This is a genomic window from Mycobacterium sp. (assembly GCF_046330795.1).
Taxonomy (GTDB): Bacteria; Actinomycetota; Actinomycetes; order Mycobacteriales; family Mycobacteriaceae; genus Mycobacterium.
The window spans coordinates 626663-683062 of the sequence record NZ_JAXLSA010000002.1; the positions used below are offsets into that span (position 1 = coordinate 626663).

General features: G+C 67.3%; 56 protein-coding genes and 1 pseudogene (2 of these 57 only partly in view). 29 read left to right on the plus strand and 28 right to left on the minus strand.

Annotation, left to right across the window (positions count from 1 at the left end; all coding sequences use genetic code 11):
* Positions 1-252, minus strand: the 5' portion of a protein-coding gene (locus tag U0R18_RS10195) for a nuclear transport factor 2 family protein (protein WP_526368049.1). 195 nt of this gene lie to the left of the window's left edge; the window shows 252 of its 447 coding nt (coding positions 1-252); its start codon is at positions 250-252; its stop codon lies off the left edge, out of view.
* A 59-nt stretch (positions 253-311) separates the two neighbouring features.
* Between U0R18_RS10195 and U0R18_RS10200 the strand changes: the two genes are divergently transcribed.
* Positions 312-1208 carry an SDR family NAD(P)-dependent oxidoreductase gene (locus U0R18_RS10200; RefSeq protein WP_526368050.1) on the plus strand — a complete coding sequence of 299 codons (897 nt, stop codon included), beginning with the start codon at positions 312-314 and terminating at the stop codon, positions 1206-1208.
* A 185-nt stretch (positions 1209-1393) separates the two neighbouring features.
* On the opposite strand, the gene U0R18_RS10205 is transcribed toward U0R18_RS10200, so the two are convergent.
* A complete protein-coding gene (locus U0R18_RS10205) occupies positions 1394-3793 on the minus strand; it encodes a lysylphosphatidylglycerol synthase transmembrane domain-containing protein (protein ID WP_526368051.1) in 2400 nt (799 codons plus the stop codon).
* A gap of 167 nt (positions 3794-3960) precedes the next feature.
* Entirely contained in the window at positions 3961-4212 is a 252-nt protein-coding gene (locus U0R18_RS10210) for a hypothetical protein (RefSeq protein WP_526368052.1), read from the minus strand.
* A 217-nt stretch (positions 4213-4429) separates the two neighbouring features.
* Between U0R18_RS10210 and U0R18_RS10215 the strand changes: the two genes are divergently transcribed.
* Positions 4430-5254 (plus strand): mycofactocin-coupled SDR family oxidoreductase, encoded by an 825-nt coding sequence (locus tag U0R18_RS10215; RefSeq protein WP_526368053.1) that lies wholly within the window; start codon positions 4430-4432, stop codon positions 5252-5254.
* Here U0R18_RS10215 and U0R18_RS10220 read toward each other — a convergent pair.
* From U0R18_RS10220 to U0R18_RS10230, 3 genes are read right to left on the minus strand one after another with little or no spacing between them, the layout of a single operon-like run.
* A complete protein-coding gene (locus U0R18_RS10220) occupies positions 5251-6753 on the minus strand; it encodes an adenylate/guanylate cyclase domain-containing protein (RefSeq protein WP_526368054.1) in 1503 nt (500 codons plus the stop codon). The genes U0R18_RS10215 and U0R18_RS10220 overlap by 4 nt on opposite strands.
* Before the next feature lie 30 nt (positions 6754-6783).
* Entirely contained in the window at positions 6784-7692 is a 909-nt protein-coding gene (locus U0R18_RS10225) for an NAD(P)-dependent oxidoreductase (RefSeq protein ID WP_526368055.1), read from the minus strand.
* Positions 7689-8519, minus strand: a complete 831-nt coding sequence (locus tag U0R18_RS10230) for an SDR family oxidoreductase (protein WP_526368056.1) — start codon at positions 8517-8519, stop codon at positions 7689-7691. Before U0R18_RS10230 ends, U0R18_RS10225 begins: the two co-directional genes overlap by 4 nt.
* A 78-nt stretch (positions 8520-8597) precedes the next feature.
* Between U0R18_RS10230 and U0R18_RS10235 the strand changes: the two genes are divergently transcribed.
* From U0R18_RS10235 to U0R18_RS10250, 4 genes are read left to right on the plus strand one after another with little or no spacing between them, the layout of a single operon-like run.
* Positions 8598-10175 carry a methylmalonyl-CoA mutase family protein gene (locus U0R18_RS10235; protein ID WP_526368292.1) on the plus strand — a complete coding sequence of 526 codons (1578 nt, stop codon included), beginning with the start codon at positions 8598-8600 and terminating at the stop codon, positions 10173-10175.
* Positions 10176-10592 (plus strand): cobalamin B12-binding domain-containing protein, encoded by a 417-nt coding sequence (locus U0R18_RS10240; RefSeq protein ID WP_526368057.1) that lies wholly within the window; start codon positions 10176-10178, stop codon positions 10590-10592.
* Entirely contained in the window at positions 10589-11545 is a 957-nt protein-coding gene (locus U0R18_RS10245; protein ID WP_526368058.1) for an LLM class F420-dependent oxidoreductase, read from the plus strand. The genes U0R18_RS10240 and U0R18_RS10245 overlap by 4 nt, the downstream gene beginning before the upstream one ends.
* A complete protein-coding gene (locus U0R18_RS10250) occupies positions 11542-12573 on the plus strand; it encodes a CaiB/BaiF CoA transferase family protein (protein ID WP_526368059.1) in 1032 nt (343 codons plus the stop codon). The genes U0R18_RS10245 and U0R18_RS10250 overlap by 4 nt, the downstream gene beginning before the upstream one ends.
* 194 nt (positions 12574-12767) lie before the next feature.
* Here the strand turns inward: U0R18_RS10250 and U0R18_RS10255 are convergent, their stop codons facing one another.
* Positions 12768-13088 (minus strand): 2Fe-2S iron-sulfur cluster-binding protein, encoded by a 321-nt coding sequence (locus U0R18_RS10255; protein WP_526368060.1) that lies wholly within the window; start codon positions 13086-13088, stop codon positions 12768-12770.
* 158 nt (positions 13089-13246) lie between these two features.
* On the opposite strand from U0R18_RS10255, the gene U0R18_RS10260 reads away from it, so the two are divergent.
* The 5 genes from U0R18_RS10260 (at position 13247) to meaB (ending at position 18341) form a co-directional block, all read left to right on the plus strand.
* Entirely contained in the window at positions 13247-14653 is a 1407-nt protein-coding gene (locus tag U0R18_RS10260) for a class I adenylate-forming enzyme family protein (protein ID WP_526368061.1), read from the plus strand.
* Positions 14631-15533, plus strand: a complete 903-nt coding sequence (locus tag U0R18_RS10265) for an acyl-CoA dehydrogenase family protein (RefSeq protein WP_526368062.1) — start codon at positions 14631-14633, stop codon at positions 15531-15533. Before U0R18_RS10260 ends, U0R18_RS10265 begins: the two co-directional genes overlap by 23 nt.
* Positions 15520-16617 (plus strand): acyl-CoA dehydrogenase family protein, encoded by a 1098-nt coding sequence (locus U0R18_RS10270; RefSeq protein ID WP_526368063.1) that lies wholly within the window; start codon positions 15520-15522, stop codon positions 16615-16617. The genes U0R18_RS10265 and U0R18_RS10270 overlap by 14 nt, the downstream gene beginning before the upstream one ends.
* Positions 16618-16621: 4 nt before the next feature.
* Positions 16622-17383 carry an enoyl-CoA hydratase/isomerase family protein gene (locus U0R18_RS10275; protein WP_526368064.1) on the plus strand — a complete coding sequence of 254 codons (762 nt, stop codon included), beginning with the start codon at positions 16622-16624 and terminating at the stop codon, positions 17381-17383.
* 70 nt (positions 17384-17453) lie between these two features.
* Positions 17454-18341, plus strand: a complete 888-nt coding sequence (gene meaB / locus U0R18_RS10280) for a methylmalonyl Co-A mutase-associated GTPase MeaB (RefSeq protein ID WP_526368065.1) — start codon at positions 17454-17456, stop codon at positions 18339-18341.
* Here the strand turns inward: meaB and U0R18_RS10285 are convergent.
* Both U0R18_RS10285 and U0R18_RS10290 read right to left on the minus strand, forming a co-directional pair.
* Positions 18330-19367, minus strand: a complete 1038-nt coding sequence (locus U0R18_RS10285) for an NAD(P)H-dependent amine dehydrogenase family protein (protein WP_526368066.1) — start codon at positions 19365-19367, stop codon at positions 18330-18332. The two genes, meaB and U0R18_RS10285, sit on opposite strands and share 12 nt — an antisense overlap.
* Before the next feature lie 140 nt (positions 19368-19507).
* Positions 19508-20239: a TetR/AcrR family transcriptional regulator gene (locus tag U0R18_RS10290; RefSeq protein WP_526368067.1), complete on the minus strand. Its 732-nt coding sequence runs from the start codon at positions 20237-20239 to the stop codon at positions 19508-19510.
* 155 nt (positions 20240-20394) lie between these two features.
* Here U0R18_RS10290 and U0R18_RS10295 point away from each other — a divergent pair, with 155 nt between their 5' ends.
* The 11 genes and pseudogenes from U0R18_RS10295 (at position 20395) to U0R18_RS10345 (ending at position 33325) form a co-directional block, all read left to right on the plus strand.
* Positions 20395-21414, plus strand: a complete 1020-nt coding sequence (locus U0R18_RS10295; protein WP_526368068.1) for an acyl-CoA dehydrogenase family protein — start codon at positions 20395-20397, stop codon at positions 21412-21414.
* Entirely contained in the window at positions 21405-22580 is a 1176-nt protein-coding gene (locus U0R18_RS10300; protein WP_526368069.1) for an acyl-CoA dehydrogenase family protein, read from the plus strand. The genes U0R18_RS10295 and U0R18_RS10300 overlap by 10 nt, the downstream gene beginning before the upstream one ends.
* Before the next feature lie 279 nt (positions 22581-22859).
* A complete protein-coding gene (locus tag U0R18_RS10305) occupies positions 22860-24239 on the plus strand; it encodes a cytochrome P450 (RefSeq protein WP_526368070.1) in 1380 nt (459 codons plus the stop codon).
* Positions 24236-25018 (plus strand): MlaE family ABC transporter permease, encoded by a 783-nt coding sequence (locus tag U0R18_RS10310; RefSeq protein ID WP_526368071.1) that lies wholly within the window; start codon positions 24236-24238, stop codon positions 25016-25018. The genes U0R18_RS10305 and U0R18_RS10310 overlap by 4 nt, the downstream gene beginning before the upstream one ends.
* Positions 25019-25059: 41 nt before the next feature.
* Positions 25060-25875, plus strand: a complete 816-nt coding sequence (locus U0R18_RS10315) for an MlaE family ABC transporter permease (protein WP_526368293.1) — start codon at positions 25060-25062, stop codon at positions 25873-25875.
* Between the two features lie 4 nt (positions 25876-25879).
* Positions 25880-27172, plus strand: coding sequence for an MCE family protein (locus U0R18_RS10320; protein WP_526368072.1), 1293 nt, complete (start codon positions 25880-25882; stop codon positions 27170-27172).
* Positions 27169-28197 (plus strand): virulence factor Mce family protein, encoded by a 1029-nt coding sequence (locus U0R18_RS10325; protein ID WP_526368073.1) that lies wholly within the window; start codon positions 27169-27171, stop codon positions 28195-28197. Before U0R18_RS10320 ends, U0R18_RS10325 begins: the two co-directional genes overlap by 4 nt.
* The gene (locus tag U0R18_RS10330; RefSeq protein ID WP_526368074.1) at positions 28194-29432 is read left to right on the plus strand and encodes an MCE family protein; all 1239 of its coding nucleotides are present in this window, start codon (positions 28194-28196) and stop codon (positions 29430-29432) included. The genes U0R18_RS10325 and U0R18_RS10330 overlap by 4 nt, the downstream gene beginning before the upstream one ends.
* A 23-nt stretch (positions 29433-29455) precedes the next feature.
* Positions 29456-30713 (plus strand): annotated as a pseudogene (locus tag U0R18_RS10335) (MCE family protein).
* 44 nt (positions 30714-30757) lie between these two features.
* Positions 30758-31855, plus strand: a complete 1098-nt coding sequence (locus U0R18_RS10340) for an MCE family protein (RefSeq protein ID WP_526368294.1) — start codon at positions 30758-30760, stop codon at positions 31853-31855.
* The gene (locus U0R18_RS10345) at positions 31856-33325 is read left to right on the plus strand and encodes an MCE family protein (RefSeq protein ID WP_526368075.1); all 1470 of its coding nucleotides are present in this window, start codon (positions 31856-31858) and stop codon (positions 33323-33325) included.
* 15 nt (positions 33326-33340) lie between these two features.
* Here the strand turns inward: U0R18_RS10345 and U0R18_RS10350 are convergent, their stop codons facing one another.
* From U0R18_RS10350 to U0R18_RS10375, 6 genes are read right to left on the minus strand one after another with little or no spacing between them, the layout of a single operon-like run.
* A complete protein-coding gene (locus U0R18_RS10350; RefSeq protein ID WP_526368076.1) occupies positions 33341-34138 on the minus strand; it encodes an acyl-CoA dehydrogenase family protein in 798 nt (265 codons plus the stop codon).
* Position 34139: 1 nt separating this feature from the next.
* Positions 34140-35270 (minus strand): acyl-CoA dehydrogenase family protein, encoded by a 1131-nt coding sequence (locus tag U0R18_RS10355; protein ID WP_526368077.1) that lies wholly within the window; start codon positions 35268-35270, stop codon positions 34140-34142.
* Positions 35267-35698, minus strand: coding sequence for a nuclear transport factor 2 family protein (locus U0R18_RS10360; protein ID WP_526368078.1), 432 nt, complete (start codon positions 35696-35698; stop codon positions 35267-35269). Before U0R18_RS10360 ends, U0R18_RS10355 begins: the two co-directional genes overlap by 4 nt.
* On the minus strand, positions 35676-36902 hold the full coding sequence (locus U0R18_RS10365) for a metal-dependent hydrolase family protein (RefSeq protein ID WP_526368079.1): 1227 nt from the start codon (positions 36900-36902) through the stop codon (positions 35676-35678). The genes U0R18_RS10360 and U0R18_RS10365 overlap by 23 nt, the downstream gene beginning before the upstream one ends.
* Before the next feature lies 1 nt (position 36903).
* A complete protein-coding gene (locus tag U0R18_RS10370) occupies positions 36904-37248 on the minus strand; it encodes a hypothetical protein (protein WP_526368080.1) in 345 nt (114 codons plus the stop codon).
* Positions 37241-38569: an SRPBCC family protein gene (locus U0R18_RS10375; protein WP_526368081.1), complete on the minus strand. Its 1329-nt coding sequence runs from the start codon at positions 38567-38569 to the stop codon at positions 37241-37243. Before U0R18_RS10375 ends, U0R18_RS10370 begins: the two co-directional genes overlap by 8 nt.
* 400 nt (positions 38570-38969) lie before the next feature.
* Between U0R18_RS10375 and U0R18_RS10380 the strand changes: the two genes are divergently transcribed.
* From U0R18_RS10380 to U0R18_RS10410, 7 genes are all read left to right on the plus strand, one after another.
* Positions 38970-40262 (plus strand): amidohydrolase family protein, encoded by a 1293-nt coding sequence (locus tag U0R18_RS10380; protein ID WP_526368082.1) that lies wholly within the window; start codon positions 38970-38972, stop codon positions 40260-40262.
* Positions 40263-40335: 73 nt separating this feature from the next.
* On the plus strand, positions 40336-41514 hold the full coding sequence (locus tag U0R18_RS10385) for an acyl-CoA dehydrogenase family protein (RefSeq protein WP_526368083.1): 1179 nt from the start codon (positions 40336-40338) through the stop codon (positions 41512-41514).
* Positions 41514-42746, plus strand: a complete 1233-nt coding sequence (locus U0R18_RS10390; RefSeq protein ID WP_526368084.1) for a CaiB/BaiF CoA transferase family protein — start codon at positions 41514-41516, stop codon at positions 42744-42746. Before U0R18_RS10385 ends, U0R18_RS10390 begins: the two co-directional genes overlap by 1 nt.
* A gap of 3 nt (positions 42747-42749) precedes the next feature.
* Positions 42750-43910, plus strand: coding sequence for a thiolase family protein (locus U0R18_RS10395; protein WP_526368085.1), 1161 nt, complete (start codon positions 42750-42752; stop codon positions 43908-43910).
* A 72-nt stretch (positions 43911-43982) separates the two neighbouring features.
* Complete coding sequence (locus U0R18_RS10400; protein ID WP_526368086.1) at positions 43983-45143, plus strand: acyl-CoA dehydrogenase family protein; 1161 nt, start codon at positions 43983-43985, stop codon at positions 45141-45143.
* Positions 45144-45338: 195 nt separating this feature from the next.
* A complete protein-coding gene (locus tag U0R18_RS10405) occupies positions 45339-45944 on the plus strand; it encodes a TetR/AcrR family transcriptional regulator (RefSeq protein ID WP_526368087.1) in 606 nt (201 codons plus the stop codon).
* The gene (locus tag U0R18_RS10410; RefSeq protein WP_526368088.1) at positions 45941-46459 is read left to right on the plus strand and encodes a hypothetical protein; all 519 of its coding nucleotides are present in this window, start codon (positions 45941-45943) and stop codon (positions 46457-46459) included. The genes U0R18_RS10405 and U0R18_RS10410 overlap by 4 nt, the downstream gene beginning before the upstream one ends.
* Before the next feature lie 18 nt (positions 46460-46477).
* On the opposite strand, the gene U0R18_RS10415 is transcribed toward U0R18_RS10410, so the two are convergent.
* The 13 genes from U0R18_RS10415 to U0R18_RS10475 all read right to left on the minus strand — a co-directional run.
* A complete protein-coding gene (locus U0R18_RS10415) occupies positions 46478-46888 on the minus strand; it encodes a hypothetical protein (protein WP_526368089.1) in 411 nt (136 codons plus the stop codon).
* Positions 46889-46908: 20 nt separating this feature from the next.
* The gene (locus tag U0R18_RS10420; RefSeq protein WP_526368090.1) at positions 46909-47640 is read right to left on the minus strand and encodes a hypothetical protein; all 732 of its coding nucleotides are present in this window, start codon (positions 47638-47640) and stop codon (positions 46909-46911) included.
* Positions 47637-47768 (minus strand): hypothetical protein, encoded by a 132-nt coding sequence (locus U0R18_RS10425; protein WP_526368091.1) that lies wholly within the window; start codon positions 47766-47768, stop codon positions 47637-47639. The genes U0R18_RS10420 and U0R18_RS10425 overlap by 4 nt, the downstream gene beginning before the upstream one ends.
* Before the next feature lie 16 nt (positions 47769-47784).
* Entirely contained in the window at positions 47785-48576 is a 792-nt protein-coding gene (locus U0R18_RS10430) for an AAA family ATPase (RefSeq protein WP_526368092.1), read from the minus strand.
* Complete coding sequence (locus U0R18_RS10435; protein WP_526368093.1) at positions 48573-50105, minus strand: nitric oxide reductase activation protein NorD; 1533 nt, start codon at positions 50103-50105, stop codon at positions 48573-48575. Before U0R18_RS10435 ends, U0R18_RS10430 begins: the two co-directional genes overlap by 4 nt.
* Positions 50106-50285: 180 nt before the next feature.
* Positions 50286-50972, minus strand: coding sequence for a hypothetical protein (locus U0R18_RS10440; protein WP_526368094.1), 687 nt, complete (start codon positions 50970-50972; stop codon positions 50286-50288).
* 57 nt (positions 50973-51029) lie between these two features.
* A complete protein-coding gene (locus tag U0R18_RS10445) occupies positions 51030-51644 on the minus strand; it encodes a TetR/AcrR family transcriptional regulator (protein WP_526368295.1) in 615 nt (204 codons plus the stop codon).
* Between the two features lie 46 nt (positions 51645-51690).
* Positions 51691-51900 carry a ferredoxin gene (locus tag U0R18_RS10450; protein WP_526368095.1) on the minus strand — a complete coding sequence of 70 codons (210 nt, stop codon included), beginning with the start codon at positions 51898-51900 and terminating at the stop codon, positions 51691-51693.
* A complete protein-coding gene (locus tag U0R18_RS10455) occupies positions 51897-53111 on the minus strand; it encodes a cytochrome P450 (RefSeq protein ID WP_526368096.1) in 1215 nt (404 codons plus the stop codon). Before U0R18_RS10455 ends, U0R18_RS10450 begins: the two co-directional genes overlap by 4 nt.
* Before the next feature lie 105 nt (positions 53112-53216).
* The gene (locus tag U0R18_RS10460) at positions 53217-54008 is read right to left on the minus strand and encodes an NAD(P)-dependent oxidoreductase (RefSeq protein WP_526368097.1); all 792 of its coding nucleotides are present in this window, start codon (positions 54006-54008) and stop codon (positions 53217-53219) included.
* Between the two features lie 11 nt (positions 54009-54019).
* Positions 54020-54838: an NAD(P)-dependent oxidoreductase gene (locus U0R18_RS10465; RefSeq protein WP_526368296.1), complete on the minus strand. Its 819-nt coding sequence runs from the start codon at positions 54836-54838 to the stop codon at positions 54020-54022.
* Complete coding sequence (locus U0R18_RS10470; RefSeq protein WP_526368098.1) at positions 54838-55713, minus strand: alpha/beta hydrolase; 876 nt, start codon at positions 55711-55713, stop codon at positions 54838-54840. Before U0R18_RS10470 ends, U0R18_RS10465 begins: the two co-directional genes overlap by 1 nt.
* Positions 55714-55717: 4 nt before the next feature.
* Positions 55718-56400, minus strand: the end of a protein-coding gene (locus tag U0R18_RS10475; RefSeq protein WP_526368099.1) for a thiolase C-terminal domain-containing protein. Its footprint extends 964 nt past the window's final position; 683 of the gene's 1647 nt are visible here — the last part of the coding sequence; its start codon lies off the right edge, out of view; it ends in the stop codon at positions 55718-55720.

Genomic DNA, 56400 nt, shown 5'->3' on the forward strand with positions numbered 1-56400 from the left:
GTCGATGTGCAGCGCCACATTGGTGGTGTTGTGGTGGGTCTTCGGTGTGCCGTCCTCGTAGAGCCGGGTGGCCATCTCGTACATCTCCCGCACGCGCGCGGGGCCGGCGAACACCGTCTCCGGGGGACCGTTCTCGACACCACAGATCCGGCCGTGGGTGAACAGCGCGGCGACCCCATCCAGGTCCCCGGCATCCAACAACTCGGCATAGGTGTAGATGAGGTTGGTGATCTCCAGCGCGCTGTCCGTCATCGGCAGCCATGTTGGCAGACCCGACCCGGCTGCGGCGGCGTTCGGCGCAACCTGGCAGGGTGGTCGACGTGGCAGCGTGGTCGCCGGAGCGTCTCGGCAATCTCAGTGGCAAGCGCATCATCGTCACCGGCGCCACCAACGGCGTCGGGCTGGGCACGACGCAGGCCCTGGTGGATGCCGGAGCCCATGTCGTTCTGGCGGTCCGCAACACCGAGCTGGGTGCGCAGCGCGCGCGTGAGGTTGGCGGGTCCACCGAGGTCATCCACCTCGACCTGGCCGATCAGTCCTCGGTGCGGGCGTTCCCGGACCTGCTCGATGGTGACGTCGACATCCTGATCAACAACGCCGGCGCGCTCACCGAGCACCGCACCGAGACCGTCGACGGCTTCGAGGGCACCATCGGCACCAACCTGCTGGGACCGTTCGCGTTGACCAATCTTCTGTACGGCAGGGTGCGCTCGCAGATCATCAATGTCGGCTCCGAGGCGCACAAATCGGCCACCCTGCACATCGACGATCCGCATCTGCGCACGCACAAGTGGACGACGATGGGCGCCTACGCGCGTTCGAAACTGGCGGTCATGCTGTGGGGCCTGGACCTCGACCGCCGGCTGCGTGCGGCGGGCTCCCCGGTGGTGACGCAGCTGACGCACCCCGGTTGGGTGGCCTCCAACATCTCGAAGGTGTCGGATTCGCCGCTGATGTCGTTGGCGCACAAGGTCGTCAAGGTGGTCGCCGACCGACTTGCCAACGACATCCACGAGGGTGCGGCTCCAACGTTGTATTGCATCAGCGAACCGATCCCGCCGGGCAGTTTCGTGGGTGTGAGTGGCAGGCGCGGCCTGACCGGCGGGCCGGTGCTCGTCGGCCGCTCGGAGGTCGCCTGCGACTACGAGCTGGCCGCGCGGCTGGTCGAGTTCGCCGAACGGGAGACGGGCACGACGCTGCCGGTCTGACATGACATACGCCGAAACGTCCGTTTCGGCGACTTTTGTCGAGTGGCATGCGCCAGTTCGTCGATCTGGGCGACGGCCCGCCGGGAAGCTCCGGCCGGCCGACGCGTGGTCCGAACCCTGCGAAATGGCGGGCGGCACTCGCATTTCCGCGCCCAAACGTACGTTTCGGCGTGTGGAGCCCGGCGTCAGATCATGTCGTTGCGGGTCAGCCAGCGCATCACCGGCCAGCCGATGAAGACGGGCAGCCAGCAGGTCAGCACCCGGTAGAGCAGCACCGACGGAACCGCGATGGCCGCCGGCACGCCGAATGCCGCCAGCCCGCCGATCAGCGCGGCCTCCACGGCGCCGACGCCACCGGGGGTGGGTGCGGCCGAGGCCAGGGTTCCGCCGACCATCGTCACGACGGTCACGGTGACGAACGAGACGTCGCCGCCGAATGCCTCGACGCTGGCCCACAGGGCCAGTGCGGCACCCAGAGTGGTTGCCGCACAGCCCAATACGATGAGTCCGAGCCGCTTGGGTTCGCGGGCCACCTCGGCCAGGTCGACCAGCACCTCCTTGAGCTTGGGCCGTACCGAGGTGCCCAGCCAGCGCCGCAGCTTGGGCACGATCAGGAAAACGCCGATGGCGCCCAGCAGCACACCGCCGATCAGGTACAGGATCGTGGCCGACGGTACGAAGTGGGACAGATCGGCCGACGCGCCGGCCAGCGTGGTGAACAGGATCAGCAGCAGGACGTGGACGATCACCTGCACGCTCTGCTGCAGCGCGACGGCGGTGGTGGCGCGCACCGCACCGAGACCACCTTTCTGCAGGAAGCGGGTGCTCAGGGCGAGGCCGCCGACTCCGGCGGGTGTGGTGGTCGCGGCAAAGGTGTTGGCGAACTGCATGATCGTCAGGTTGCGGAATTTCACCACCCGGTCGGCGCAGGCCCACAGCGCCGCGGCGGCGCCGACGTAGGTCAGCATCGACACCGTCAGCCCCAGCAGGGCCCACCACCAGTTCGCGGTCCGCAGCTCGGTGAAGAACACCGGCACGGTGCTGATGAACGGGTACGCGACGTAGACGAGGGCCACCAGCAGGACCAGCTGGATGAACTGGCTGCGGGTGAACCGGGTGATGGTCTCGGCCTGGATCTGGTCGGCACCGGTCTGCTTCTTGACCTCGTCGCGGGTGGCCGTCAGCACGGCACCGCCATCCGGTAGTTCGTCCCGGATTCGTTTGGGCAGAGCGGATTTCGTCAGTCGTCGGGAAGCGTTGAGGACGGTCTCGCGGCCGAACACCTCGATCGCGGCCTGCACGGCGGGTTCGGGACCGTACAGTCGCGAGGTGGTGGCCAGCAGTTGCGCGATGTCGGCCTGTAACTGGACGTCGGTGGCGCCGAATTCGGCGTTGCCGAATCCGCCGAACAGAACCTCCTTGGTTTCGGCGGAGCCGTCCACCGTGATCGACTTCGGGCGCAGGTCACCGTGCGAGATGCCGTGCTCGTGCAGGACGCCCAACGCGTGCCAGGCGGCACCGACCGGAACCCGGTCGACGCATTCGTCGAGCGGTACGCCCCGCGGCGGGGTGTGTGCGTGCATCGTCCAGCCGCGATCCAGCGATGCCACCGAGATCGTCGAACTGTTGGCCAGATCCAGATCGCCGATGGCGATCGTCATCAGGCCGCGGTGTTCGACCGCCCGGCGCACCGAGAGCTGCAGCGGCGCGGTTTCGCTGGCCCGCAATCGCAGCTTGCGCCAGAACTGCCGCATGGCCCCGTCGCTGCGCTGGTTCGGTCCGAAGAGGTCGATGATCGCCGTGGCGCCCGGATCGTCGTCGGTCGGCTCCGCGGCGGCCGACAGCACCAGCGGGCCGCGCCCGGCCGGGCGCACCACGGTCAGCGCCGACACGGGGAACCCGCGGCGGCCCAGCATCCGCACCGCGGCGTCGAGGGGGACTTCGAGAGCGGGCGTGCCGACCACCCACACGACGAGTGCGCCGACGAACCATCCGACGGCCAGACCCAGCAGGGCACGGGCCGGAACAATGGCGCTGACGACCAGGTGGATGGGGATGAACGCGAGCAGCAGTGTCCACCACCACCGGCGCCAGTTGGACGGCAGCCACGGTCCGGACACGGTGAGTACGGCGGCCAGCATGGCGATCCACCGCGGGTCGTCGAGGAACTGTGAGAGCACGGTGTGCAGGCGCTCGTCGAGGTCGAAGTGCCAGCGTGGCGCGGAGATGCCCGACGGGCTGATCGACAGCGACAGCACGCTGATGACCGCGGCGGCGGCGTAGGCCCAGAGCATCTTCCACTGCCGCGCGGCCAGCAGTCCGATCAGGATGGCGAAGGGCAGCGCCAGGATCGCGATGCCGTAGGCCAGGTAGACCAGGTTGGACTGGGTGGGGGTCAGGACGCCGACGATCCCGGACACCGACCGTTCGAGCGACACCCAGTCATTGCGGGTGATCAGGGAGCTGGTGATCACCACCGCCAGGAGGACGGTGGCGGCACCCAGCCGCAGGATGTCACTGGTCCGGCGGGTCAGCGGCTGCAGCAGGCTGCCCGAGACGGTGACGTCCCGCCCGTCGACTCGCATGCGCCGGGAATCCTCCGGATCAGGTCGCCGGCCGTCGGCTGCGGCCGATTCGCAGATAAAGATATCCGCCCGGCGGCCCGGTTCGGTGGACCCGGCGGTCCGACCCGAGTCCGCCCGATCGCCACGCTCCTGTGCCGCCCCGGTCCGGGACGGCTTCGTCGGCCCGGTTAGGCGGCGAACTCCAGGTTCGTGACGCGCCGGGTGCGGCTGGCATCCAGACGGCGGCCGCCGATCGCGAAACAGATCAGGCTGGCCACGAAGAGCAGCGCCGAGAATGCGACGGTACCGGCCGCCAGCAGGCTGGCCTGGCTGCCCAACCCGGCCAAACCGATCGCGAAGGCGAGGATGGCGGCCACGTTGAGGAACAGGCCGACGTTGGTGAGGGCCTCGGATGCCGGTTCGTGCGGTCGCTTGGTCATGACGCGCCGCATACCCCCGGCCCTTTGGTCACAAACTCGACGCGGTTCGGCGTCGGCTCGGTCCATTCGGGGTTTGGGTCGCCGCGCGGGTGGGAATCATGAGTCGCGGCAGCACGCCACAGACTTGGTACGAGAGAGGCCCGGTCCCTGGAGAAGGGGCCGGGTCTTTCGATATCTCCCCGACGTCTGCAGGACCTCGTCGGGTAGCTTGCGTCGCGTGGGAGAACTCGACAACACCGTTGCCGTCATCACCGGTGCGGCCCGCGGGCAGGGCCGTAGCCATGCCGTGGCGCTGGCCGAACAGGGAGCCGACATCATCGGGGTGGACATCTGCGCCGACGTTGCGGCCATTCCGTATCCGCTCGCCGGCGCGGAGGACCTCGAGGAGACGGTCCGCCTGGTCGCGGCGACCGGCCGGCGAATGGTGCCGGTGGTCGCCGACGTCCGCAACCTCGCCCAGTTGGAGGCCGGGGTCGCTGCGGCGATCGAGGAGGTCGGTGACATCGATATCGTGGTGGCCAACGCCGGGGTGGTCGCGATCGGTAATCGGGAGCCGCATGCCGAGGACGTCTACAACGCCATCGTCGAGACCAACCTCAACGGGGTGTGGCACACCATTGTGGCGACGGTCCCGTCGATGATCCGCAAGGGCCGGGGCGGTTCGATCGTGCTGGTGAGCTCGTCGCAGGGGCTGACGGGGCGCGGCGGCGACGGCAGCGCGGCCATGTTCGGATATGCGGCGGCCAAGCACGGTGTCGTGGGTTTGATGCGCTCGGCGGCCAGTGCCTATGGGCCGCACCGGATTCGGGTGAACTCGGTGCATCCCGGCGGGGTCGCCACGCCGATGATCCTCAACGAGTTCGTGGCGGCCAAGATGATGGAGAGCGCCAATCCGTCCGTGCTGTCGCAGGCGCTCATCCCCGATGCCCCGATCATCGACCCCAAAGAGGTCACCGAGGCGGTGCTGTGGTTGGTCAGCCCGCGCAGCAAGTTCGTCACCGGGGTGACGCTGCCGGTCGACGCGGGCCACGTCGCCAGTTAGGCGGTCGGGGCGAACATCTCGGTGGGCGCGCTGCGCCCGCGCAGCACCTCCGACGTCGTCGGCACCCAGTGCTCCCGCTCATCGGTGTCGGCGTCGTGCAGGGCGGCGGCCGAACACAGCACCCGCCCCGGCTCCTTTTTGGCGCGGTCGGCCAGCCGGGCCGATTCGTTGACCGCGTCCCCGATCACGGTGTACTCGAACCGGTTCAGGGCTCCGACGAATCCCGCGAACACCTGTCCGGCCGCCACCCCGATGCCGAAGTCGAGCTCCTGCAGCTCGCGCATCCGGCCGGCGAGTTCGCGTGCGGTGGCCAGTGCGTCGGTATGTGCGGTCGGGCTGTCCACGGGCGCGCCGAACACCGCCAGGGCGGCGTCGCCCTGGAACTTGTTGACGAATCCGCCGTGGTTGTCGACGGCCAGGACGACCGACTGGAAGAAGGTGTTGAGCAGTTCGGCGACCTGCTGGGGCGGCAGGCTGGCGGCCAGCTGCGTCGATCCGGCCAGGTCGATGAACATCACGGCGACGTCGCGTTCGACCCCGTAGGACGACTCGTCCCGGTTCACCAGCAGGCTGACCACATCGCCGCCGACGTTGCGGCCGAACAGATCTCGTAACAGCTCACGCTCGCGCAGGCCGATCACCATGCGGTTGAAGCCGGTCTGCAGCCGTCCGACCTCGGAGCGCTCGTAGACCGACACGGTGTGCTCCAGGTTCCCCTGCCCGACGTCGGCCATCGCCTCGACCACATCGCGCACCGGGTCCGAGATCGACTGCGACACCAGGATCATCGCCCGCAGACCCCACAGCACCCCGACGGCCATCAGCAGCAGGATCGGCAGTTCCAGGGACGCCGACCGGTCGATGAGCCAGCCGTTGGACCGGGCCAGGATCAGGCCGGCCACCCCGAAGCTGGGCAGCGCGCTGATCAACACCCAGACACTGAGCAGGCGGACCATCACCGACGGCGCGGTGTCATGTGTCGAGTCGACCGTGGCATCGTCGGGCAGTGCCGCGGCGGTGATCGGTCGCAGTGCGCGCACGGTCAGCAGCAGCGCGGTCAGGATGGCCGCGGTCGTGCCGAAGACCAGTGGCGGGATGATCAGCAGCCCGGTGGGGGCGGCCGCGCCCCGGTTGACCACGAGCACGGGGATCGCGCTGATCACCCACACCGCGGCCAGCATCGCGGTCTGGCGCCGGGGGATGGCGAGCGCGGTCTCGCGTTGTGCCGCTGTCGGTTCCACGCCGGCGCTGTACCACCGCAATGTCGGGATGAATATCCAGGCCGCGCCGATCGCGATGGCGAACACCGCGAGGACGACCACCACGGACACGATGACCGCGCTGTGCCCGACGAACATCGCGCCGATGGCGCCGTGGGCCTCGTGACCGAGCGCGGCCATCACCAAGAGCACTTCGGTCGCGGCCATGACGTGGGCGAGCGTGACGCCGGCGATGTAGCGCGCCAGCGGACGCCGGAACTCAGGTGGTGCCGGGGTCACTGCCGCTCACCGGGTGAGAATAGCTTTTCCTCACCGCTGTGGAGGCGGTGTCACCGGTGCCGACTCGACGGTCACCCCGGCGGCGCGTTCGATCGGCTGGATGACGGCGGTGAAGTCCGCGTCGGGCCCCAGCGTCGTGGCGGTGTCGTCCCAGAGTTGTGCGACCGCCGCGCCGAGGGGGAGTGCCAGTCCCAGTTCGTCGGCCTCGGCCATGCACAACCGCAGATCCTTGGCCATCAACGCCGCGGCGAAGCCGTAGTCGAAGGTGCGCGGCAGCACGGCGCGGGGGAACTTGTCCCGGGTCGCGGTGTTCGCGCCCGAGCCGGCGTTGAACACGTCGATCATCGTCGCCGCGTCGAGTCCGGCCCGCACGCCCATCACCATGGCTTCGGCGGTCACCGCCAGTGCGCTGCCGGCCAGGAGGTTGTTGAGCAGTTTCATGGTCTGCGCCGCACCCGGCTGCGCCCCGAGCCGGATCGGCCGGCCAAAGGATTCGAGCAACGGCAGCACGGCGTCGACGTCGTCGTCGGCTCCGGAGATCATCACCGCGAGCGTGCCGGCCCGGGCCCCGGCGGCCCCGCCGCTGACCGGGCTGTCGACGTAACCGATTCCGCTACTTGCCAATTCGGTGTGAATGGCCTGCGCGGTGGTGGCGCCGATCGTCGACAGGTCGACCAGCCGGCGCACCCGGGCGCCGGCGGAGATATCCGTCGCGACCGCGCGGGCGGCCTGCGGGGTGGGCAGGCTGGCCAGCACGGTCTCCGCGGCGTCGGCGACCGCAGTGGCCGTGGGGGCGGCGTCGGCCCCCAGCGCAACCAGGGCCGCGACGGCATCGGCGCGCACGTCGAAGGCCAGGACCGGGTATCCGGCCGCGAGCAGCCGCTCGGCCACGGGGAAACCCATGTTGCCCAGGCCGACGAAACCTACGCGGTCGGTCATGCGTCCAGGAACAGATCGAGGATCGGATCGTCCCCGCCGCCGTAGCGCGACAGGTCGCCCGTCAGCAGGTCGGCGTCGATGAAGCACTGCCCGGTGACCTCGGTGGCCGGCCGGCTCACGATCGCGACGGCGGCGTCGGCCATGATCTGCGGGCTGCGCGAGCGCGCCGCCAGGTCGTCGCCCTCGGCCAGGTTCGCCACGGCGGCGGTCGCGATGTAGGTCTGCGGCCACAGGCAGTTGAACGCGATACCGGCGTCGCGGAACTCTACGGCCCAGCCCAGCGACAGCAGCGACATGCCGTACTTGGACAACGTGTACTCGGGGTGCACGCCCAGCCAGTGCGGATTGAGGTTGAGTGGTGGGGCGATGGTCAGGACGTGCGGGTTGGCCGATTCCCGCAGGTGCGGCAGGCAGGCCTTGGTCAGCAGGAACGTGCCGCGGATGTTGATGTCGGCCATCAGGTCGAACTTCTTGGCGGAGAGCAGCTCGGTGGGCTCGGTCGCGATGGCACTGGCGTTGTTGACGCAGATGTCGACACCGCCGAACCGTTCGGCCGCGGCCGCAACGGCCCGGGCGACGTCCTCCTCCTTGCGGACGTCCCCGACGACGGCGACGGCCTTGCCGCCGGCGGCCTCGATCTCCTCGGCGGCGGTGAATACCGTGCCCTCGAGTTTGGGGTGCGGTTCGGCGGTCTTGGCCAGCAGCACGACGTTGGCCCCGTGGCGGGCGGCCTCCAGTGCGATCGCCAGTCCGATTCCGCGGCTGGCGCCGGAGACGACGAGGGTGCGATCGGCAAGGTTGGCGTCGGTGGTGGCGGTTTCTGTCATGTCTCTCCGTAGGTCATTTTCGCCAGGCGGTATTGGCATTCTCATTTTTTGCAAGTACGTTATCCGGTGATGGCTACCATGGACAACACAGCTCAGACGTCCTCGGGTATCCCGTTGGACGCGGTCTACGGGCCGGGGGATGCGAAGGGTGAACCGCCTGCGCCGGGCGAGTTCCCCTTCACTCGCGGCAATTTCTCCTCGGGGTATCGGGGCCGGCTCTGGACCTTCCGGCAGTACTCCGGGTTCGGCACGGCCGAGGAATCCAACGCCCGCTACCGCTATCTGCTCGATCAGGGTGGCACGGGCCTGTCGGTGGCCCTCGACCTGCCCACCCAGTGCGGCTACGACTCCGATGACGCCGAGTACGGCGAGGAGGTCGGGCGCGTCGGCGTCGCGGTGGACACCCTGGCCGACGCCGAGATCCTGTTCGACGGCATCCCCCTGGACAAGATCAGCACCAGCTTCACCATCAACGGCACCGCGGCCATCCTGCTCGCGTTCTACGTGGCGGCCGCCGAGAAGGCCGGCGTGCCGCGCGAGAAGCTGACCGGCACCATCCAGAACGACATCCTCAAGGAGTACGCCTCGCGCGGGACGTGGATCTGGCCGCCGGAGCCGTCGCTGCGGTTGATCGCCGACACCATCGAGTTCTGTGCGGCCGAGGTACCACGGTTCAACGCGATCTCGGTGGCCGGTGCGCACTTCCGTGATGCCGGTGCCAACGCCGTGCAGGAGATGGCATTCACCCTGGCCGACGGCGTGACCTACTGCGACACCGTCGTCGAACGCGGCCGGATGACCATCGACCAGTTCGCGCCGCAGATCTCGTTCTTCTTCTACACTCACGGCGACTTCTTCGAGGAGATCGCGAAATACCGTGCAGGACGGCGCCGTTGGGCCACCATCGTGCGCGAGCGCTGGGGTGCGAAGTCCGACAAGGCCGCCATGTTCCGGTTCGGCTGTGTGTCCGGTGGCGCGTCGCTGTACGCGCCGCAGGCCCAGAACAACCTGGTCCGGGTGGCCTACGAGGCCATGGCATCCGTGCTCGGCGGCGTGCAGTCGATGTTCACCGCCGCCTGGGACGAACCCTTCGCCCTGCCCAGCGAAGAGTCGGCCACGCTCGCCCTGCGCACCCAGCAGATCCTGGCCTACGAAACCGGGGTCACGCGCGTCGCCGACCCGCTGGGCGGGTCGTACTTCGTCGAGGCGCTCACCGATGCCACCGAGGAACGCATTGTCGAGATCATGGCCGACCTGGAGAACCACGGCGGCATGGTGCGCTGCATCGAGGACGGTTACCTGCAGGGCCTGATCGCCGACGAGGCCTACAAGATCCATCTGGCCGAGGAATCCGGTGAACGGGTTGTGGTGGGGCTCAACAAGTTCGTCTCCGACGAGCCGCCACCGGACATCTCCACCTACGAACTCGACGCCGAGGGCCGCGAGACGCAACTCAAGCGGTTGGCCAAGGTGAAGTCCGAACGCGACTCCGCCGACGTCGCGGCCAAACTGGCCGCCCTGTCGCGCGCCGCGGAAGGCACCGACAACCTGATGCACGCCCTGATCGACTGCGCCAACGCGTACTGCACCGTCGGTGAGATGGTGACGGCACTGAAGAACGTGTGGGGCGAATTCCAACAACCGGTGGTGTTCTAGATGACTGCTACATCTGCCAGCCCGGCGCGCGTCCTGGTCGCCAAGCCCGGTCTGGACGGCCACGACCGCGGGGCCAAGATCGTCGCGCGCACCCTGCGCGACGCCGGATTCGAGGTGATCTACACCGGTATCCGGCAGCGGATCGAGGACATCGTGTCCATCGCGCTGCAGGAAGATGTTGCGGTGGTGGGGCTTTCGATCCTGTCCGGCGCGCACGTCGCGCTCACGCAGCGCACCGTGGACGCGCTGAAGGCCGCCGACGCCGGTGACATCGCGGTCGTCGTCGGCGGCACCATCCCGCAGAGCGACGTGCAGAAGGTGCTCGACGCCGGTGCCGTCGCGGTGTTCCCGACGGGTACCGCGCTGGACGTGCTGGTGAGCGAGGTCCGCAAGATCACCGACGGAGCCTCCCTGTGAGACTGGGCGTGATGATCGGGGCCGACCGCGGGGACATGGCGCGCAAGATCTCGAAGTTCCTGGCCGACATCGAATGGGCGGACTCGGCCGGCCTGGACACCGCCTGGATGCCGCAGGTGCCCGACGACTTCGACGTGCTGACCATGGTGTCGCTGATGGGCGGGCGCAGCACCCGGATCGAACTGGGCACCGCGGTGGTTCCCCTGCAGGCCCAGCATCCCATTGCCCTTGCCCGTCAAGCACTTTCGGTCCACGCCGGCACCGGTGGCCGGCTGGCCCTGGGGGTCGGGCCGTCGCACCACTGGATCGTCCGCGACATGCTGGGCCTGCCGTATGACAAGCCGGCCGCATACACGCGGGACTACCTGCAGGTGCTCAACGCGGCCATCGGCGGTCCGGGGCCCGTCGACGTCGAGAACGACACCTTCACCGTGCACAACCCGACCGCCCTGGGCGCCGAGCCCCGGATGCCGGTCCTGGTCGCCGCGCTGGGCCCGGTGATGCTGCAGATCGCCGGTGAGCTCGCCGACGGAACCGTGCTGTGGATGGCCGACGAACGTGCCATCGGCGATCACATCGCGCCGCGGATCACCAAGGCCGCCGACAATGCCGGCCGGCCCGCCCCGCGGATCGTCGCGGGAATCCCGGTGTGCCTGTGCGCCAATTCGGAGGTCGAGGCGGCCAGGGAGCGGGCCAACCGGATCCTGGCCGAGGCCGAGACGTCGCCGAACTATCAGAAGCTGCTGGACCGCGGCGATGCCCGCAACGTCGGTGATCTGTGCGCGGCGGGTGACGAGGACGAGATCCTGCGCCAGTTCCGCCGCTACGCCGACGCCGGGGTGACCGACCTGTCGGTGCGGCTGCTCCCGATCGGTGACACCCGCGACGAGTTGGTGGCCTCCAAGTACCGCACCCGTGAGGTCATCGGCGAATTGGCCTCCCAGGTCAGATGAACGGGCCGCTGGAGGGCATCAAGATCCTCGAGGTCGGCACCATGCTGGCCGGCCCGTACGCCACCATGATGCTGGCCGACCTGGGCGCCGAGGTCACCAAGATCGAGCCCCCGACGGGAGACATCTCCCGGCAGGTGTCGGACTCCTACTTCGCCAGTCTCAACCGCGGCAAGCGCAGCGTGTGCCTCGAGCTGGGCACCTCCGAGGGGCAGCAGCGACTCGGTGCGCTGGTCGCGGAATCCCATGCGCTGCTGGTGAATCTGAAGCCGTCGGCCATCCGGAAGCTGGGCCTGACATACGACGCCCTGCGCAAGTACAACGACAAGATCGTGTGCGTGGCACTCACCGGCTTCGGGCTCTACGGTGGTGACGACCCGGCGTTCGACTACGTGGTGCAGGCCGGTACCGGGATCGCGGCGCTGACGGGTGATCCGGCCGGTCCGCCCACGCTGCCCGGCTACTCGTCGGCGGACAACTCCACGGGTCTGACCGCGGCGCTCGGACTGCTGGCGCAGATCGTGTCCGGCCGCGGCGGCCAGGTCGACGTCTGCCTGCGCGACGTGCTGCTCTCCCAGCTCAACTACCACGCCGCGGCGTACCTGAATTCCGGTGTGACGCCCCAGCGCCGGCCCTTCGGTGCGCACTCGTTCTACGTTCCGGCGCAACTGTTCCCGACGGCCGACGGCTATCTGGCGCTGTTCATCACGCACGACGGGTTCTGGCGGGCGTTCTCGACGGAAGCCGGGGTGGCGGGCTTCGACACCATGGCCGAACGGTCGGCACGTCGCGATGACGTACTCACGGTGGTGTCCGACGTGCTGGCGACCGATACCGCGGCCAACTGGGAGGCCCGGCTCGGGCCGCTGGGCATTCCGGTGGCCGCCGTGCGCACCCTGGCCGAGGCGCTCGATGCCCTGCCGGAACTCGTTGTCTCGGCTGGGGACTACCGCCTGGTCGGCAGCAGTATCAAGGTGGACGGCTACACGCCGGACTATCGCCCCCCGCCCGCGCTCGGCGAACACGGCTGAGCGATCACCACGCCGAAACGGACGTTTCGGCGTGGATGTGCGAGTGCACGCCGCCAGAACGTCGATTTCGGGATGGTCAGGTCGGCGCAGCTCCTCGTGTGCGCCGACCGGCTGGTTCGGAGCTCGGAGTCGAGATCGACGAATGGGCGCGCCGCACTCGGCCTTTTCCACCCGAACGTACGTTTCGGCGTGTTTCAGCAGTCGTAGTCGACGTCCACCGAGCAGTCGGGTACACCCTGGCAGGTCAGCACGTAACCCTCGTCGACCTCGTCGTCATCCAGGGCGTCGTTGACCCGCATGGTCGCGGTGCCCTCGGTCAGCTTGGCCATGCAGGTGCCGCAGTTGCCGGCCTCGCAGGAGAACGGCGGCGCCATCCCGGCCCGGCGGGCGGATTCCAGGATGGTCTCACCGGGCTGAGCGGCAATGGTGACCGTCTTGCCGTCCAACCGGATGGTCACCTGTGCCCGCTCGTCGGCGGTCGCCGTCGCGGTGTCGCTGGACGCGGGTGTCGTCATGGGTCAACCTCTCGAATGCGGTGCTCGGCCAGCAGTGGTACGTGTATTCTACCCCAAAGAGAATTCGATTCTCGTCGCGCGATAGTATCTTCTCGATTCTTACATCACCCTGGTCGGGGCGCCGTACCCGAACGCAGCGATCTCGCCGAGGAGGACCAGTGCCCGACCCGGTCGTACTCGCCTTCGAGGACCGCCGATACCGGCGCTCGGAGCTGGACGCCGCGGTCAACGGGTTCTCGGCGGTTCTCGGGCGCGCGGGAGTGCGGCCCGGCGACCGGGTGGCATTGATGTCGTCGAACCGGCCCGAGTTCGTGATCGCCCTCTATGGCATCTGGCGGGCCGGGGCCGCCGTGGTGTTGTTGAGCTCGTCGTGGAAACGCGCCGAACTCGAGCACGCGCTGGCACTCACGGCGCCCACGTACGCCGTGGGCGACCAACCGCTACTGGCCGAGCTGATGCCCATGCTCAGCCTCGATGATCCGATCCCGCCGCAGATCGACCCGGTGGGGCCGGTGCCGCCCCCCGCCGGCGACGCGGTTTTCGTCTTCAGCTCCGGGACCACGGGCCTGCCCAAGGCCGTCCGCCACACCCACGCCTCGTTCGCCGCCGCGGTCGGCCACTGGGGCCGGGCGCTCCAACTCGGGCCCACCGACCGGTTGCAGATCGCCACGCCGCCGTCGCACATCCTCGGTCTGCTCAACATCGCCACCGTCCTCGACCGGGGCGGTTACCTGCGGTTGCACCGGCGCTTCGACATCGACACCCTGTTGCGGCACATCGCGTCCGACCGCATCACCGTCGAGATGGCCGTGGCGCCCATCGCCCTGGCCATCGCGTCGCACCCGGACCTCGAGTCCTTCGACCTCTCGTCGCTGCGCTACATCATGTGGTGCGCCACGCCGGTGACGCCCAGCGTCGCCGAGACCGTCACCCGGCGCGCCGGGGTCACCTGGATGACCGCCTACGGTGCCAGCGAACTACCCGTACTGGCATGCAACGACCTCGAGGGCGGGCGGCTCGACACCGTCGGGCGCGCGCCCGCGGGGGTGCATCTGCGGGTGGTGTCCCTGGAGACCGGTGAGCTGTTGCCGGCCGGGCAGCCGGGAGAGATTCAGGCACAATCGGATTCGGTGATGGCCGAATACCTGCCGTCGGAGGACACCGCGGCAGCGTTCGACGACGGCTGGTACCGGACGGGCGACGTCGGCTACCTCGACGACGACGGCTACCTCCGGATCACCGACCGCGCCAAGGAAATGATCAAGGTGCGTGGCTTCCAGGTGGCCCCCGCCGAGGTCGAACGAGTGCTGCTGGGCCATCCCGCGGTCGCCGACTGCGCGGTGTTCGGCATTCCCGATGTCACCGACGGGGAGGTGGTGGTTGCTGCGGTGGCCACCCGGGCGGACGTAAATGCATCCGAACTCGTTGCACTGGTGGAGAATTCGCTGGCCGGCTACAAGCGCCCGCGTGACATTGTTTTCGTCGAGGAGATTCCGCGCCTGCCGTCGGGCAAGGTGCTGCGCCGGGTACTGAAGGAGCGCCATGGATGTACGTCTGACCACTGAGCAACAGCAGTTGCGCGACGCCGCGGCCGATTTGGCCGACGACCTGGGGCCGCGTTCGGTCGCCGCGCTCGAGGACGAGTCGCGGATCGCCCGGCTCGACAAGCAGTTGGCTGCCACCGGGTTTCGTTCGTTGCGGTCGGACGGCGCATCCGGGGTCGAGGTCGCGATCGTGGCCGAGGAGTTCGGCCGGGGCCTGGTCGATGCGGCCTTCCTGGGCCCGGTACTCGCCGACGAGCTGGCCCGCCACGTCGGCACCGACGCGTCCGACGCCACCGTCGCCGTCGGCGCGCAGGCCTTCGATGCCCGCGGCGCCGCGCGCGCACTGGCGCTCACCGACAACGTCGTCACGGCCGCCGCACTGGGCGACGCCGTGCCGTCGGCCGACCTGACCCGGGCGCGGGCCGCGCTGGGCCCGGCCGAGACCGTCGGTGAGCTCGACGCTGGAGCGGCACAACGTTGGCGCGCACTGGCATTGGTGATCACCACCGCCGACCTGGTCGGGGTCCAACGGGGCACGCTGGATCTGGCGGTCGAGTACGCCAAGATCCGCGAACAGTACGGGCACACCATCGGCTCCTACCAGGCCGTCGCGCACCTGCTGGCCGAGGCGCTGACCCTCACGGAGGGTTCGGTGAGCATCCTGCGCCACGCCGCGTGGGCCGTCGACGAGCTGCCGCCGGCCGAGGCGGTCCGCGCCGCGCAGGTGGCCAAGGTGTACTGCGCACGCGCCGCCCGCACCGTCTGCGAGACGTCCATCCAGGTGCACGGCGGCATCGGCAACACCTGGGAATGCCTGGCGCACGTCTACCTGCGCCGCGCGCTGACCTCGACCGAACTGTGGCCCGCCGAGTTGGAGGAGATTGATCTTGGACTTTCGTGATTCGGCCGACGAGGCCGCCTTCCGGGAGCGGCTGCGTGACTGGCTTGCATTGCACGCCAAGGAGTTCCCCACATCCGGGGACGAGTACTGGGCCAAGGCCGGGGACTGGCACCGCGCGCTCTACGAAGCCGGGTTCTTCGGGCTGTCCTGGCCCAGGGAGTACGGCGGACAGGAACTCGCGCCGGTCTACGACGTCATCCTCGACGAGGAGCTGGCCCGCGCCGGCGCACCGCCCCGCCCCAGCCTGGGCTACCTCGTCGTCGGCCTGGGACATCACGGCAGCAAGGAACTCCAGCAGCGGTTCCTGCCGGGCATGATCAACGGGACCGAACGCTGGTGCCAGGGCTTCTCCGAGCCCGGTGCGGGTTCGGACCTGGCGTCGCTGACCACCACCGCCGTCCGGGACGGCGACAACTGGTTGATCAACGGTCACAAGATCTGGACCAGCTACTCCGACATCGCCGACTGGTGCCTGGTGCTGGCCCGCACAGATCCGGAAGCCAAGCGGCACAAGGGTATCTCGGCGTTCATCTGCTCCATGCACCAGCCGGGGATCGAGCAGCGGCCGCTGAAGATGATCAGCGGTATCACCAAAGAGTTCGGTCAGGTCAGCTTCGACAACGCCGTCGTGCCCGCCGAGAACATGGTCGGCGGTCCCGGTGAGGGCTGGCCGCTGGCCATGACGGTCGTCGGCCACGAACGCGAGCCGTCCACGCTGGGCTTCGCCGCCCGGTACGGAAAGCTGGTGCGGCAGATGGCCAAGACGGTGCAACAGCGCGGGGACACCCCCTCGGCGGATCTGGCCTGGGCCGCGGTCGAGGTCGAGATGCTCACCCACCACGTCCGCCGCCGGCTCTCCGAACAGCTCAACGGCATCACGCACAACTCGAACGGCTCGATCGACAAGCTGCTGATGACGTGGGTCGACCAGTCCGTCGGGCACGCCGCCCTCGACGTCGCGGGCACCACGGATCCGGAACTGCTCAGCGCCTACATGTACAGCCGGTCGCAGAGCGTGATGGGCGGTACGTCACAGATCCAGAAGAACATCATCGCCTCACGAATCCTCGGACTGGGAGTGTAACGACATGTACGGCATGCCAACCGAAATCGATGTCCAGGCCGACGGTGCCCTGCGCATCATCACGCTCAATCGGCCCGACGCGCTCAACGCCGTCAACGACCCGCTGCACTGCGGCCTGGCCCGGCTGTGGGACGAACTCAGCGAGGATCAGGATGCGCGGGTCGCGGTGCTGACCGGCGCGGGGCGGGCCTTCTCGGCCGGCGGTGACTTCCACTACCTCGACGAGATCCGCCGCGATGACGCGTTGCGCGCCAAGACGATCAAGCACGGGCGCGACCTCGTTCTGGGGATGATCCGGTGCCGCATCCCGGTGATCGCCGCGGTCAACGGCCCGGCCGTCGGACTGGGCTGCAGCCTGGCCGCCCTGTCGGACATCGTCTACATGGCACCCACCGCGCACTTCGCGGACCCGCATGTGTCGGTCGGGCTGGTCGCCGCCGACGGTGGCCCGTTGGTGTGGCCCATGCAGATCAGCTTCCTGCAGGCCAAGGAATTCGCGTTGACCGGCCAGAAGATCAGCGCGCAACGCGCCCTGGAACTCGGGCTGGCCAACCATGTGGTCGAGGATCCGGTGGCCGAGGCGATCGAGTGCGCCCAGCGCATCCTGAAGCAACCGCAGCAGGCCGTGGAGGCCACCAAGCGGTTGATGAACATTCAGCTGGAGCGCTCGGTCCAGCATTCGCTGGACTATGCGAACCTGTCCGAGTTCGTGTCGTTCGGGACCGCCGACTTCAACAAGATCGTCGACCGCCTGATCGCCAAGTAGTGAGTGATTTCGGCGCGCCGACCGTCGCTGGGCGACGGAGAATGCACCGAAATCCCGATCGGAGGGCATCATGACCCGAGTCAGCGCCGACATCGGCGAACTGATCGCGGCCGCCCGCGCGGGGTCGCAGCGTGCGGCCGGCCGACTGCTCAGCCTGGTGGAGAGCCCGCGCCGCGACGAGGTCCTCTCGGTCATCGCCCCCGCGCCGATCCAAAGGATCGGAGTGACCGGCCCGCCCGGGGCCGGCAAGTCGACGACGGTGGCGGTGCTGGTCGGTGCGTACCGGGCCCGCGGGCTGCGGGTGGCGGTGCTGGCGGTCGACCCGTCCTCGCCCTACAGCGGCGGGGCGCTGCTGGGTGACCGGATCCGGATGGCAGCCCACATCAACGACGCCGACGTGCTGATCCGCTCGGTCGCCGCCCGCGGGCATCTCGGTGGTCTGGCGGCCGCGGTTCCGGCGGCGATCAGGCTGCTGGCGGCGCTGGCCTACGACGTGATCGTGCTCGAGACGGTCGGGGTGGGGCAGTCCGAGATCGAGATCGGTGCCGTCGCGGATCCGACGATCCTGATCCTCAATCCCGGCGCCGGTGACGCGATCCAGGCGGCCAAGGCGGGCCTGCTCGAGGTCGCCGATCTGGTGGTGGTCAACAAGGCCGACCGCGAGGGGGCCGACCAGACCGTCCGCGATCTGCGGGCCGAGACGCATGCGCCGATCCTGAAACTGATTGCGGCCCAAGGGGATGGGATCGACGAGCTGGTGGAGGCGATCGACGCGCACCGGCGATCCGACACTGCGCAGCGCCGGTCGGCCCGCGCCCGGGCGCAGATCCTGTCGCTGGCGCAGAGCCGGTTGCAGCACCATCCGGACCTTGACGCGCTGGCCGTCGCGGTGGCGGCCGGCGACAGTGATCCCTACACCGCGGCGGCCCGGCTGCTGGCGCCCCCGTCAGCCGAGTGAGGCGACGATCTGTGGCAGATCGGCGGTGGTCCGGATCCCCGGTGCCGCCGCGCACACCGCGGCCACGGCGTTGACGGCCCGGTTGGCGGTATAGGCAGGGGAGACCTCGGCCATGCGCTCGAGGGGGACAGGCATCCGCAGGTCGATCTCGAGGGGCGCGTCGCCGGCGACCGAGATGTGCCAACCGGTGTCGTTCAGCGCCCAGTCCTGCGTGAGTTCGCGGGTGCAGTACCAGTTGGCGCGGAACCGCAGCAGTGGCCGGCCGTTGCGGCTGCCGGTGATGGTGACCCGTTGCGCGCCAACACTTCCCGCTGGCAGGTGACCGGCGGCGATCTCGATGTCGCGCCGGGTGGTGGCAAATTCGCCGACGGCCGTGACCGAATCCAGCGGCAGGCCCAGGGTGTCGGCCAGTTGTCGCAGCGACGGCCCGAAGCTGTTCTTCAGGTACTCGGCCCGGAACTCCTCGAACGTGCCCGCCGGCTTGCCGAAGCCCATCACGTCGAACGGCAGCTCCGGTGAATTGCGTTGCGACAGATCGGCATACTCGTCGATGGCGAGGTGGTCGAGCCGGCGCTGGATCGACGACAGCGTCAGCGGCACGGCCTCGGTGATGAACCCGGGGCTCGACCCCGTGCTGTGGACGGAGGTGCTGCCGGCGGCGCAGGCCTTCTCGACGGCGTCGCGTACCGCGGCGTCCATCCCCGCCGGGTGATGGAACTGGCCCGCCGTGGTGACGACGTTGCAGCCCGCGGACAGTAACCGGCACACCACGTCGATGTCGGCGAAGTTCGGCATGTAGAGCACGCAGTCGGGTGCCAGTGCGACGATGTCGTCGACGCTGTCGGTGGCGATCACCCCGGTGGGCTCGGTGCCGCAGAGTTCGCCCGCGTCGCGGCCGGCCTTGTCGGCGCCGTGCACGTAGACGCCGGCCAGGTGCAGGCTGTGATGATCGATCAACGCACGCAGCGCGTAGCTGCCGATGGTTCCGGTGGACCACTGCACCACGCGGTATCCGTTGGTCGACATCCATTCCCTCGCTTCCGGGTACGGACCGGCGTTTTCTGCGTCCAGGAGAGGCTGGCCGTGGGCACCGGAGCAGGCCGGGTCAGCGACGAGTGTAAGGGGAGTTCTGGCGATGCGAGAACGTGGTTCTGCCGTTTGGGGCGCTAGCTGACGGCGAAGCCGTGGGCGCAGAAGCCCCAGACTTCTTCGGCTGTGATCGGATGCACACTCTCGTCGTCGGGCGGCGCGCTGGATTGGGCCGTGAACATGACGGTCTGCATCGTCATCGCGGCGATCCGCCGGGGGTTGACCCCGGGGCGCAGCGCACCCGCCGATTCGGCTTCGTCCATCAGTTCGGTGAACAACACGATCAGCGGTGCGTGCGCGATCCGGACCTCGGTCGGATGGGAGATGAGCAACTGTGGGGCGAAGTCGGTGAACAGCGGCCGTTTGGCGGCGGGATCCGGCCGAGAAAGCTCGAATAGCAACTCAATTGCCACTTTGAGGCGATCGAGCGGATCCGACTGTCCGGCGGTGGCCGCCCGGATCTGGTCGGCCGCACGGCTCAGCGCGTCCTCGAAGAGGGCCAGCAGTAGTTCGTGCTTGCCGTCGAACTGGAGATAGAAACTGCGCAGCGATTGCCGTGACCGGTCCACGACTTCCTGGACGGTGAAGTCGGTGCTGCCCTTCTCGGTGATGATGGCCTGGGCGGCATCCAGGAAGCGCTGCACGCGTTGGGCCGCGCGCAGCTTGGCGGTTTTGATCGACCGCTCGACGGCCCGCTGCTTCCAGGCGGGCTCTTCGCTGGGGCTGCTCACCAGGACCCGATTTTGCGGGGCCGAGGCAGGGTGTCGCGATTTGACATGCACGAACTGTACCGGAGAACGGAAAGGCATTGGGCCACTACGTGCCCAGGATTGGCACTTTTTTGAGATTATTACTTCCTCCGACCGAGAATGGTATTCTCCAATGACGCCAACGGGCCGCCTGGGTCCCGTGTCGGCTTTCGCCGGCCGTAATTGACGTCCCACGACGCGTATGAGGTGACTGGATGCTGCTGGAGTTGGATTCCGATCAACGGTTGTGGCGCGATACGGCGCGTGACGTGCTGGCGAAGGAATGCCCGGCGTCGTTCGTGCGCAGCGTTGCCGAGGACCGGACCGGCTCGGTGGATACCACTCCGTTGTGGCGCAACTGGATCGCACAGGGCTGGACCGAACTCACCGAACCCGGTGAAACCGTCGAGCTCGGCATCCTGATCGAGGAACTCGGCCGGGCCACCGATCCGACGCCGCTGCTGGCCACCCTGACGCAGTTCAACCCGCTGGTGCCCGGCCACGCCGATCCGGCGCGCAGCGGCGCGGCCGTCTACGACGGGATCACCGCCGCGCGGTCCGGTGCCGGGTGGGTGCTCGACGGTACGGCTCGCCACGTCCTCGACGGCGATCGGGCCGAACGGCTTGCGGTGGTCACTCCCGCCGGTGTGTTTCTCGTTGACGCCGAACAGGTTTCGTCTCGACGCGTGCCGGTGTTCGACCCGGTGTTGCACGTCGCCGAGGTGACGCTCGACGGTCTCGAGGTCAGCCACGCCAGCCAGGTTGCCGGAGCTGATGTGGCGGGGGGCCGGGACGTCGCGCTGACCGGCATGGCCCTGACCATGGTGGGCGCCTGCCAGCGGGTGCTCGACCTGGTGCTCGAACACGTCCGGGATCGGCAGCAGTTCGGTGTGGCGATCGGTTCCTTCCAGGCCGTGCAGCACAAGGCCGCTGATATGCACGTGGCGATCGAACGGGCCCGTGCGCTGTCCTACTTCGCGGCGCTGACCATCGCCGACGACGACCCGCGGCGCCGGCTGGCCTCGGCGATGGCCAAGGCCGCGGCCGGGGAGTGCCAGTCGCTGGTGTTCAAACACGGCGTGCAGTTGTTCGGTGCCATGGGTTTCACCTGGGAGAACGATGTCCAGTTCGCGCTCAAGCGCGCCAAGGCCGGCGAGCTGATGCTCGGTGGAGCCGCCGAACACCGGGCCGTCGTCACCGACACCACGCTGGCGGGACGAAGCCAGTGCAGCTGACATTCGACGCCGAGGTCGAGGCCTTCCGCGCCGACTTCATCGCGTTCCTGGACGAACACCTGCCCGATCCGGCGGTGACGGCGCAGCGTTCACGCTCGACGGCCGACATCCCGGAGTGGGCCCGGGACTGGCAGCGAGCGATGTTCGACAACGGCTGGCTGCTGCCCGGCAATCCGCCGGAGTTCGGCGGCCGCCACGCGTCGATCCTGCAGCAGTACGTCCATCGCGACGAGCTGTCCAAGCGGCGCATCTACCAGAGTTTCAACCCGCAGGGGCTCGGCATCATCGCCGCCTCGCTGCTGTCGTTCGGCACCGATGAGCAGAAGCAGCGCTGGGCGGTGCCGATCCTGCGCGCCGAGATCACCGCGGCGCTCGGGATGAGCGAACCCGGTGCCGGCTCGGATCTTGCGTCGCTGCGGACTTCCGCGGTTCTGGAGGACGATCACTTCGTCGTCAACGGACAGAAGGTGTGGACGTCGGGCGCGCACCACGCCGACGTCATCCTGACGTTCGTGCGCACGGACCCGGATGCACCCAAGCACAAGGGGATCAGCGTCCTGGTCATCCCGACGGACACCCCGGGCGTCGTGCGCCGGCCGTTCGCCTCGATCTGCGGGCACGACGATCTGGATTTCAACGAGGTCTTCTTCACCGATGTGCGGGTGCCCAAGGAGAACCTGGTCGGTCCGCTCAACGGCGGCTGGGGTGTGGCCAACGGTTCGCTGGGCCATGAGCGCACGCTGCTGTGGCTGAGCTACGCCGACTGGCTCGAGCAACTCGTCAACGACTTCACCCCGGTGACGGCACTGGACCGTGACCGGTACGCCACTTTGGTCATGGATACCTACGCGTTGCGCGCGCTCGGCTCGATCGCGCTGTCCCGCGAGGCCCGCGGTGAGCAGGACGTGCCGGCGTTGTCGGTCCTGAAACTCTTTGGCTCCGAGGCGTTTCAGGATTCGGTCGGGTTCGCGCTGGAGTCCGCGGGCGCCGATGGGCTGGCGCACCCCGCGTCGACGGCGCCGTTCGCACCGTTCGGTGAGGACGCGACGAGCACCAGCTGGTTCGAACGCTTCGCGCGCAGCTTCGGCGGCACCATCGCCGGCGGGACCTCGGAGATCCAGCGCGGCATCATCGCCCAGCGCGTCCTCGGCCTCCCGCGCGCCTGACCCTATTTCCGCGAGTGTGCATGTCGCTGCACGACACGCCGACGCTGGGCGGACTTTTGCGCATCTTCGCCACACCTAAGTAGGCCGACGGCCGAGCACGTCCAAATTGCAGTGGCGTTCTACTGCACCCGCCTGTGGTGGCCGGGCTGAGGATTCCCCCGAGAGTGGCGGTGACACCACCGCCTGACGGTCGACACACCAGGGGGCATTCGTGACGCACGATCGCAGGACGGCCACCTCGAGCGCCGTCACATCTGCCGGTGACACGTCGGTCCTTCGATGACGCGATCCGTCGACATCGCGGCGCTGCCACCCGTACCGGACAGCCCGCTGCCCTATCGACGCCGGCTCAACGCCATCAGGGCCTACTCCACCGGCGCGGAGGTTCTGCGGGACGCCGGCGGTTCGGTGACCAGATGCTGGCTGGCGCCCCGCTGGGTCATGCCACCGGTGGCCGTCGTCACCTCACCGCAGGGTGCTCGCGATGTCCTCGGCCGCACCGACGGCCGCATCGAAAAAGCGCTGCCGATATATGACGAACTTCGCCGGGTGATCGGCGGGAACGTGTTCGTCTTCCGACAGGCTGCGTGGCTGCCGCGCCGGCGGGCGCTCCAGCCCGTTTTCACCAAACATCACGTCACACAGTTCTCGGGACACATGGCCGCGGCTGCGGAGCAGATGTGCCTTCGGTGGCCGGATAACTACGAGATCGACCTGGCCGCCGAATGCCGGAAGCTGACGCTCAGAGCGCTGGGTCACTCCGTCCTGGGCGTCGACCTCGGTGACCGCGCTGCTGCTGTCGAGCATGCGATCGGGAGTGCGCTGAAATACTGTGCGGATCGAGCATGGCGGCCGCTCCGAGCCCCGTCCTGGCTCCCCACTCCGGCGCGCCGGCGAGCACGCAAGGCCAACCTGGAGGTACATCGACTGGCCGCGGAGATCCTCCGAACCTGTCGTGCGGACCCGACGGTAGATGCCCCCCTGGTTCGTACCCTGATCGGCGCCGTTGATCCTGATTCGGGAAAGATGCTGTCGGACAAGGAAATCTGCGATGAACTGGTCCTGTTCATCCTGGCCGGGCATGACACCACCTCGACCACCCTGACCTACGCATTCTGGGCGTTGGGGCGCCACCCCGAGATACAGGAGCGCGTTGCCGCCGAGGTCGCGGCGCTGGGGCAGCACCCACTGACGCCGGCGGATGTCGCGCAGCTGCCCTACACCGTCCAAGTCCTGAACGAATCGCTGCGGCTCTGCCCGCCGGGCGCATCGAACCCGCGAATGGTGATGGCCGACGTCGACATCGACGGCTATCGGGTGGAGTCCGGCACAGTGGCCATGGTCGGCATCTATGCAATGCACCGTGATCCGGCACTCTGGGACAACGCGCTGCAGTTCGACCCTGATCGATTCAGCCCGCAGAACTCCAAGGGCCGTGACCGCTGGCAGTTCCTGCCGTTCGGCGGTGGGCCGCGCAGCTGCATGGGTGACCACTTCGCCATGTTGGAGGCGACCTTGGCGCTGGCAACCACCATCCGTGAGTTAGAGATCTCTTCCCTCTCAGAAGAATTCCCACTCGCGCTGCCATTCACGATGGTCGCCGAAGGTCCCATCCGTGCCCGCGTACAGCGCCGGTCCACTGCGAAGACATCGTCATGAGGCGCCTCCCAGTGGTGTCCGCCGAGGCCGTCGGACGACCGTTGTACGGGCTCGGCGGGTTCGTGGGCATGACACTGGACACGTTGGTGATGATGTTCAGACGCCCGTTCGCTTGGCGTGAGCTGATCTTGCAAACATGGTTCGTCACAAGGGTTTCGATCCTCCCGACGCTATTGCTGGCGGTGCCGTTCACAGTACTGACCGTCTTCACGTTCAACGTCCTGCTGGTCGAGTTCGGTGCCGCCGACTTCTCCGGCAGTGGGGCCGCATTCGGAGCGGTGACGCAGATCGGGCCGATCGTCACGGTGCTCGTTGTCGCCGGTGCGGGGGCGACCGCGATGTGTGCCGACTTGGGCGCGCGCACGATTCGCGAAGAACTCGATGCTCTGAAAGTGATGGGCGTGAACCCCATTCAGGCGCTGGTGGTACCACGTGTCCTGGCGGCGACCGTAGTTGCTCTGTTCCTGTCCTCGTTGGTCATTCTGGTCGGCATTGCCGGCGGGTTCATGTTCTCGGTGTTCTTGCAGCACGTCACACCGGGCGCGTTCGTCGGCGGGTTGACGTTGCTCACAGGCCTCTACGACGTCGTCATTTCGCTCATCAAGGCCACGCTGTTCGGTCTGACCGCCGGACTGATCGCGTGCTACATGGGGACATCGGTGGGCGGTGGACCCGCGGGAGTGGGCAACGCTGTCAATGAGACGGTCGTGTTCTCGTTCATGGCGCTGTTCCTCATCAACATCGTGGTGACCGCCGTCGGTGTCAAGGTCACACTGTGAGCGGGGCCCCAGCATTGGCGCAACGCCCACCCGACGGTCTGATGACATCGTTGGCCGAATGGCATGCGTGGTGGACGCGCCTCGGTGAACAGGCGCAATTCTACTGCAGGACAATCGGATCGATGGGCGACGCGTTCGCCAACTACAGAATCGAACTCGTGCGACTGGTGGCGCAGATGAGCCTGGGTACCGGAACCCTGGCGGTCATCGGTGGCACCGTGGTGATCGTGGGATTCCTGACGATCTCCACGGGCGCGCTGGTGGCCGTTCAGGGCTACAACGAATTCTCCCAGGTCGGCGTCGAGGCACTGACTGGTTTCGCGTCGGCCTACTTCAACGTCCGGCTGATCGCGCCACTGACTGCGGCCATCGCGATGGCCGCGACCATCGGCGCCGGTGCCACCGCGCAACTCGGTGCCATGCGGATCAACGAGGAGATCGACGCCCTCGAAGTGATGGGCATCCGCTCCGTCGCCTACCTGGCGTCAACCCGGGTCCTGGCTGGCGTCGTCGTGGTGGTGCCGCTCTATTGCGTGGCGGTGCTGATGTCGTTCCTGGCGGCCCGAGTGGGCACCACCGCCATCTATGGACAGTCCACCGGCGTGTACGACCACTATTTCCGTACCTTCCTCCAGCCGACGGACCTGATCTGGTCCTTCGTTCAGGCGAGTACGACTGCCCTGGTCATCATGCTCGTGCACACCTACTACGGATTCACCGCCAGCGGAGGGCCGGCGGGTGTTGGTGAGGCGGTCGGCCGGGCCACCCGTGCGTCGCTGGTGTCGGCGGTGTTCGTGACCCTGTTGGTGACATTGGCGGTGTACGGCCAGTCCGGCAACTTCAACCTGGCGGGGTAGCGACGTGACAAGGCGGCACGGGCAGTCCAGGATTCATCCCGACTGGTGGGCGGCGCTCCTGGTCGTTGTCCTCGTCGCGGTGACGCTACTGGCTGGTGCACAGTTCTCCGGGTCATTCCATTCCTATGTGCCGGTGACACTCTTCTCGGAACGGGCCGGTCTGGTGATGGAGGCCGGTGCCAAGGTCAAGATGCGCGGTGTTCAGGTCGGTCGGGTGGCCCAGGTCGCCGGCGGTGATGATCCGGTCAGCCTCCAGCTGGACATCGACCCTGATGTGATCCGGTACATCCCCGCCAATGTGCAGGCACGCATCGCGGCGACGACGGTGTTCGGTGCCAAGTATGTCGATCTGATCTACCCGAGCCACCCGAGTCCGCAACCGTTGCGGGGAGGGGAGGTGCTCACCGCGCAGAACGTGACCGCCGAGGTCAACACGGTGTTCCAGAATCTCGTGGGAGTGATCGATCACCTTGACCCGCAGAAGCTCAACGCGATCCTGTCGGCGATCGCCGAAGGCGTCCGAGGTCAGGGCGAACGTATCGGCGAAGCCACCACGGCCGCCGATGAAGTACTGCGAGAGCTCAACTCCCGCAGTGACAGCATTCGGGCCGACTGGCGCGCACTCGGGAATTCGAGCGAGGCCTACAGCGCCGCCGCGTCGGATCTGATCGCGTTCCTGGACGCCGCAAGCACCACCAGCACCACCCTGACCGGGCACTCCGCCGATCTGGATTCGTTGTTGCTCAACGTATCTGGCTTTGCGTACTCGGGCATCGGCCTGCTGGGACAGAGCAAGGACAATCTGGTCCGCGCCATCGACGTCCTGGCGCCGACGACCGGTCTGCTGATGGAGTACAACCCCGAGCTGACGTGTTTGATCCTGGGCGGCAAGGTGGTCCTCGACAAGAGTCCGATGGCCGGAAGCAATGGAAAGTCCATCATTGTCGACGCGGCCCTGCTGTTGGGTGACGATCCCTACCGCTACCCCGAAAATCTGCCGATCAACGGTGCCAAGGGCGGCCCGGGCGGAAAGCCGGGTTGCGGCTCGCTGCCCGACGTGGCGGACAACTGGCCGGTGCGAAGGTTGATCGCCAACACCGGATTTGGAACCGGGCTGGACAACCGTCCTAATCCCGGCATCGGTTTCCCCGGCTACGCCGATTACCTGCCGGTGACCCGAGCGTTGCCGGAGCCGCCGATAATCCGCAATCCGGGGGGGCCGGCGCCGGGACCGATCCCGCCGCCGGGATCGCCGCCGTACGGCGCCCCAATGGGCATTCCGGGCGGCGCACCGTGAAGAACCGGTTGTCGGGTGCCGCGTGGCGGCTGGCCGTATTCCTGGTGGTCGGTCTGCTGGGCATGTTCGCACTGGTCTCGATCTTCGCGCAGCTGCGGTTCGGGGACGCTCCGACCTATCGCGCGGTGTTCAGCAATATCTCGGGGCTGAAGAACGGGGATTTCGTGCGCATCGCCGGTGTCGAGGTCGGCAAGGTCAACGCGATCTCGATCCGGCCCGACAATGGCATCCTGGTGGAATTCAGCGCCGAGCGATCGGCGCCGCTGACCCAGGGCGTGCGGGCGGTCGTCCGCTACGACAACCTCATCGGGGGACGCTATCTGGCGCTGGAGGAAGGTGTCGGATCGGTCCGCCGGCTGGAGCCGGGCGATACCATCCCGTTGGGCCAGACGGCGCCCGCCCTGGATCTGGACGCCCTGATCGGCGGCTTCCGGCCGCTGTTCCGGAGCCTCGACCCGGATCAGGTGAACAAGCTCACCGGTCAACTCATTTCGGCCTTCCAGGGACAGGGCGCCACCATTGGGTCCTTCCTTAACCAGACCGCGGCCCTGACCCATACGCTGGCCGACCGCGATCAGCTCATCGGTCAGGTGATCGTGAATCTGGATACCGTATTGGGTTCGCTGGGAGACCAGAATGATCAATTCGCCCGGGCTGTCGATTCGGTATCCGAGTTGGTCAGAGGTCTCGCGGCGCGCAAGCAGGATCTGAGCGCCGCCCTGGCCTATACCGATGCCGCGTCGGGAACGATCGCCGATCTGTTGTCCCAGGCCCGGCCACCGCTGCAGAAGGTGATTCGAGAAACAGACCGAACGGCGGGAATTGTTGTGGCAGATCATGATTACTTCGACGATCTGCTGAAGACACTGCCCGACTCCTATCGGATCATGGCGAGGCAGGGTATCTACGGCGACTTCTTCAGCTTCTATCTCTGCGATCTGGTGCTCAAGGTGAATGGCAAGGGTGGCCAACCCGTCTTCGTCAAGTTGGCGGGTCAGGACACCGGGAGGTGTACGCCGAAATGAGGTCATTCCAGGAACGGAACCGCTACGTCCTCGGTGGCGTCGGAGCGGTGGTTGTCGTTGCCGTCGTGTTGTTGGCCCTCAACTACGATCGGCTGCCGCTGGTCTCCGGGCAGAGGTCCTACTCGGCATTCTTCGCAGAGGCCGGCGGACTGACCGCCGGTGCGGCAGTGCAGGTTTCGGGGTTCGAGGTCGGCGAGGTCGGCAGCATCGTCCTTGACGGCGCGCGGGTGCTGGTCAGCTTCGAGGTCGACAACAAGGTCCGTCTCGGCGATCGCACCGAAGCGGCGATCAGGACCAAGAGCCTGCTCGGATCGAAGGTCCTCGAACTGACACCGCGCGGTGCCGATGAGCAGTCCGGGCCGATACCCGTGGAGAGGACCACGTCGCCCTACCAGCTGCCCGTCGCGCTCGGAGACCTCACGGCGCAGATCAGCGGGCTCGACACCGGTCAACTCTCGGGATCGCTGTCGACGCTCGCAGATACCTTCCGGGACACCCCGCCCGATCTCCAGGTAGCGGTGGCCGGAGTTACCCGGTTCTCCGAGACACTCGACAAACGTGACACGCAGTTGCGCAATCTCCTGACCAACGCCGAGAAGGCGACAACCATCCTCGCGGACCGCACGGGACGGATCGTCGGACTGATCCATGACAGCAATGCGCTCCTGGTGGCGCTGCAGGCCCAGAGCGCCGAATTGGACCAGATCGCACGCCATATCACCGATGTGAGCACTCAGGTCGAAGGTTTCATCGCGGAGAACCGCGACACATTCAAACCGGCACTCGACAAGCTGAACGCGGTCCTGACCATCGTGGACAACCGCAAAGTGCAAGTCCAACAATCGATCAGCGGGTTCTCGAAGTATCTTCTCTCGCTCTCGGAGTCGTTGGCGTCCGGACCTTTCTTCAAGGCCTACCTCGTCAACCTGCTACCTGGCCAGTTCATCCAGCCGTTCGTGGACGCAGCCTTCTCCGATCTGGGTCTGGATCCGCATGTGCTGCTGCCCTCGCAGCGCACCGACCCGCAGATCGGACAGCCGGGGACGCCGGCACTGACGGTGCCCTTTCCCAGGACCGGGCAGGGCGGAGGCCCCAATCTGACTCTGCCCGATGCGATTACCGGCCGGCCGGGTGATGCCCGGTACCCGTACCGCGAACCACTGCCCGCACCGGCGCCGGGTGGGCCGCCGCCGGGACCGCCGGCGGCAGCCCCCACATCGGAGTCCGGACAGTGAACGCCGGCAGAGCCACTGTCCGCATGGCTGTCGCAGCTGTTCTGGTCGTTGCCCTCATCGCTGGCCTGGTCACGGCGACCCGGCCGGCCCCGATTGCCAACCGCACCAATGTGACCGCCTACTTCGACAACAGCAACGGTTTGTTCGTCGGCGACGACGTGCGAATCCTCGGAGTGCCGGTTGGTTCTGTCACGACGATCGAACCGCAGCCTTCGCGCGTGAAGGTCACCTTCTGGCTGGACGGCAGATACAAGGTGCCGGCGGAAGCCAAGGCGGTCATCCTGTCGCCCTCCCTGGTGACTGCGCGCGCGATTCAACTGACCCCGGCGTACACCAGCGGATTGGCGTTGTCCGACGGCGCGGTGATTCCCCGGGAGCGCACGGCGGTACCGGTGGAGTGGGACGATGTCCGTGTCCAACTGCAGCGCCTGACCGAGACGCTGCAACCCGCCCCCTCGGACGGGGTGAGCCCGCTGGGGGCGCTGATCAACACCGCGGCAGACAACCTGCGCGGTCAGGGTGCGAACATTCGCGCCACGGTGATCGGTCTGTCGCAGGCGATCTCTGCGTTGGGAGATCACAGCACGAACCTGTTCGGGACCGTCCGGAACCTGTCAATCCTGGTGACTGCCCTGCAGGACAGTTCGGAATTGATGCGGCAACTCAATCAGAACCTGGCGTCGATCACGGGTCTGTTCGCCAACGATCCCGACGAGATCGAGAACGCCGTCCGTAACCTCGACGACGTCCTTGGCGGTGTGCGTGACTTCGTCTCCCAGAACCGGGAGTCGGTCGGGACTACCTCCGACAAGTTGGCATCGGTGTCACGGGCCCTCACCGACAGCCTCGATGACATCGAACAACTGCTGCATGTCACACCGACGGCTCTGCAGAATTTCGTCAGCATCTATCAGCCTGCGCAGGGCACGCTCAGCGGCGCTCTTTCGATCAACAATCTGAGTGATCCGATCAGTTTCATCTGCGGGGGGGGTGCAGGCGGCGGCACGTTTGGGCGCCGAGCAGTCGGCCAAGCTGTGCGTGCAATACCTGGCGCCGATCGTCAAGAATCGCCAGTACAGCTTTCCACCCATCGGCGTGAACCCGATCGTCGGTGCCAGCGCGCGCCCCAACGAGGTCACGTACAGCGAGGACTGGATGCGTCCGGATCACGGGTTGTCCGAGCAGTCCCCGGCGGATGCGCAGCCACCCGCCGAGGTGCGCAGCACCGACCCCGCGGCAGGGCTCGCCGGAATGCTGGTGCCCCCGGGAGGCGGAAGGTGAAAGATATTGTGCACCAGTCATATATATGCCGGATCTTGGCGATCATGGTGACGGCCGGGTTGCTGTCGGCTGGGTGTGGCTGGCGTGGGCTGAACTCGCTGCAGTTGCCGGGTACGGAAGGAAAGCAGCCGGGCGCGTTCACGATCCAGGCCCAATTGCCCGATGTGAGCAACATCCAGCAGAACTCGCGTGTCCGGGTCGGTGACGTGAACGTCGGTAACGTGACGAAGATCGAACGGCAGGGGTGGCACGCGTTGGTCACCATGGTGCTCAACGGCAACGTGGACCTGCCGGAGAACGCGACCGTGGCAGTCGGTCAGACCAGCCTGTTGGGTTCGTTGCACCTCGAGCTCGCCGCACCGGTCGCAGTTCCCGCCGAGGGCAGGCTGCACGACGGATCGGTGATCCCGTTGTCGGCGGGAGGCGCGTATCCGTCGACGGAGCAGACGTTAGCGGCCGTTTCCCTACTGCTCAACAACGGTGGAGTTGGTCAGATCCAGGACATCACAAGGACTTTCAGCACCGCGTTCGCCGGTCGAGAGAACGATCTGCGCAGCTTGATCGTCGAACTGGACAAGTTCATCGGCTACACGAACCAGCAGACCGGCGACATCATCGGTGCCACCGAGAGGTTGAACAGCTTCGTCGGGCAGTTGGCCGGCCAGAAGCCGATCGTGGACAGGGCCCTGGAAGCCATCCCGGATGCACTGGCACTCCTTCAGGATGAGCGGGCCGACTTCGTCGATGCCGTCGATCAATTGGGCAAGTTCAGTGCACTGGCGGCAGATTCGGTGAACCAGACCAAGGCCACACTGGTGCATGAACTCGAGGACATCGGACCGGTGCTGCAATCGCTGGCCGACGCCGGGCCGGCGCTTACCCGTTCCCTGAGCTTCTTCAGTGTCTATCCGTACGTCAAGGAGATGCTGCCGAAGTGGGTTCGGGGTGATTACGCGAACCTGACAGCTGTCATCGACCTCACACTGAACCGGCTGGATTCGTCGTTCTTCACCGGAACTCGATTCGAGGGACACCTCACCAACGTCGAGATGCAGTGGGGCCGCACTATCGGACAACTGCCCAGCCCGTACACCGTGGGCAACCCACTGGTGGTTCCTTATCGTCTGGATCAGGGGCGATAAATGATCCTGACCAAGCGAACCCTGTTCCAGATCGCGTTCTTCGTGGTGATAACCGTGGTCAGCGGAACGATCATGATCTTCGACTACATGGGCCTGCCGAACCTGATTTTCGGGTCTGGCCACTACACGGTGACGGTTCAGTTACCTGCCGCGGCCGGCCTGTACGAGACCGCGAACGTGACCTATCGCGGCACGGAAGTCGGCCGCGTACGAAAAGTGCACCTTTCCGATACCGGGGTGGACGCGGTTCTGTCGTTGAGGTCGGGAATCGACATTCCCGGCGACGTGGACGCCCAGGTGCACAGTCAGTCCGCGGTGGGCGAGCAGTTCGTGGCGCTGATACCGCGTGGCCCGGATGGACCACCGTTGCGCGACGGCGACGTAATCCCGTTGAGCCGCAGCGCAGTTCCGCCCGATATCGGCGAAATGCTGGATGCGGTGAACACCGGTCTCACGGCCATCCCGGACGACGATCTGAGGACCGTCGTCGACGAGAGTTACACCGCGGTGGGTGGCCTGGGCCCGGAGATCGCCCGACTGGTCAAAGGATCAACGACGCTGGCGCTGGACGCCCGCCGCAACCTGGATGCGTTGATGTTGTTGATCGACAACGCAGGACCGGTTTTGGAATCTCAGTCGGACAGCGCGGATTCGCTGCGGGCGTGGGCGGCCAATCTCGCGTCGATCACCCGTCAGTTGAAGACCGAGGACTCCGCGGTGGCCGGTGTGCTGGAGAAGGGGCCAGCTGCCGCCGACGCGGCGCGCCAACTGTTCGATAGGATGGACGTCACGCTTCCCGTGGTATTGGCGAATTTGGTGAGCGTGGGCCAAGTTGCGATCACCTACCAGCCGAACATCGAACAGATCCTGGTCCTGGCGCCCCCGGCGGTCGAGGTGGTTCAGGGCTCGGCGCTGACAAATCGGAATGCCACCGGCCCGTACCGGGGCGCGTTCCTGAGCTTCAACCTGAACATCAACCTGCCGCCGGCGTGCACCACCGGATTCCTGCCGGCCGCGCAGGTGCGCGTTCCTAGCCTGACCGACTACCCGGAACGGCCGGCCGGTGATCTGTACTGCCGGGTGCCGCAGGACGCGATGTTCAATGTGCGCGGCGCCCGTAACCTGCCGTGTGAAACCCGGCCCGGCAAGCGGGCCCCGACGGTCAAGATGTGCGAGAGCGACGAGAACTATGTGCCGCTCAACGACGGCTACAACTGGAAGGGTGACCCCAACGCGACGCTGACCGGACAGTCTGTGCCACAACCACCTCCGGGCACGCCGGGTTCCACGGCGACACCCCCTGCCGCTGCCGCTCCGGACTCGCCGAACGTGGCAAGCGCCGTCTACGACCCGGCCACGGGACGGTATGTCGGGCCGGACGGGAACGTGTATGTCCAGAGTGACCTTGCTCCCGGGAGTACGGGCGGCCGGACATGGCAGTCCATGCTGTTGCCGCCGGAATCGCGCTGAGCCGGCCGACGGGAGCTACAGTTCGGCGAGGCGGGGGACCGACTTGCGGGCGCGGAGCCCGGCGCCGGCCTTGCGACTCAATTCCCGTGAGCTGCCCAGCAATCCATCCAGCACCAGGGCGCGTTCGACGTGCACATGCAGGTCGTGTTCGTCGGTGAAGCCGATACCGCCGAGTACCTGCTGACAGTGCTTGGCGGCCAGCAGCGCGGCCTTGCCGGCGGCGGCCTTGGCCAGCATCGCGGTCAGGTCCGGGGACTCCGAGGACGGCAGGCTCAGCGTCGCCTCGGCGCCCTCGATGGCCACCAGGGTCTCGGCCAGCCGGTGCCGGACCGCCTGGAACGACGCGATCGGCTTGCCGAACTGCACCCGGTCCAGCGCATGCTGGCGGGCCAGCGCCAGCATCGCGCGTGCCGAACCGACCAGCCACCAGCCCACGGCCTTTCGGGCTTCACCCATCCGCATCAGCTCACCGTCGGGGACGATGTGCAGCGGCAGACCGCCCAGCGTCGGGTGGTCGACGGGCGTGCGGCTCCACACCACCCAGTTGCCGCCGGTGTAGGGCACCGGCGGGGTGCCACCCGGTTCTGCGCCGATGGTCTCGAGTAGCACGTCATTGAGAACCGAAGCGTGCGAACCCGTTTCGCCCAGCAACCGGAACACCAGCGGGATCGCGAGATCCGGCACCTCGGAGAGCATGTCGGCCCACCCGAGGTCGGCCAGCGCTGCGTCGAGCTCCGGTCCCGAGGCCGACAGCATCGCCTTGCGCAGTCCGTCCTCGAGCAGTTCGAGGGAATCGGCATCCAAGCTGGTCATGTCATTCCTTACCGAGGTCCAGCAGACGGCGGGCGATGATATTGCGCTGAACCTCGGCGGTGCCGCCGTAGATGGTGGCCGCGCGGGAGTACAAGTACTCGGTCCGCCACGGGCCGTCCTCGAGTTCGATCACACCCGGCATGAGACTGCGTGCGGTGTCGTAGAGGAGCTGCTCGGCGCCGGCCAGCAGCACCTTGTCGACCGAGGTGTCCGGGCCCAGCTTGTGGCCGGCGGCCAGCCGGTGCTGGGTCGCTCGGGACCGGCAGCGCAGCGTGTGCAGCGCCAGATACACGTCGCCGAGTTGATCGTCGATGGCGGCGCCCTGGATCGCGGTCTCGCGGACCAGATCGTCGAATCTCGAGTACAGGTAGGCGATCCGCTGCCAGAAGCACGTCGAGCGTTCATAGGGCAGCAGGTCCATGGCCAGCTGCCAGCCGTCGCCCGGCTTGCCCAGCATGCGGGAACCGTCGACCACGACGTCGTCGAAGTACACCTCGCAGAATTCGTCGACGCCGTGCATGGTGTGCAGCGGACGGACGGTGATTCCGGGGGAATCCACGTCGACGAAGAACGCCGTGATGGCTTGATGATTCGGCGTCGAGGCATCGCCGGTGCGGGTCAACAGGATGCACCGGTGGGAATACTGCGCGAAGCTGGTCCACACCTTCTGGCCATTAATGATCCAGCGCTCGCCGTCCTGCACCGCGCGCGTCGTGAGCGAGGCCAGGTCGCTGCCGGAGCCGGGCTCGGAGAACCCCTGGCACCACTGCTCGGCACCCGAGAGCAGCTTGGGCACCATCTCGGCGGCGAGTTCGGTTGGCGCGTAGTCGATCATCGTCGGAGTGAGAACTTCGAGCATCGAATACGGGCCGGGCTCGGCCAGCCGGCGACCGACGATCTCCTCGCCGACGATGGCCCGCAGGATGTCCGGGCCGCCGAGTCCGCCGGCGTGTTCGGGCCAGCCGTACCGGCCCCAGTCGGCGTCGTAGAGCGCCTTCTGGACGCGGGCGAACTGATGCATGTGACCGGCCAGGGACTCCGTGGCATCGTCTTCCGGTGCGGTCAGATCATTCTCGTCCAGCCAGGCCCGCAACGCCTTCCGGAACTCGGCGGGTTCATGCAGATTCGTCATCCGGCTTCGGGCCTGCCGATCGCGTGCGGACGCCCGTGGTCGTGATCTCCACTGCGCCGGATGAACGTCATGGCACGGGTTTTCAGCCGCCAGCCGTCCGCGGTGCGCAGGTAGGTGTCGCGGTAGTAGCCGATGCGCATGTCGTGCTTGGAATGCTCGATGAAGCACAGCGGCTGGGTGCCGCTGGCCTCATCGGCGCCCTCGACCAGATCGACGAGCGCGGTGCCGGTCATGAACAGACCCTTGGGCGCGGCGTCGACGAGCACGGGGAAGCGGTTGAGCGTGTAGGTGTCGCCGAACGCACTGTAGGTGCCGTCCGGCGTGAAAACACTGACCAGTCCGTCGACGTCACCCTGGGTGATGGTGACCGCGTACTTGGCCAGCAGCTGCTGGATCTCGACGAGATCATCGGTCCGTGTTGGCGTCATTCCTGAAAACCTTTCCGCCCTTCATTACAAAGTTAACACGCTGTGTAACGGTGATGTCCTCGAGCGGGTCACCCGGCACGGCGATGATATCGGCCAGCTGGCCCTCGGCAAGACGTCCCCGGTCGGTGACGTTGATCAGGTCGGCGGCCACCGTGGTGGCCGCGCGCAGGACCGCCGCGGGCGGCATGCCCCACTCGACCAGGGTGACGAGTTCGTCGGCGTTCCGACCGTGCGGGATGGCCGGTGCATCGGTGCCGACGGCGATCTTGACCCCGGCCTCGTAGGCGGCCTTGATCGACGTCTCGGCCTTGGGGAACATCTGGGCGGCCTTGTCCTGCAACACCTTCGGCGCCTTCGAAACGTCCATCGCCTGCGCCAGCCGGCGGGTGGTCACCAGGAAGCGGTCGTTGTCGACCATCATCTGGATGGCCTCGTCGTCCATCAAGAACCCGTGCTCGATGCAGTCGATGCCGCACGCGACGGCGTGCTTGACGGCCTCGGCGCCGTGGGTGTGGGCGGCGACCCGCAGTCCGCGCCGGTGCGCCTCGTCGACGATGACGCGCAACTCCTCGTCCGAATAGTGTTGGGCGCCGGCCTCTCCGGTGAGCGACATGACGCCGCCCGAGCAACAGACCTTGATCAGCTGGGCGCCGTGCTTGATCTGGTAACGCACCGCCTTGCGGATCTCGTCGACCCCGTTGGCGATGCCCTCCTCGATGGTCAGCTCGAGCACGCCGGGCATGAACGCGGCGAACATGGTGGGATCCAGGTGCCCGCCGGTGGGGGTGATCGCGTGTCCGGCGGGCACGATGCGCGGCCCGTCGATCCACCCGGCGTCGATCGCCTTGCCCAGCGCCACATCCAGCAGGTAGCCGCCGGTCTTGACGAACAGCCCGAGGTTGCGAACGGTGGTGAACCCGGCGCGCAGGGTGCGACGGGCATTGCCGACGGCGCGCAGCACCCGGGTGGGCGGATCGTCCTGGACCTGGGACAACCCGGGGTTCTCGCCCCGACCGCCCATCAGGAGGTTGACCTCCATGTCCATCAGGCCGGGCAGCAGGATCGCGTCGCCGAGATCCAGAATCTCGCCCTCGGGCTCTCCGCCGATACCCACGATCCGGTCGTCCTCGACACGGACGATGCCGGGGCGAATGATCTCCCCGGCATCGACGTCAAGCAGTCCAGCTGCTTTCAAGAAGATCAACTCAGACCACCGGCTCCCTCACGATTTCGACCCAGGCCGCGCCGCTGTCGAGCACGCGGGGCTGCTTCCAGACCTCGACCGGGAAGCTGACCATCACCACCGATTGCATCAGATGCATCAGGCGCTTGGCGTCATCGGGCATGTCGTGCAACGGGAATCGCGCGTCGAGGTACACCATGACGTCCTCGAGCCGGGTCATCCCGACGTCGTAGAGGTCCTGCATCTCCTCCATGGACGAGGCCAGCCGCTTGGCGTAGCGCTCGGGCTCGGTGGCCAGGATCCAGTCGCTGAACCGCTCGAGGTCCGCGAATTCGGCCGGCAGCAGTCGGGTATCGGTATCAGACATTCGCTTCTTCTTTCTCGTCCGGCTTGCTCACGTGGCTGTAGGGGACGCCTTCGCCCGCCTTGAACGCATCGACGTACTTGTGCGCGGTGTGGTGCAGGTGGCGGAGCAGGATCTCCTGGTCGCACAGCGGGAAGTCGGTGACCGCCCGGGTGCCGATCTGGGTCTGGGTGGCCTCCAACGTGTTGGCGTCCTGCAGCGCGTACTCCTTGAAGGTCACCGCCGCCAGCTCCTGGGAGAGCCGTTGACGGGTGTTCTTCGGCGGCACGAAGTACAGGTTCGCCTCGAAGATATGCGAGTCCACGCCGGTGGGCCAGTAGTTGTAGGTCAGGTACCAGCCCGGGACCCACAGCAGCAGGGTCCAGTTCGGGAAGAACTCGAAAGAGTCCTGGCCCCAGGTCTTCTGGCGGGCCGGGTTGACGGCCGGCGGCAGTTCGTCGGGCAGGATGCCCTTGATGTCGGGACGGTCCCACGGCCCGAACAGACCCGAGTGCAGGATGCGCTCGATCGGCTTGACCATGTTGAGGTCCTTGGGCGGGCTCATGCCACCCCAGGACGAGATCATCGAGTGCTGGTCCTTGATGTCGTAGTGCAGCGCCTCGAAGCCGACCTTGGCGAGCTTCTCGGCCTCCTCCTTGGTCGCCTGCTTCATGTGCAGGATCGGGGCGTGGTAGAACTCGACGAACGCGTCGATGAACAGCTTCCAGTTCGAGTTGACCGTGGCGCGGTAGCTGTAGACCTCGGTCATCTCATGGAACGGGTAGCCCTTCAGCCCCTTGCCGAATTCGCCCATGGAATCCTCGAGCGACTCGGCGTCGTCGTCGAAATTGACGAAGATGAAGCCCTCCCAGACCTCGCAGCGCACCGGCTTGAGCGGGTAGTCGGCCTTGTCGACGTCGAAGAACTCGTCCTCCTGCTGGATGAACGTCAGATCGCCATTCTGTGCGTACCGCCAGGCGTGGTACTTGCACGTGAACTGACGGCAGCTGCCGGAGACCTCTTCGCCCGGGTAGTCGTTCCACACCAGCTTGTTGCCGCGGTGCCGGCACAGGTTGTAGAAGGCGCGCACGACGCCCTCTTTGTCCTTGTTGACGATGATCGACGTGCCCGGGCCCACGGACGGCATCTCGCGGGTGAAGTAGCTGCCGGCCTTGGGCAGCCGTTCGACGCGTCCGACGTGCAGCCAGGTCTTGCGGAAGATGGCCTGCTGCTCGAGTTTCCACTGTTCGGGATCGATCGAGTCGGTGTAGTCCACGGGTGCGGTGCCGAGTTCGGGCCAGTTCTCGGTCCAACTGCCCGCTTGGGGCTTCGGGAAGTGCGCCATGTGTCGTTCCGTTCTCTAGTGGTGTTCGAGCTGTACTGCCAGAGCTGTGGTTCGTGGGGGCCTTCGCGGGGACCCGTAGTCGCTGTGACGCCCCGGCCCTCTCGATGGTGAGAATCATATTCTCATATCCGGATAACAGATTTCCAGAAACTTGCCGATTGGTCAACGTCGCCGGTCCGGAAAAGTTCGGTGGACGCCGCGGCCGAACGGGCGCGGCCTGCGAAAACCCGCGCCCAACTGCGGTGAAAGCGTCGGCGGATATTGATTCTCACACTGAGAGAAGCTAGTTTCGCTATTGCGAGAACGTTGTGGGGACTACGTGGCAAACCGCCTCCGGCCGCGTACGGTCTGCTGTACGAGGACTCCACGGTGGCAGCTCCAGGACGGAAGGGATACAGGCATGAACAAGGACGACATGATCCTGATCAGCGTCGATGACCACATCATCGAGCCGCCGGACATGTTCAAGAACCACCTCCCGGAGAAATACAAGAACGAGGCGCCGCGGCTGGTGCACAACCCCGACGGCAGTGACACCTGGCAGTTCCGCGACACCGTCATCCCCAACGTGGCGCTCAACGCGGTGGCCGGCCGGCCCAAGGAGGAGTACGGCCTGGAACCGCAGGGTCTCGACGAGATCCGCAAGGGCTGCTACGACGCCGCCGAGCGGGTCAAGGACATGAGCGCGGGCGGCGTGCTGGCCACCATGAACTTCCCGTCGTTCCCCGGGTTCGCCGCCCGGTTGTTCGCCACCGACGACAGCGAGTTCTCGCTCGCGCTGGTGCAGGCCTACAACGACTGGCACATCGACGAGTGGTGCGCCAGCCATCCCGGCCGGTTCATTCCGATGGCACTGCCCGCGATCTGGGATCCGAAACTGTGTGCGCAGGAGATCCGCCGGGTGGCGGAGAAGGGCGTGCACTCGCTGACCTTCACCGAGAATCCCTCGACGCTGGGCTATCCGTCGTTCCACGACGTGGAGTACTGGACGCCGATGTGGGATGCGTTGGTGGAGACCGAAACCGTGATGAACGTGCACATCGGATCGTCGGGCAAGCTGGCGATCACCGCGCCCGACGCGCCGATGGACGTGATGATCACCCTGCAGCCGATGAACATCGTCCAGGCCGCCGCCGACCTGCTGTGGTCCGCGCCGATCAAGAAGTATCCGACGCTGAAGATCGCGCTGAGCGAGGGTGGCACGGGCTGGATCCCCTACTTCCTGGACCGGGTGGACCGCACCTACGAGATGCACTCGACGTGGACGCACCAGGACTTCGGCGGCAAGCTGCCCAGCGAGGTGTTCAAGGAGCACTTCATGACCTGCTTCATCTCCGATCCGATCGGCGTGAAGAACCGTCACGAGATCGGCGTGGACAACATCTGCTGGGAAATGGACTATCCGCATTCGGATTCCATGTGGCCCGGCGCGCCGGAGGAACTCATGGCGGTCTTCGAGACCTACGACGTCCCCGACGACGAGATCAACAAGATCACCCACGAGAACGCGATGAAGCTCTACCACTTCGAGCCCTTCAAGCACATCCCGAAGGAGCAGTGCACCGTCGGGGCGTTGCGCAATTCCGTTGCGGGCCATGATGTCTCCATTCAGGCGTTGAGCCACAAGGACAAGGTGGGCACCACGTTCGCCGACTTCGCCGCCAGCGCCAAGGAAATTTCCGGCGCCCGGTAGTAGTGACAAGCACGCGGACGCCGGCGCGGCCACCCGCGCCGGCGTTCCGGACTGTTCGAGATAGGAAGCACGTATGTCTGGCGGAATGAGTTTCGAGCTCTCCGAGGATCAGGAACTGATCCGCAAGTCGGTGGCCGAGCTGTGTGGCAGGTTCGACGACCACTACTGGATGGAGAAGGACCAGAACCACGAGTTCCCCCGGGAGTTCTACGACGCCATCGCCAAGGGCGGCTGGCTGGGCATGACCATCCCGGAGGAGTACGGCGGGCACGGCCTGGGCATCACCGAGGCCACCCTGCTGCTCGAGGAGGTCTCGCGGTCCGGCGCGGCGATGAACGGCGCCAGCGCGATCCACCTGTCCATCTTCGGGATGCAACCCGTCGTCAAGCACGGCTCAGACGAACTCAAGGCCGCCACCCTGCCCCGGATCGTCGACGGCGATCTGCACGTGTGCTTCGGCGTCACCGAACCCGGTGCGGGACTTGACACTTCACGCATCACCACGTTCGCCAAGCGGGAGGGCGACCACTACCGCGTCAACGGGCGCAAGGTGTGGATCTCCAAGGCCCTGGAGTCGGAGAAGATCCTGCTGTTGACGCGGACCACGCCCTTCGACGAGGTCACGAAGAAGACCGACGGCATGACGCTGTTCCTGACCGACCTCGACCGCGACCACGTCGACATCCGGCCGATCAAGAAGATGGGCCGCAACGCGGTGAGCTCCAACGAGGTGTTCATCGACGATTTGATCGTCCCCGTCGAGCACCGCGTCGGCGAGGAGGGCCAGGGCTTCAAGTACATCCTGGACGGGCTGAACCCCGAGCGGATGCTGATCGCCGCCGAGGCGCTCGGCATCGGGCGCGTCGCGCTGGAGAAGGCCGTCAAGTACGGCAACGAACGCGTCGTGTTCAACCGGCCGATCGGGATGAACCAGGGCCTGCAGTTCCCGCTGGCCGACTCGCTGGCCCGACTGGACGCCGCCGAACTGGTGCTGCGCAAGGCCACCTGGCTCTACGACAACGGCAAACCCTGTGGGCGCGAGGCGAATACGGCCAAGTACCTGTGCGCCGACGCCGGCTTCGGGGCGGCCGACCGGGCCCTGCAGTTGCACGGCGGCATGGGCTACTCCGAGGAGTACCACGTGTCCCGCTACTTCCGCGAGTCGCGCCTGATGAAGATCGCCCCCGTCAGCCAGGAGATGATCCTGAACTTCCTCGGCGAGCACGTCCTCGGACTGCCCCGTAGCTACTGATGACGAAACCCGGTCCGGCGCCGTTGGCCGGCATCACGATCGTGGCCATGGAGCAGGCCGTCTCGGCTCCCATGTGCACCCGGGTGCTCGCCGACTTCGGCGCTCGGGTGATCAAGGTGGAGAACCCCAACGGCGGGGACTTCGCCCGCGACTACGACGACGTCGTCAACGGTCCGGGTGGCCTCGCCGCGCATTTCGTCTGGGCCAACCGCGGCAAGGAGTCGGTCACCCTCGACCTGAAATCCGATGCGGGGATGGACATCCTGCACCGCCTGCTCGACGGTGCCGACGCGTTGGTGTCCAACCTCGCGCCCGGTGCGACGGCCCGGATGGGTATCGGACCGGAGGACCTGCGCCGTCGGCACCCGAACGTGATCGCGCTCGAGATCGACGGCTACGGCCCGGGCGGGCCCCTGTCGCACAAGCGCGCCTACGACCTGCTGGTGCAGGCCGAGTCGGGGACCTGCGCGGTCACCGGCTATCCCGGCATGCCCGCCAAACCCGGTCCGCCCGTCGCCGATATCTCGACCGGGCTGTACTCGGCGCTGTCGATCATGGCCCTGCTGCTGGGCCGCGCCCGGGGCACCGTCGACGGGGCACCGGCCGTGGCGGTCAGCCTGTTCGACACGATGACCGACATCATGGGCTACCAGCTGACCTACACGCAGCACTCCGGCATCGACCAGCAGCCGCTCGGGATGAGTTCGCCGGCCGTCGCGCCCTACGGCGCGTTCGGCACCCGCGACGGCCAGACCGTGGTGCTGGGCACCACCAACGACCGCGAGTGGCAGCGGGTGGCCCGCGAGATCATCGAGCGCCCGGACCTCGCCGACGACCCGCGCTACGCCACCAACCCCGACCGCTGCGAGCACCGTGACGAACTCAACGCCGCGATCGAAACCTGGTGTGCCGAGCATGATCTCGTCGACATCCAGAAGATCGCCGACGCCGCGGGGATAGGCAACTCCCGGTACAACGTGCCCAGCGAGGTGGTCGCTCACCCGCACCTGCGGGCCCGGGACCGGTGGCGGCCCGTGCAGACACCCAAGGGCGAGATCTCCGCGCTGCGGCCACCGCCGGTGATCACCGGATTCGAGCAACCCATGGGCGCGGTGCCCGGACTCGGCGAGCACACCGACGGCGTCCTCGCCGGACTCGGGCTGAGCCACGACGATATCGCGGCCCTGCGCGCACAAGGCGCCATCGGGCCGACCTACCAACGAACGGAGTAGCAGATGCGGGAGACAGTGATCGTCGGTGCGGTGCGCACCCCGGTGGGCAAACGCAACGGCGGACTCGCCGAGCAGCACGCCGCCGATCTGTCCGCCGTCGTCCTCAACGAACTGGCGGCTCGCACCGGACTGGACCCCGACATCGTCGACGACGTGGTGTGGGGCTGTGTGTCGCAGGTCGGCGACCAGTCGTCCAACATCGGGCGGTATGCCGTGCTGGCCGCCGGCTGGCCCGAACACGTGCCCGGCACCACGGTCAACCGCGCCTGCGGATCCAGCCAGCAGGCACTGGATTTCGCCGTTCAGGCCGTGATGTCCGGTCAGCAGGACGTCGTGGTGGCCGGCGGTGTCGAGGTGATGAGCCGGGTGCCGTTGGGCGCGGCCCGCGCCACCGGGATGCCGTACGGCCCGAAAGCGCTTGCCCGGTATGACGGTTTCCAGTTCAACCAAGGCACTGGCGCCGAGATGATCTGCGAGAAATGGGGTTTCGATCGGACGGCGGTCGACGAGTACTCGGTCCGGTCGCACGAACTGGCGGCCGCGGCCCAGGACGCCGGTGCGTTTCGTGATCAGATCGTCCCCGTTGTAACAGGGAACGCCACCGACGGCGGTGTCGTCGACGCCGACGAGGGCATCCGGCGCGGCACCACGGTCGAGAAGCTGGCCGGGCTCAAGCCGGCGTTCCGCGAGGACGGAATCATCCACGCCGGCAACTCTTCCCAGATCTCCGACGGGGCGGCCGCCCTGCTGGTGATGACCGCGGAGAAGGCCCGCGAACTGGGCATGACACCGCTGGTGCGGTACACGGCGGGTGCCGTGACCGGTGCCGACCCGGTGCTGATGCTCACCGGGCCCATCCCGGCGACGGAGAAGGTGCTGCGCAAGGCGGGGCTGGGCATCGACGACATCGGGGCGTTCGAGGTGAACGAGGCGTTCGCGCCGGTGCCGCTGGCCTGGCTGGCCGAGACCGGCGCCGACCCCGCGCGGCTGAATCCGCTCGGCGGCGCCATCGCGCTCGGTCACCCGCTCGGCGCCTCGGGCGCGGTGCTGATGACCCGGATGATCCATCACATGCGCGACAACGGAATTCGCTACGGCCTGCAGACCATGTGCGAAGGCGGCGGCACCGCCAACGCGACGGTCGTCGAGCTGGTCACCGACTGAGGAATGACGCCGACGTTGTGCGAGTAGCCCACTGCGTGGCTCCTCACCCGACGCCGCTAGACAGGAGAACCCATGCGCCGCACCCTGTTCACCGAGGACCATGAGGCCTTCCGCGAACTCGCCCGCGACTTCATCGAAAAAGAGGTCGTGCCCGCCTACCCGCAGTGGGAGAAGGCCGGCCGGATGCCGCGCGAGGCATTCGAAAAACTCGGCGAGACCGGGATCATGGGGATCACGCTGCCCGAGGAGTACGGCGGCGGCGGCCAGCACGACTACCGCTACAACGTCGTGCTCCAGGAGGAGGCGGCGCGCGCGCTGGTGACGCTGTCGACGGTGCGCACCCAACTCGAGGTGATCCTGCCGTACTTCCTGCACTACGCCAACGAGGAGCAGCGCAAGCGTTGGTTCCCCGGGCTGGCGGCGGGCACCCTACTGACCGCGGTCGCGATGACCGAACCGGGCACCGGCTCCGATCTGGCCGGGGTGCGCACCACCGCGAAGCTGGAGGGCTCGGGGAAAGACGCAGTGTACGTGCTCAACGGTGCCAAGACGTTCATCACCGGCGGCATGCAGGCCGACCTGGTCGTCGTGGTCGCGCGCACGTCGACGGACGCGGAGAACCGGCGTAAGGGGTTGACGCTGTTGGTCGTCGAGGACGGCATGCCCGGCTTCGAGCGCGGCCGCGAGTTGGAGAAGATGGGCTGCAAGGTGCAGGACACGGCCGAGCTGTCGTTCACCGACGTGCGGGTGCCGATCGCCAACCGGCTGGGGGAAGAGGGTGAGGCGTTCTCCTACCTCGGTCACAATCTGGCTCAGGAGCGGCTGACCGTCGCCGTCGGCTCGGTGGCCCAGGCCCGCTCGGCAATTGGAGCGGCCATCGAATACACCAAGAGCCGCAAGGCTTTCGGCACGCCGGTCGCGTCGTTCCAGAACACGAAGTTCGAGCTGGCGGCGTGTTCCACGGAGGTCGAGGCGGCACAGGCGATGCTGGATCAGGCCGTCGCCGAGCACGTCACCGGTGACCTGTCCGGGGCCGATGCGGCGCGGGTGAAGCTGTTCTGCACCGAGGTGCAGGCCCGGGTCATCGATCGCTGCTTGCAGCTGTTCGGCGGTTACGGCTACATGATGGAGTACCCGATCGCCCGGCTGTACACCGATGCGCGGGTGGCCCGCATCTACGCGGGCACCTCCGAGGTGATGAAGGTGATCATCGCCAAGTCCCTCGGCCTCTGACCGCCGCGTCGCGGCCCGCCGCCGGGCGCGCGGTTTCGTTGACGACACGCGGCGGCGGTCGCGGATTTCGCACGTTGGGCCGCGGCGGCGCTCGGAAGCACTGCAACACCGGAAAGTGACACTTGCCACACCGGCGCAACTAACCTACTGTACGTTCATTAAGTAGGTTCGCCCGTCCGAAGGATCGCCAGCTCCGTGACCTCTGCCAGGCCTTATGCCGCGCTGCTCGCCAAAGGCGAGGACCGTAAGCAACGCATTCTCGAGGTGGCGCAGCGGCTGGTGACCCGCAACGGCTGGCGCAACACCACGCTCTCGCAGATCGCCAAGGAGGCCGGGGTTTCGGCGGCGGGTCTGCTGCACCACTTCGAGTCCAAGGAACAACTGCTGCACGCCGTGGTCGACGCCCGCGACGCCGATGACGACGCCCACGCCGACCGGACCGGCGACCTGCTCGAGCAGTTGGCCCACGCCGGCGAGCGGGTGGAGCGGGCTCCGGAACTCGTCGGCACCTACTCGGTGCTGCTCGTCGAGAACCTGATGCCCGACGCGCCGCTGCACGACCGTCTGCTGGCCCGCCAGCAGGCGGCGATCCAGATCGTGACGGACCTGATCAAACGTGGCCAGGACGCGGGCCGCTACCGAAACGACTTCGACGCGGCCATCAAGGCCGTGCAAATTGTGTCCCTCGTCAACGGATTGGAAATCTCATGGCTGCTGGATCCATCGGTGCCGCTCGCGAAAACGATACGGGAGTACGCGAATTCGCTGATGCGGGAGTTCGCCCCGGACGCAACATCATGAGGTACCGCCTGGATGTCGTCGCGCCCACCGTCATCGAGGCCGTCCGCGCCGCCGGCGGCTGGATGTTCGACCGGGTGATGGCGGGCTGGGACGTGCGGGTGCTGGTGACCGACGGACACGACGACCGCGCCCTGCAGATCCTCGGCGCGGACGGAGCCGACCTCGAAGCGGTCCTGCAGCTGGGCGCCGAGGGTGAGCATCCGCACGCCGTCGCGGTGGCCGCCGATCTGTACGGCAAGGACAGCCGGATTCGCGACGGTGTGCGGCTGGCGCTGGAGAGCGGTCAGACCGAGGTGACGCTGTGGGGCGAGAGTTGGCCGGCCGAACTGGACCGCGGCATGGTCGGTTCGGTGGAACATCGGCTGTCGGTGGCCGCCCGCGCGTTCAAGGCCCAGGCGCTGGCGAGCCTGGAAATCGCTGACGCACAGGGCGATTCGGTGTCGAGCATCGAGATCTTCCGGTCGGGTAGCCGGGCCTGCTGCCCGGAGGCCGCCGACCTGGTGCCCGCCAGCTGAGCACCTGCCGCGGGGTGGTCACGGCGCGGTGTGCTGCTTCGCTGCCTCCCGCGCCACACGTTCGTCGTGGATGCGCACCAGTTCCCGGAAGCCGAGGCGGTGGTACTGCGGCACCGGTTGAATTCCCCACTGGTCCCGCGCGGTGTCCTTGCCCTCGGCTCCCTCGGGCGGGCCGAACGCCGGGTAGGGCACCTTGCATTCCAGGGTGTCGTCGGAGTAGCGGACCTTGAGCAGTTCGCTGCAGATCTGGGTGAGGCTCAAGGTCGGGTAGCCGTAGTAGATGGCCATGAACGGCAGCGTGAAGGCGCCTTCGATGACGAGTGCGACCAGGCAGACCAGCACGGCCCGCTTGATCCACTTGTGCATGCGGGCGTAGTACGGCGTGGTGCCGGGCGGCAGATCCTCGGTGACCTCGGGTGTGGTGGTCATGGTGTGCTCCTCAATGCTGTTCAGTCGGAGAAGATTTCACGGTTCACCGTGTGCAGATACGGGATAGCGAGGAACGGCGTGATGTAGAAGATGTCGTAGAGCCACCAGCCGATCACCGGGAACACCACCCCGGCGTAGCGCACGTCGGCGAACATCGTCATGTTGAACACGTACACGCACCAGATGAGCACGCCCATCCAGCAGGTGACGATCATCCACTGGTGTCCCCAGCGCTTCATCTGGAGGAATCCGATGGCGGCGGCGCACCGCATCGTGAAGACGGTGAGGATCATCCCGAACACCATGGACTTCTCACCCGGCCCCGCCGCACCGCCGATCCACAGTTCGTTGTAGTGCCAGAAGTAGCCGCCGTCGAACATGGCGCCCCAGCCGACCATCAGGACGCGGTTGATCAGCGTGTGGTTGGCCACCAGGTCCAGCGCCCAGCCGAGGCTGTTGAGCATGCCGTCGATCAGCACCAGGTAGCCGATCAGCGTGACGATCATCGGCCGCACCGACAGCCCGGCGCGGGCCGCCTGACGCTGCAGCCACACTCCGCGCATGAAGATCGGGAAGCCGATCAGCCCGGGCGCCCACATGCCCATCAGCCCGGCGCCGACGATCATCCACTTGTCGGCGCGGCGCTGCGCCTGCCGGGACTGCTCGTGGTGTTCCTCGAGACCGACCGACACATCGGCGGCGGGACCCGCAGCGGACCGGGCGGAAAACCGGTTCAGCAGAGGAAGATTCACAGCTCCCACCAACCCCGGGCGAACGACATGTAGAGCTGGATCAGGAACATCGCCAGCAGATAGCCGTAGACGACGACCTGCAGGACGATCAGTGCCCTCTTACGTTTCTTCTCCTGTTGGTCGACCATGCCGGATTATTCCTTTCTAGTTCTGACCATCGGCGATGGCGGCAACCGCCACCTCGCGCAGTCCGTCGGTGATGGCGCCGTCGCTGGAGAGCGGCGTGAGGATGCAGGCCTCGGCGGCGTCGAGTTCGGAGGCGCCCGCGGTGATCAACTGCGCGGCGGTGACGAGGACGCGAGTCGAGGGCGGCTCGAAGTGGAACGCGTCGTCGGCGGTCCTGATCGCGGTGGCGCAGCGCACCAGTCGGTGCGCCGTCGGCAGCGCGACGCCGGTTTCGGCGACGATCACCGCGGCCTCCCGGTCCGGCGGCAGATAGCGCATCGGCAGCGTGACGAACCGTTGCCGGAACGAGGGTTTCAGTTCCTTGAGTGAGCTGCGGTAGGCGGGGTTGTAGGAGCACACCAGCATGAACGTCTTGGGTGCCTGGACCACCTGATCGGCGCGGTCCAGGTACAGCGCGCGCCGGTGGTCGGTGAGTGAGTGCAGGATCGCCAGCGAGTCGTGCCGGGCCTCCACGACCTCGTCGAGGTAGCAGATCGCGCCCGCCTTGACCGCGCGGGTGAGTGGCCCGTCGGTCCATCGGACGTCGCCGCCGGTCACCATGAACCGGCCGACCAGGTCGGAGCTGGTCAGGTCGTCGTGGCAGCTGATCGTCACGACGGGCCGTTGCAGGAGCATCCCCATGTGCTCCACCAGGCGGGTCTTTCCGCAGCCGGTGGGGCCGGTCAGCATGACGGGCAGGCGCCGGTGGTAGGCCTGTTCGAACAGCCGGACCTCGTTGCCGTTGGCGAAATAGGTGTCGCTGAAAGTCATTGCGCAACAAGCTCCCGGTGGACGTGGGCGAGGACGCGGGGGAATTCTTCGACACGGCGTATCCGCTGGGATCGCTTGGGCCCGAAGATCTCCGGGAGTGGATCGACCCGGGCGGGGCCGACGCCGACGTAGTACATCGCGACGCCCGCCTCGCGCGCCTCCTCGACCGCGTGCGCCGCGTCAGCCCAGGCGTAGCGGCCTTCGTAGCCCTCGTCCGAGATCAGGCCGTCGCCGATGACGATGAGTAGCCTTCGCTCCGAGGGTTGGGTGAGCAGCCGGTTGGTCAGGTGACGCAGCGGGGCGCCCAGCCTGGTGTACCCTCCCGCGGACAGGCCGAGGCTGCCGGGCGGGACGAAGCGCCGTTCGGGAAAGTCCTTGAGGCAGTTGACTTCAACGCGGTGGCGGGTGTTGCCGGTGAACACGAAGATGCCATGCCGCTCCCGCGCGGTGGTCATCGCCCGCGAGAGGGCGTCGGCGCAAGCCAGTTCCAGCCGGAAGACGCGCCCGCCGTGGACCCCGAGCGACGAGCTGCCGTCGAGCAGCAGTGCGGTGGTGACATCGCGGCCCGCCGGCAGCAGGTCGCGGAAGATCCTCGGTTCCACCGCCGTTCCGGTGGCCAGGTCGATGAAATGGTCGACGTATCGGTCGACGTCGAGGTCCGAGCCGTCCTCGAGCCGGTTCGTCATCGCGCGGTGGGTGTGCTCCTCGAACCACTTCCGCACATCGACGGACACCGGGCCCGGTCTGCCGGGTCGGCCCGGGTGCGTCCGTTCCAGCACGGCGACATGGTCGGGCAGGAAGCTTTGCGTCGAGGCGTTCCACTCCGGATAGGGGATGCCCTGGCGGTGCTCGGGAGTGATGTCCAGGTCGTTGTCGTGCGGCTGGCTCGGCGGCGGCAGGTTGGAGTTGCGGACCCCGCCGTCACCGCCGACCGGCACCGAATGCGGGCGCGGCAGCCGCTTCCGGTTGCTCGTCCACGGCAGCCGGCCGAACGTGCGTCGCAGCTTGTCGGAGGCGCCCTGTGCCGTCGTGTACGCCCGCGGCAATGCGCCCAGCAGCGGATCGACGATCAGCGGCTGGCCGGTACGGGCCAGTGCCACAGCGTCTTCGAGCATCGTCGGCGCATCGGTTCCCGGGTCGGCGGGCGCGAGGCCCGGCAGCAGGCGGCCGATTTCGGTGAGCAACCCCGGCCAGTTCGCCGCGATCCAGCCGAGCGCGACGCGGGCCTCCACCAGGTCCAGGGCGCGCAGTTCGCGCGCCGAGAGTTCGTTGAGGCGGTAGCGCAGAATCCGCTCCTTGGACGGCGAACACTGCAGCGCCACACCGCAGGTCAGGGTTCGGCGCGTCCAGTCCGGCCGCGGCGACGGGTACGGGACGTGCACGGCGTCGAGTGCGGTGCTCAGGCCGAAGCCACGTCGGCTGCCACTGACCAGCCGCGCCGCGGTGCGCCGCCGTTCGCTGAGCGCGACGGCCGTTACGGCGCAACTTCGTTCGAGTGCCATGGCATGCGCGTCGGACTGTTCGGACATCGGGGGGACGCGTTGCTCAGAACGTTCCGATGTTGGAGAACATCCAGTACCAGAACCAGATGACCAGCGCGGTGCCGCCCCACGCCGCCACGTAGCGCAGGATCTCCCAGACCCATCCCATGTCTACCCTCCTTGTTTGATTCACTGATCGAAGTCAACCAATGCGGTCATTGTCGCGTGTCAGTCGGAGAAGATTTCCCGATTGACCGAGTGCAGGTACGGGATCGCGAGGAACGGCGTGATGTAGAAGATGTCGTACAGCCACCACCCGACGACGGGCAGGACCACTCCGGCGTAGCGCACGTCGGCGAACATCGTCATGTTGAACACGTAGACGCACCAGATGACGATGCCCATCCAGCAGGTGACGACCATCCACTGATGGCCCCAGCGCTTCATCTGCAGGAAGCCGATGCCGGCGGCGATCCGCATGGTGAACACGGTGAGGATCAGGCCCACCTCGAGTGCCTTTTCGCCCGGGGCGCCCGCGCCGCCGACCCATAATTCGTTGTAGTGCCAGAAGTAGCCGGCGTCGAACATGTTTCCCCAGCCGTTCAACAGCACCCGGGCCAGCAGGCTGTGACTGGCGACGAGATCGAGCGCCCACCCGACGGTGTTGATGGCGGCGTCGATGATGACGAGGTAGCCGAGCAATGTGACCAGCATCGGCCGCACCGTCAGCCCGTCGCGTTGCGCGCGCCTTAACAGCCAGACGCCGCGCAGGAACAGCGGCAGTCCGAAGATGCCGAGGGCCGCGGTGCCGATGAGCAGGCTGCCGGAGATGAGCCACTTGTCGGCCCGGCGCTGCGCGAGCCGGGACGCCGCCAGATGCTCGTCGAGGCCGGACGCCGCGGACAGCTGAGTCACAGACTGACTATAGTCAATGAAATCCCGATACGACCGGTTGCCGCCGCCGAGTTCGCGCTACCGGCTGCTGCGACCCCGGGCGATGCCGCGCATCGTGCGGGCCACGTAGTCCTCGAGGAGGTCGTCGCGGGTCGGCCAGTCGTTGGTGGTGATCAGCAGGGCGTAGAAGCCGAGCAGGAAGAACACCGAACTGTTCACCGGTATGACGTCGGCATCGACCTCACCGCGCCGCCGCGCCGCCTCGATCTCCTCGGCGAGCAGGATCACCAGCGCGTGGTCGGCGACACCCTCCTGCGGGGGCCGGGTCTGCGAAAAGTGAAGCGCCAGAAAATCTTTGAACAGCAGGTCACCCAGCCGCCGCTCGAGTGCGAGCACCAGGCGAACGGCTTCGTTCAGCACCGATTCCAGGTCATGGTCCGTCTTGACGAACTGGCCGAACTGTTTGGCGATGCGCTCCTCTTCGCGGTGCTCCAATTCGAGCAGCACGTGTTCCTTGGTGGGGAAGTGGAAGAAGAACGTGCCGTGCGCGACGCCGGCGGCGGCGACGATCGCGGACACGTCCGCCGCGGCCATACCGGCCCTCTTGAACTCGGCGATGGCGGCGCCCAGCAGGCGCTCACGGGTCTGCAGCCGTTTGGCCTCCCGGGTCAGCGGTTTGTCCGGCGCAGCCATCATCGCCCTTTCGTATCGGGCGGCCCGTGCCGTCCGCACCAGCGAGCTAGGCGTCGGTCTCCTTGATGGAGATCGCCTGCCGTGGGCACTGCCGGACGGCCTCGCGCACCTGATGCTCGTTCTCGGGAGTCACCTCGTCGGAGAGCAGGTGCAGATAATCCTGCTCGTCGAGGTCGAACACCTCGGGCAGGATGCCCATGCACACCGCGTTCGCTTCGCACAGATCGAAGTCGACGACAATCTTCTTCTTGCTCATTTCAGCACCCGCACTGGGACGTGGTGGTAACCCGCGACATTCTGCATGTGTACCTTCTCCAACCCGTCCCAGTCCACCTCGTACCGGGGCATGAAGTCGAGCAGTCGCTCCAGCGCGATCGTCGTCTCCAGGCGGGCCAGCGCGGCGCCCAGGCAGCTGTGGATGCCGTACCCGAAGCCGAGGTTCTGCGATTCGGTGCGATCCCGGTCGATGTCGAACACGTGGGCATTGGTGAACGCCCGGGGGTCGCGGTTGGCGGCGGCCTTCATCAGGAACACCGGCTTGCCGGCCGGGATCGTCGTTCCGTGCAGGTGCGCCTCCTTGAGGGTGAACCGCACGTTGTAGTGCACCGGGCCGTCGAAACGCAGCATCTCCTCCACGGCCGCGGGGATCTTGCTGCGGTCGTCGAGCAGCTTCTGCCACTGCTCCGGGTTCTTCGCGAACGTCACGATGGAACTGCCGATCAGCTTGGTGACCGTCTCGGCGCCGGCCCCGCCCAACAGCGAGGCGAACCCGGCGATCTCGACGTCGTCGAGCCGGCGCGTGCCCCCGTTCTCGTCGGGCACCTCGGCCGCGATGAGCCGGCTGAGCATGTCGTCCTGCGGGTCGGCGCGCCGCTCCTGGGCCAGCTTGTAGTAGTACACGCCGGACTCGATGGCGGCGGCCATGCCCGCCTCGGTGTAGCCGATGTTGCCGGGCTCGCGGGTCAGCGAGGTGTCGATCCACTCGCGCACCTTCTGCCGGAACTCCTCGGGCACCCCGGCCATCCGTGTGATCACCTCGACGGGGAACGGGCCGGAGAAGTCGGCGACGACGTCGAAATGGTCCGGGTCGACCCGGGACAGGTAGTGGTCGACCAGTTGCTCGACGGTCTCGCGCTGCGCCTGGATGGCCCGCGGCGTGAACGCCTTGTTGACCAGGCTGCGCATCACCCGGTGCTCCGGCGGGTCCATGAAGATGATCGACTTCTGCGGCCCCTCCTCGGACTGCACCATCGCGAGGTCGCAGCCGCGGGTCGACGAGTAGGTTTCGTGGTCCTTGAGCGCCGCGGCGACGTCGGCGTGCCGGGTCAGCGCGTAGAAGTCGTGCTCGTCGCTGTAGTAGACCGGCGCCTCGTCCTGCATCCGCAGGTAGATCTCGTAGGGGTCGTTGAAGTACTCGTCCGAGAACGGGTCGAAGGTGACTCTCGGGGCTTCCTGGCGGGCGGTCATGTGGCTTGCTCCTCCGCGGGCGGGGCTGGTGGCGGAAAGTTACGGATTAAGACCGAAATGTAACGCTAGCAGATCGGCGGACGAATGATCCCCAAACACCGGCATTCAGTGCCCCAGACCCGCGTCGACGAGCGGGTCGAGGCGGCCCAGGTCGGCCCCGAGTTCGGCGGCGGTCCGCCGGACCACGGCGACGTCCTTGCCGATGAACTCGGCCACCGCGGCGATGAAGTTCGACGCCGATCCGGCGCGGGCGATGTTGCCCATCGCCTTGCTGGCGCCACTGCCGTACGGCAGCGCGGCCAGCAGCGCCGCCTCGTCCAGACCGAGCCGGGCGCCGAGTTCGACGGCTTCGGCGACCATGCCGATCTGAGCGGCGAACAGCGTGTTGTTGACGAGTTTGACCTTCTGGCCCGAGCCGATCGGACCGACGTGCAGGACGGGATCGCCGTAGGCCGACAACGCCGGCCGGGCCCGCTCGACCGCCTCGTCGCTGCCGCCGACCCACAGCGTCACCCGCCCGGCGGCGATGTCGTGCGGGCCGCCGCTGACCGGGGCGTCGACGACGTGCACGCCCCGGGCCCGAGCCGCCACGGCAAGGCGCTCCGCGGTCCGCGGGCTGCCGGTGGTGTGCAGCACCAGCACCGAACCGGCCGGCATCGCGTCGATCAGGCCGGGCCCGATCTCGTCGACCTGATCGTCGGTGAACACGGAAAGGACCACCGCATCGGCGCCGTCGGCGACCTCGACGGCCTCGGTCACGGGCGTGGCGCCGAGTTCGGCTACCGCGGCGCGCTTTTCGTCGGTCCGACCCAGCGCGCGCACCTGATGTCCGGCGCCGACGAGCCGCTGCACCATCGGCGAGCCCATCCGGCCCGCGCCGACGAACCCCACCCGCATCCGTTACATCCTCACCGCGGATGGCCCATGGATTCCAGGGCAGCGTCGGCGGCGTCGAAGACGGCCTCCTCGGCTGCGCCTGCGGTGCCGGCCAGGTCCGCCGCCAGCCGGACGTCCTTCTGCAGCAACGCACCGGCGATCGGCGCCAGGTTGTCCAGAGTGCCGCCGAACATCGCGATGCTGCCGAGCGCCTTGCTGTTGGCCGATCCGCGCGTCACCACATCGCACATCCGCTCCCGCGGAACACCCAGGGACTCACCAAGTTTCAGCAACGTGATCGCGCTGCCCAGGTTCGCACTGAACAACAGGTTGTTCAGGATCTTGGTGACCTGCCCGGCGCCCAGCGGCCCGAGATGCACGATCGGGTCGGCGTAGGTCTCGAACACCGGACGACACTTCTCGACGTCGGCCTCCGTGCCGCCGGCCATCACCAGCAGCTGCTTGGCCTCCACGGCCGGGGCGCCACCGCTGACCGGCGCGTCGACCACCGAAATGCCTTTCGCGGCAGCCTTTTCGCCGACCTCGCGGCAGGTGTCGGGGTGAATCGTGCTGTGGATCACCAGGGTGTCGCCCGACGACATGTGTTCCAGCAGACCGTCTTCGCCGTAGGCCAGGCCGCGCACGTCGTCGTCGCCGACGACGCACAGGCACACGACGTCGCTCGCCTCGGCCAGTGCCGCGGGACTCTCGGCGAATGTCGCCCCGGTGCCGGCATAGGGTTCCAGCGACTCCGGGCGTCGTGCCCACAGGGTGGTGGGAAACCCGCCGTCGACGATCGCGCGTGCCATCGGTCCGCCCTGGCTGCCCAGTCCGATGAATCCGACCCGTATCACGTGCCCTCCGTTGTCAATTCGGTTGTCATGCATGTCTCGGCGAAGTCGAGTACGCCGCGGTGGTACGCCGGCGCGGCGTGACCGAGGCTCAGATTGTGCCCGGCGTCGGTCTGCTCGTTGGTGACCACCCGGGGAGCCGAGGTGAACAGCGCGGCGACCTCGGCCAGCGCCGCCGGGCCGTTCTCCCAGACCCGTTCATGCTCGGCCAGGGTGTAGCGCACCGGAACACGGACCCGGGCGGCCAGATCCGGCAGGTCGGCCCGCCAGTTGGTCACCAGGGTCTCCTCGTAGCGCGGCGACACCGGGCCGCCCTTGATCCGCACCGAGGCAGCCACCCCGTCGGGATAGAGTTCGGCCGGTTCCCACAGCAGTTCGCGCAGCCCGGTCGGGATGTTGTCCCGGGAGGCGCCGTCGAGCACCGCCGCAGCACTCGCCTGATAGCGCAGCCCGGTCCCCGAGATCTCGACGCCGAGCAGGGCGGCGCCGCGTTCCTCGGCGGCCATCCGAACCGCGAGTTCGCTGCCGTTGGAGTGGGCCAGCACGAACACTCCGGCGCCGCGGGACCGGGCACCCAGCACGGCATCGACCGCCCGGTAGGTCATGTCGATTCGTCTTGGGGTGGAGTCGAATTCGGCCGAGTAGAGCGCCGACGCGCCGAACCCGGGACGGTCCAGCGCGACGACGGTGTAGCCCAGCTGCGGCGCGGTGCGCAGCAGGCTCAGCTCGGGCCGGCCCGGACAGTCGAAGTACGCCGCCGTCGTCGCCCCGCCGTGCAGCGCGACCACCACCGCCTTGGGCTCGTCCACCTCGGCCAGCAGCCCCGACATCGGGACGCCGTCCACCAGCACCACGCGGGCCTGTGGCTGAGTCACCCGGTCACCTGTCGGACCGCATCAGCAGCACGCCGCTGGGGGTGAGCCCGCCGGAGGACACCACCGCGACCTTGGCATCGGCGACCTGACGTTCGCCGCCCTCGCCGCGCAGCTGGGTGACGGCCTCCTGGATCAGTCCCATCCCATGGGTACGGCCGTGCGAGAGCTGGCCGCCGTGGGTGTTCACGGGGATGATCCCGTCGCGGGCGATCGCCGTGCCGCCGTCGAGGAAGTCCTTGGCCTCACCGATGCCGCAGAAACCCAGCGCCTCCAGCCAGGACAGGCAGTTGAAGGTGAACCCGTCGTAGAGCTGGGCGACGTCGACGTCCTTGGGCCGCAACGACGTTCGGGTCCACAGATGGGCCGACTGGCCGAGCACCTGGGGTTCGTGCGTCATGGTCGTCTGGTCCCAGTCGGTGCGTTCGATGATCTGGGTGCCGACCGCCTCGACGAACACCGGGGGCTTGGGGCGGTCCGGGACCGTTTCGACGGCGGACACGATAACCGCGATCGCGCCGTCGCACGGCACGTCACAGTCGTAGAGCCCGAACGGTGTGGTGATCATCCGGGCCGACAGGTAATCCTCCATCGTCATCGGGTCCCGGTAGATCGCCGTCGGGTTCAACGCCGCGTTGGCGCGCTGGTTCAGCGCGATCCAGCCCAGCGTCTCCCGCGTGGTGCCGTAGC

What these genes read in the sequence shown, in the direction of transcription:
- U0R18_RS10275 (WP_526368064.1), top strand. Translation starts at nt 16,622, where the DNA reads ATGTACGGCATGCCAACCGAAATCGATGTCCAGGCCGACGGTGCCCTG.
- U0R18_RS10380 (WP_526368082.1), top strand. Translation starts at nt 38,970, where the DNA reads ATGAACAAGGACGACATGATCCTGATCAGCGTCGATGACCACATCATC.
- U0R18_RS10415 (WP_526368089.1), bottom strand. Translation starts at nt 46,888, where the DNA reads ATGACCACCACACCCGAGGTCACCGAGGATCTGCCGCCCGGCACCACG.
- U0R18_RS10225 (WP_526368055.1), bottom strand. Translation starts at nt 7,692, where the DNA reads ATGACCGACCGCGTAGGTTTCGTCGGCCTGGGCAACATGGGTTTCCCC.
- U0R18_RS10460 (WP_526368097.1), bottom strand. Translation starts at nt 54,008, where the DNA reads ATGCGGGTGGGGTTCGTCGGCGCGGGCCGGATGGGCTCGCCGATGGTG.
- U0R18_RS10295 (WP_526368068.1), top strand. Translation starts at nt 20,395, where the DNA reads ATGCTGCTGGAGTTGGATTCCGATCAACGGTTGTGGCGCGATACGGCG.
- U0R18_RS10425 (WP_526368091.1), bottom strand. Translation starts at nt 47,768, where the DNA reads ATGGTCGACCAACAGGAGAAGAAACGTAAGAGGGCACTGATCGTCCTG.
- U0R18_RS10430 (WP_526368092.1), bottom strand. Translation starts at nt 48,576, where the DNA reads ATGACTTTCAGCGACACCTATTTCGCCAACGGCAACGAGGTCCGGCTG.
- U0R18_RS10305 (WP_526368070.1), top strand. Translation starts at nt 22,860, where the DNA reads ATGACGCGATCCGTCGACATCGCGGCGCTGCCACCCGTACCGGACAGC.
- U0R18_RS10315 (WP_526368293.1), top strand. Translation starts at nt 25,060, where the DNA reads ATGACATCGTTGGCCGAATGGCATGCGTGGTGGACGCGCCTCGGTGAA.
- U0R18_RS10285 (WP_526368066.1), bottom strand. Translation starts at nt 19,367, where the DNA reads ATGTCGACCAACGGATACCGCGTGGTGCAGTGGTCCACCGGAACCATC.
- U0R18_RS10445 (WP_526368295.1), bottom strand. Translation starts at nt 51,644, where the DNA reads ATGGCTGCGCCGGACAAACCGCTGACCCGGGAGGCCAAACGGCTGCAG.
- U0R18_RS10435 (WP_526368093.1), bottom strand. Translation starts at nt 50,105, where the DNA reads ATGTCCGAACAGTCCGACGCGCATGCCATGGCACTCGAACGAAGTTGC.
- U0R18_RS10330 (WP_526368074.1), top strand. Translation starts at nt 28,194, where the DNA reads ATGAGGTCATTCCAGGAACGGAACCGCTACGTCCTCGGTGGCGTCGGA.
- U0R18_RS10395 (WP_526368085.1), top strand. Translation starts at nt 42,750, where the DNA reads ATGCGGGAGACAGTGATCGTCGGTGCGGTGCGCACCCCGGTGGGCAAA.
- U0R18_RS10235 (WP_526368292.1), top strand. Translation starts at nt 8,598, where the DNA reads ATGGACAACACAGCTCAGACGTCCTCGGGTATCCCGTTGGACGCGGTC.
- U0R18_RS10345 (WP_526368075.1), top strand. Translation starts at nt 31,856, where the DNA reads ATGATCCTGACCAAGCGAACCCTGTTCCAGATCGCGTTCTTCGTGGTG.
- U0R18_RS10390 (WP_526368084.1), top strand. Translation starts at nt 41,514, where the DNA reads ATGACGAAACCCGGTCCGGCGCCGTTGGCCGGCATCACGATCGTGGCC.
- U0R18_RS10240 (WP_526368057.1), top strand. Translation starts at nt 10,176, where the DNA reads ATGACTGCTACATCTGCCAGCCCGGCGCGCGTCCTGGTCGCCAAGCCC.
- U0R18_RS10455 (WP_526368096.1), bottom strand. Translation starts at nt 53,111, where the DNA reads ATGACCGCCCGCCAGGAAGCCCCGAGAGTCACCTTCGACCCGTTCTCG.
- U0R18_RS10355 (WP_526368077.1), bottom strand. Translation starts at nt 35,270, where the DNA reads ATGACGAATCTGCATGAACCCGCCGAGTTCCGGAAGGCGTTGCGGGCC.
- U0R18_RS10410 (WP_526368088.1), top strand. Translation starts at nt 45,941, where the DNA reads ATGAGGTACCGCCTGGATGTCGTCGCGCCCACCGTCATCGAGGCCGTC.
- U0R18_RS10370 (WP_526368080.1), bottom strand. Translation starts at nt 37,248, where the DNA reads ATGTCTGATACCGATACCCGACTGCTGCCGGCCGAATTCGCGGACCTC.
- U0R18_RS10360 (WP_526368078.1), bottom strand. Translation starts at nt 35,698, where the DNA reads ATGACGCCAACACGGACCGATGATCTCGTCGAGATCCAGCAGCTGCTG.
- U0R18_RS10375 (WP_526368081.1), bottom strand. Translation starts at nt 38,569, where the DNA reads ATGGCGCACTTCCCGAAGCCCCAAGCGGGCAGTTGGACCGAGAACTGG.
- U0R18_RS10310 (WP_526368071.1), top strand. Translation starts at nt 24,236, where the DNA reads ATGAGGCGCCTCCCAGTGGTGTCCGCCGAGGCCGTCGGACGACCGTTG.
- U0R18_RS10255 (WP_526368060.1), bottom strand. Translation starts at nt 13,088, where the DNA reads ATGACGACACCCGCGTCCAGCGACACCGCGACGGCGACCGCCGACGAG.
- U0R18_RS10450 (WP_526368095.1), bottom strand. Translation starts at nt 51,900, where the DNA reads ATGAGCAAGAAGAAGATTGTCGTCGACTTCGATCTGTGCGAAGCGAAC.
- U0R18_RS10385 (WP_526368083.1), top strand. Translation starts at nt 40,336, where the DNA reads ATGTCTGGCGGAATGAGTTTCGAGCTCTCCGAGGATCAGGAACTGATC.
- U0R18_RS10340 (WP_526368294.1), top strand. Translation starts at nt 30,758, where the DNA reads ATGGTGACGGCCGGGTTGCTGTCGGCTGGGTGTGGCTGGCGTGGGCTG.
- U0R18_RS10205 (WP_526368051.1), bottom strand. Translation starts at nt 3,793, where the DNA reads ATGCGAGTCGACGGGCGGGACGTCACCGTCTCGGGCAGCCTGCTGCAG.
- meaB (WP_526368065.1), top strand. Translation starts at nt 17,454, where the DNA reads ATGACCCGAGTCAGCGCCGACATCGGCGAACTGATCGCGGCCGCCCGC.
- U0R18_RS10350 (WP_526368076.1), bottom strand. Translation starts at nt 34,138, where the DNA reads ATGACCAGCTTGGATGCCGATTCCCTCGAACTGCTCGAGGACGGACTG.
- U0R18_RS10230 (WP_526368056.1), bottom strand. Translation starts at nt 8,519, where the DNA reads ATGACAGAAACCGCCACCACCGACGCCAACCTTGCCGATCGCACCCTC.
- U0R18_RS10400 (WP_526368086.1), top strand. Translation starts at nt 43,983, where the DNA reads ATGCGCCGCACCCTGTTCACCGAGGACCATGAGGCCTTCCGCGAACTC.
- U0R18_RS10265 (WP_526368062.1), top strand. Translation starts at nt 14,631, where the DNA reads ATGGATGTACGTCTGACCACTGAGCAACAGCAGTTGCGCGACGCCGCG.
- U0R18_RS10290 (WP_526368067.1), bottom strand. Translation starts at nt 20,239, where the DNA reads ATGCCTTTCCGTTCTCCGGTACAGTTCGTGCATGTCAAATCGCGACAC.
- U0R18_RS10210 (WP_526368052.1), bottom strand. Translation starts at nt 4,212, where the DNA reads ATGACCAAGCGACCGCACGAACCGGCATCCGAGGCCCTCACCAACGTC.
- U0R18_RS10250 (WP_526368059.1), top strand. Translation starts at nt 11,542, where the DNA reads ATGAACGGGCCGCTGGAGGGCATCAAGATCCTCGAGGTCGGCACCATG.